Below are 54300 nucleotides of genomic sequence, written 5' to 3'. Positions count from 1 at the left end.
CGCGCGAGCGAGCCGGTGATCGAGAAGGGGTTGCCGAACGCGTTCGCCGGCACCGACCTGCAGGCCCGGCTTGCTGCCACCGGACGCACGAACATCGTGCTGGCCGGGTTCATGACGCACATGTGTGTGTCTTCCACCGCCCGCGCCGCGCTCGACCTCGGCCTGCGCACGACGATCGCGGCCGATGCCTGCGCCACCCGCGATCTTCCCGATGGACGCGGCGGCGCGCTCGCCGCCAGGACGGTTCACGAGGTGGCGCTGGCTGAATTGTCGGACCGCTTCGCGATCATCGCGCGCACCGACGCACCGGTTTGACGGCGCTCTGCAAGAATTGACATCGCGCCTTGGCCGTCCTTGACGGCCGACCTCGAACGCATGCAGGCGCGGCCGGCAAGCGGTGCGGGGCGCGATCGCGCCTCAGTCCACCCGCGCCAGCACCGCCAGCTTGCGGATGCCCTTGTTGCGGTAGGCGTCGAGGAAGGCGTAATAGTCCTTGAACGACACGCAGCCGTTGGAATCGCCGTTCGGCCCGAGCATGTAGGTGTGGGCGAGCAGGCCGTCGCGGCCGTAGATCGCGCTTTCGCCGCCGACCGGTGTCAGGCGCAGCGCCGGCACACCGTGAAACAGCGCCTCGCGCGGCTTCAGCGTGTAGATGTGCGGAGGCGTCACGCCGCGCATGCGCAGGCGACGGGAGTCCGGATCGTCGCGGTTGGCGCCGAGGCCGGAATGCGCCTCGAGCCGGGTGCCGTCGGGCAGATACACCATCTTGGCAGCAATATCGTAGACCGCAGTGTCCCGCTCGTAGGGCGGCGCGCCGCCGAACATCGGGTTCTGCTCCTTCGGCGCGATGGATGCGGTGATGCTGGCGTCGGCGGAGGCATAGGCCAGGAGCCCGCCGGACGGCTCACGCTTGCCCCAGAGCTTCTCCACCATCGACTGGCGCGGCGTGGTGATCGACATCACGGCCGCCTTGGCGCGATCGGCAAACGACTTCGGCTTCGCCTCGGGCGCCGGCACGATCTGGGCCGGATCGGCCGAGGCCAGCTGGACCTGGCCCTCCGCTGCGCGCCTGGCCTTGTCGGCAGACCTGTCATTGGTCTTCGGGGCAGGCTTCAGCGCGTCGGCGACCTTGGCAATCACGCCCTGCTTCGAAGCCTCCTTCGAGGTCTCCGGGACGGCAGCCATCTGGGTCGCTGGCGCAGCGCTCGCCGCATTCGATGGCACGCCCTGCGTGGCAGCTGCTGCAAAACGCTCGTTGAACATCTCGCGCGAGATCGGGGCGGCGACCTGGAGCCGATCGGGCAGCAGGGCGAAGGTCTCCTTGATGGCCTCGCCGGCCTCACGCAGCACCATCTTGGCCGGGCGCCTGATCACCGGCTCGTCGTAGCCGATGCTGCCGACGGTCGGATAGACGCTCGCGCCGAAGATGTTGCTGTGGATGGTCCAGCCAGCACCCACCACGACGCAGCCGATCGCGGCGGCGCCGAGCCAATTGGTCATGGTCATTCTCGGAGAAGATTTCCGCGAATTGCGCTTCGAGAAATTCTTGGACTTCCGTGCCGCGTTACTTTGCGCAGCGATACTCGTACTCATTCGCCTTGCGTCCAGGACGGTGTCACTCGGTCCCCCTTCAAAGTGCCGCTGGTCACGATCCGGGAACAGCATCTCGCAGAGGGTCGGAGCGTCATTAAGGCGACTTTTAGTTAAATGCGGATTAAGTTCAGGCCGATATGAGGCAACCCGTTAACGCTGTCTCATTTTGGGAAAAAGCCCGCAGTATTACGGACTTAGCAGTATCTGTTAACCATCTTTCGCAGCCAACTCGGCGCCTTCGGCGGATGCCTTGGGCGATCCCTCAAGGCCATCCAACCAAGTCGTTTCGTGGCCTTCGAGACCCGGACGATAACGGGGAAGCATTGCGCGGGGCTGGCGCTGCGCCCTCTCCGCTCAAGCCGCAGCGCGGCCGTCCACGTCACACTTCGCGCACAGAGCGGTCGCGCGCCACGGCGCCGTGATAGAAAGTTGATCGCGCCGGTCTGGAAATCGCCGCCACGAGAAAGTAGCTCGGTACCTCGGCACTTTTCAGCAGCCTCTGCTTGTGATACGGCACCGTATTGCTTTGCCTTGGACGGTGCCGAGCACTTTGAACGGAGGCTGGCATGAGGGGCTTTTCGCGCGCTGGGCTTTGCGCCCTGCTGTGGTCATCATTTTCGATCGGTCTTGCGAGCGCACAGCCGGCTGCCAATAGCGGCTGCATGGCATCGCTGGCGGCCGCGGGCACCCAGGTCTGGCGCTGTGACAACGGCATCACGATCGTTGCGGAAAATGGCGCCAGATTTGAACTAAAGGACGCCAACCGCGACGGACATATAGACTCCGTGGAGTTGAGCAGCAAAGCCCTGCTGGTCGAGGTGCCCAGGAAGTCGCGGCGCACCCCCTTCAAGGTGCTGACGCCGCAAGCGATTGCCGCAGTGCGCGGCACGAAATGGGCGGTCGACGCCGCTGACGCCAAGACCTCCGTGTTCGTCGCCGACGGCCGGGTCGGCGTGACCCGCAGGGCCCGTGGACGCGGCGTCGTGCTCGGACCCGGCGAAGGCGTCGATGTCGAGCCGACCGGCCCGTTGACCGTCAAGACGTGGGGCCAGCCGCGCGTCGACGCGCTGATGGCAAGGCTCGGGCAACAATAAGGCTCGGGCGATCAGGCTTCGGCAATGAGACCCGGCCGACGAGGCACGGCACACGAAATTTTGGCAACAGACGAGTGCTAGACACCGCATGCGTAGGCGACGCGTTCAGATCCTGGTGGCATTGGTCCTCACCGCGCTGTGGGGCGCGGGCATCTATGCCGCGCACGCCAACGGCCGTTTGCGCTTTCTCGACCGCCTCGAAGCCACGCTGACGGACTGGCGGACGCAGATTCGCGGCGTGCAGCGTCCACCCGATCTCGTCACCATCGTCGCGATCGACGACACCGTGGTGAAGCGCGGCGGCAGCTACCCGTTGCCGCGCTCCGACCTCGCCCGCGTCGTCGACACCATCGTGCAGTTCAAGCCAAAGGTCATTGGCATCGATCTCCTGCTGGTCGACCGCAGCGCTGCGATCGGCGATGCCACGCTGGCCAACACGCTCGCCACCGGGCCCATGGTGCTCGCCGCCGCGGCGATCTTCCCCTCCGACAGCGACACCGTGACGCCGGAGAGCGAAGGTCCCCTCGCCGTTCTGCCGCAGGCCGAACGCTTCCTGCAGCCCCTGCCCGCATTCGCCGACCATGCCGAGGTCGGTGTCGTCAACGTCGCGACTGGGCAATCCGGGTCGCCGCTCTCGGTGCCGATGCTGTTCCGGACCCGCGACAAGGTCGAGCTGTCGTTCCCCCTGCGCGTCGCCGCCCGTGCGCTCGACGAGCCGCTGACAGTCGCACCCGACCATCTGAGATTGGGTGAACGCGTGGTGCCGACCGACAGCGACTTCGCGCTGCCGATCACCTATTACGGCCCGCGCCGGACGATCCGCACCGTCAGCGCGCAGAGCATCTTCGACGGCACGCTCGACCGCGCCGCGATCGAGAACCGGATCGTCGTGATCGGCGCCTCGGTCGCCGGCGGCGGCGACTTCTTTCCCACGCCGTTCGACTCGCTGATGCCCGGCGTCGAGGTGATCTCGACCGCGATCACGCATCTCGTCGCCGGCGACGGCGTCCTGCGCGACCGCAGGGTCCGCATCGCCGATGCGCTCACTGCGGTCCTGCTGCCGATGCTGCTGGTCGGCCTGCTCGCCTGGCGGCGGAGCGCGCTCGGCATCATCGCGGCCGCCGCAGTGATGACGGCCTGGGCCGGGCTCAATCTGTTCGCGTTCACGCACGGGGTCTGGCTGAACGCTGCGACCACGCTCGTCGCGGCGGTGCCGCCGGTCGCCGTCTTTGCCGGCATACAGCTGTGGGCCGGAAGCCGCCGCACGCAATATTTCGCGGCCAAGAGCAGGTCGCTCGCACAATTCCAGGCGCCAGCGGTACAGGAGTGGCTGGCACGCGACCCGAACTTCCTGTCGAAGCCCGTCCGGCAGGATGCCGCCGTGGTCTTCATCGACCTCTCGGGTTTCACCGGTCTGAGCGAGCGGACCGATCCGGACGAACTCAGGGATCTCCTGAAGGGATTTCACGCACTGATCGACAAGACCGCGGTCGATTGCGGCGGCATGATCACCGGCTTTCTCGGCGACGGCGCCATGATCCTGTTCGGGCTTCCGCGCGCCATGCCCGATGACGCGACGCGCGCGCTGAAATGCGCGATCGACCTGCATCGCGGGGCCGAACGCTGGATCGCCTCGCTGCCGCCGGCGATCGCAGGACAGCTCGGCTTCAAGATCGGCGCGCATTGCGGTGAGATCGTCGCATCCCGGCTCGGCGAAAGCCATCACCACATCACCGCGACCGGCGACACCGTCAACGTCGCCAGCCGGCTGATGGAGGTTGCCGCCCAGAACGATGCGCGGCTCGCGCTGAGCGATACGCTGCTGGATGCCGCCGACTTCCAGGGCGCTCCCGACGGCGTCCTGTCCGGCCCCCTGCTCGCCCAGGTCCGCGGCCGCTCCGGCATCGTGACCGTTTGGTTCTGGCGCGACCGGGGCGACCGGGGCCAGGTTGCGACCAAGGCCGAGATTATTGGCTGAGCGCGATGAAGCGAGGCTCGATCGCTGAAAGACGGAGCTGCGCTCCCTCTCCCGCAAGCGGGAGAGGTTGCACCGAGCCCGCGGCAATCGGTTCGACTTGAAGCCATTCCGCTCTGGGCGCTACCGCGCTTCCGGCGGTGGCGAGCGATCGAGCACCTCGCCCCTGGCGCCTTCGAGCAGATCGATACCGTAGGTCTCGATCACGAGCGGCCCGCGCTTGCGCTGCAATTGCGCGACCTCTGTCACCTTCGCAAAGAGCTCGTTAAGGGCGGGACGCCCCCCTGCGCGCAACTCGTCGACATAGAGCAGCTTGCCGGCGAGTAGCGCGGGATCCGGCTCGGGCATGTTGACCCAGCGGATGCGCTGGCTTTGCTGCACGACGCAGGTGCCCGGCGGCAGATAGAAGGCGAGCCAACCGGTGGTCCCGTAATCCTGCGCAAGCACGCAGGTCGCACCGACGCGCGCGCGCACCGCTTCGATCTCCGCGGCGAGCTCGCGCCAGCCGACACCGACGCTGCGCACCGTGGCGTCGCGGCGGTAGCCCGAAAGCCAGCCGGTGTTGGCCTGGACGATCAAGGCCGCAAACATCAGGATGCCCACAGGCGCGGCCCAGCGCAGGCAGAAGTCGACGAGGCGCCGCTGGCGCGGCTTCCACTGTGCGATGTTGGCTGCGGCAGCCGCGGCCACGACGAAGGGCGGGTAGACCGGGGCGAACCAGTTGGCCTCGACCCGGGCATGCAAGGAATGCCAGACGAAATAGGCGACGATGGTCCAGAACATCGTCGCGATCAGCACGCGCGAGGCCAGCGCGCCCGTGCGCTGCCAGGTCAGCGCGTGCAATCCCATCGCGCCGAGGATGAAGACCAGCGGGGTTGCGAACGCGATCTGGGTCGGGATCAGCTCGGCGATGAAGACCGGCCGGAAGTCCTCGATCCTGGCACGGCCGAGCTGCTTTGCGAACGAGACCCATTGGTGGTCCGCATTCCAGAGGATCACGGGCGAGAACAGCGCCAGCGCCACCAAGCCGCCGAGGTAGGGCCAGGGCGAGAGGAACCAGCGTCGCAGCTTCGGCACGCAAGCGAGCCAGATCAGGATCGCGGCGCCAAAGAACATCGCCGTGTATTTCGACAGCAGCGCAGCGCCGACGGCAGCGCCGACGGCGAGCCACCAGGCGCCACGGCCGGTCTCCAGCACCTTGGCGAGGAACAACAGCACGAAGCTGGAGGCGACCAGCAGCGGCGCATCGGGCGTCACGATTAGCGTGCCGACCGAGGCCAGCAGCGTCGCGTTGAGCAGGATGGCGCTGGTCGCAGCCACGCGCACCCCGCCGAACAGGATCGCGGCAGAGCGATAGACCGCATAGCTCATCGGCAGCGCCAGCAGGATCGAGACCAGGCGAACGCCGAGCTCGGTATCGCCCGCGATCAAGGTGCCGGCCCGGATGACGTACGCCACCATCGGCGGATGGTCGTAATAGCCGCCGGCCAGGTTCTTCGACCACATCCAGTAATAGGCTTCGTCGAAGGTAATCGGCGTGAAGGCGGCCGCGACTAGGCGCAAAGCAACCAGCGCAACAATCACCAACGTGGTGTTGCGGACGATCCGCGCGTCAGCTCCGGCCATGTCGCGCTATTTCTTGCGCCAGACGAACAGGCCCGACATCGCGTAGTTCCACACCACGCCCATCAGCGCGCCGGCCATGCCGGCCAGCCACCAGATCGGCTCCTGGTCGTACACCGAGAAGGCGACGCCGACATTGGCGAGCAGGCCGACGCTGCACACGATGTAGAACGCGATCAGGCCGCGCAGCAGCGCAAAGCCCTTCAGCCGCTGGTCGCGATAGGTCAGAAAGTTGTTGAGGATGAAATTGCTGGTCATGGCGACGATGGCGCCGGCGGCCTGTGCTTCCGCGAACGGCGCGTTGAACAGGCGAAGCGCGATGAACAGCGTGGCGAGATGCACCACGAGGCCGATGCCGCCGACCATCGCGAACAGGATGAAGCGCAGCGAGACGACGTCGTTGGTCAGCTTGGCGAAGACGAGACCGAGGAAGTCGAGCGCGACCATGGAATCGAGCTTGCTCTCGCCGTGCTGGCGGGCGCCGAAGGTGTAGGGAATCTCGACCGCCCGCAAGCCGCCATGCGCGCTCGCGACGATGTCGAGCAGGATCTTGAAGCCGTGCACGGAGAGTTTGGGCGCGAGCTGCTCGAACCGGTCGCGGCGAATCATGAAGAAGCCACTCATGGGGTCGGCGATCTCGACCCGCAGCATCTTCCTCGCGACTTCGGTCGCCAGCGCACTGGCGCCGGCACGCTGCTTGTTGAAGCCTTCGCTCGTGTAGCCCTCGATGTAGCGGCTGCCGACCACGAGATCGGCTTGGTCGCTTGCGAGCAAGAGCAGCATCTTCGGCAGCTGCGTCTCGTCGTGCTGGAGGTCGGCGTCGATCACCGCCACATAGGGAGCGCTCGAGGCCAGAATGCCCTCGATGCACGCACCGGACAGGCCGCGCCGGCCGATACGGCGGACACAGCGCACGCGGCTGTCGCGCTGGGCCAGCGCGCGCACCACGTCCCAGGTGCCGTCGGGCGAGTTGTCGTCGACGAACACGACCTCCCAAACGACGTTGGCGAGCGTCGCCTCCAGCCGCCGATACAGCACCGTGACGTTGTCGCGCTCGTTGAAGGTCGGGACGATAACCGACAGTTCCGGCCCCTCTTGGGCCTGATTGCCGACGCCCGGTCTGATCGCTTCATTCATGACGGCAGCGTATATCTGCCGCATCCTGCGCTGCCAAGCCGGGAGGTCTGAGGGAAACGCCCCAAAAGGGGCCCTAAAATGCCAACGACCCCGGAACGGCGGACCGCGCGTACATCCGGCGCAAGCCCAAGCTATTCCAAGGTCGTCCCAGCGCCGGAGTTGTTCGCTCAACGTCGCCGTTACAAGCTAGATGGGGACGACGAAAGCACTCCGCAAGGGGCGGAGCTCGCATTTTGTGCCCTATTGGTTGGGCACTTCCCGGATGATCGGGCCACGCGGCGCGGGCGCGGCGGGGACCGCCGGGGCCGCAGCCGGCGCCGGCTCGACCTTTGCCGGCTTGGGCGGCTTGCCGTACTGGCCGATCGGCCCGAACAACACGGCAACTGCGAGCACGATCGCGGCAACGATCGCGCCCAAAACGCCTCCCACCGACTCGGACGCCATGGAACACCCATCCCTCTTCCAGATGCGCCCGGTGATACCACGGATGAGCGCAGAGCAGGAAGGCCTACTCCTACTTCACCGGCGGCCTACGCTTGACGAAGGCGGTCACGATGTCCTTCTGCGCCGCCTCCACCGCCCTGTTCGCGGTCGCGAGATGGGCGCCGGCATCGATGTCAGGATATTGCGTCGTGAGATAGTCGAGCAGCGCCACCCGGTAATGTTGCCGCTCCGAGGGACAGGCGCTCGCGACCGAACGGCCAAAGTCCTGCTCCGATCGCCCCTGATTGCTGTCGCGCGAATATTCCCGCGAAAGGCAACGCCAGTAATCGTCGCGGCCCTGTTTGGCGAGCTTCTGCGCACTGTCGTCGTCGTCATCCGCCAGGGCGGACGATGTCATGGCAGCAGATGACATCATGACGAGTGCGACTCCCACCAAAAGCCTCCGCATCTTGTTCTCCTTGTCCGCGGGCCTCGGCGCGAGCTTAGACCGGACCGGACAACTGGCCAATCCCATCTGGTTTGACTAGGATGAGATCCTTCCCGTCGATGCGAGATCTTCCCGTGGCCAAAGCAAAAACTGCGTCAAAAAAATCCGGCAACATCTTCATCGGCATCGGCGGCTGGACCTTCGAGCCCTGGCGCGGCGTGTTCTATCCGGAGAAGCTGGCGCAGGCGAAGGAGCTGTCCTATGCCGCCTCGAAGCTGACCTCGATCGAAATCAACGGCACTTATTACGGCTCGCAGAAGCCGGAGAGCTTCCGCAAATGGGCAAGCGAGGTGCCGCAAGGCTTCGTGTTCTCGGTGAAAGGGCCGCGCTTTGCCACCAACCGCCGCGTGCTCGCGGAGGCCGGCGATTCCATCAAGCGGTTCTATGATTCCGGCGTGCTGGAACTCGGCGACCATCTCGGGCCGGTGCTGTGGCAGTTCGCGCCGACCAAGAAGTTCGACGGCGCCGATTTCGGCAAGTTCCTGGAGCTGCTGCCGCGCAAGCTCGAGGGGCGCGCACTGCGCCATGTCGTCGAGGTCCGCCACGACAGCTTCTGCACGCCGGATTTCGTGGCGCTGATCCGCGAGTTCGAGACGCCCGTGGTGTTCGCAGAGCACGGCAAATACCCGGCGATCGCCGACGTCGCCGGTGATTTCGTCTATGCAAGGCTGCAGAAGGGCAACGACGAGATCAAGACCTGCTACCCGCCGAAGCAGCTCGATGCCTGGGCCGAGCGCTTCAAGGATTGGGCTTCGGGCGGTGAACCCGACGATTTGCCGAAAGTTGACAAGGCGAAGCCGAAGAAGGCGCCGCGCGACGTGTTCGCCTACGTCATCCACGAGGGCAAGGTGCGCGCGCCTCACGGCGCCATGGAATTGATCGCGCGCGTGAGCTGAGGGTGGTCCATGGCAAAGGCGAAGAAGCTCTTCACGATCGGCTATGAGCAGACACCGCCGAAGGCCGTGCTGGACGAGCTGGAACAGGCCGGCGTCAAGCTCGTGGTCGACGTGCGCGCGGTCACATCATCGCGCCGGCCCGGCTTTTCCAAGAAGCAGCTTTCCGCAGGCCTGGACGAGCGTGGCATCGCTTACGTCCATCTCGCCGCGCTCGGCACGCCGAAAGAGGGCCGGCTCGCCGCGCGCAGCGGTCAATACGACGTGCTGGAAAAGATCTTCTCAAAGCACCTGAAGGCGCCCGAGGCGCGGGAAGCGATGGATGAGCTCTCGTCGCTCGTGAAGAAGGCCGGCCCGGTTTGCCTATTGTGCTACGAGCGCGACCACACCCATTGCCACCGCCAGATGATCGCGGAGATCATCGAGGACCGCGATGGGGTGACGGTGAGGAATTTAGCGGGGCGGCAGGTGTAGCTACACCCGTCATTCCGGGGCGCGCGTAGCGCGAGCCCGGAATCTATCGAGCGGCAGTGTCGGCGGACGAATGGATTCCGGGCTCACCGCTTCGCGCTGCCTTGGAATGACGAGTTGAGAGGGCTCAGCCCTCCCCCGCCAGCCGGAACGTCCCCTCCATCATCTGCACGCATTGCCCGCCGACATGGGCGGACACGATCTTGCCGTCCTGCTTGTGCACGCGGGTGAGAAGCATGCTCGGGCGGCCCATGTCAAAGCCCTGGCCGATGGTGAGCTTCAATTCGCCGTCGGGCCTGGGATCGAGATCGGCGAACAGCGCGGCGGCGGCGACCGTCGCGCTGCCGGTGGCGGGATCTTCGATCAGGCCGCTTGCGCCGGGAAAGAACATCCGCGCCTGGCGCTCGCAGGGCGCCTCCGCGGCCGGCACGTCGCGCGTGTAGAAGTAGACCGAGAAAGCGCCGTCGCGCGGCAGCATCCGGCCGAACGCTGCTGCGTCGGGCTTGGCCCTGCGCACGGCTTCGCGCGATCCCACCTCCGCCACCACGAACGGCGTGCCGACGCCGACGACTTGCGGCGCGTGATGATCGGTCTTGATGTCATCCGCCGCCAGCGAAATGCAGGCGGCGACGTCGGCTGCGGACAACTGCGCCAGCCTCGCCAGTTGCTGTGGCGCGGTGAGCTCGGCGCTCATCACCCTGCCCTGCTCCCGAACGATATCGACCGGGACCAGACCCGCCTTCTCCTCGAACAGCAGCCGCGGCTTCGGCTCTTTCGCGATTCCCGCCAGCACGAAGGCGGTGCCGACATTGGGATGGCCCGCAAACGGTAGCTCCCGGACCGGCGTGAAGATGCGCACCTCTGCGTCGTTCGCCTTGTCGCGCGGCGGCAGCACGAAGGTCGTCTCGGAATAATTGAACTCGGTGGCGATCGCCTGCATCTGCGCGGTCGACAGTCCTCCGGCATCGAGCACCACCGCGAGCTGGTTGCCGCCGAAGGCGCGGTCGGTGAACACATCGACGGTGATGTAGCGGCGCTGCATCGTCACTTCCTCATGCAATGGCGGCCACGACCGGCCGCATCGCGCAGCATTCTACAAGGCGAAAATATCGCCCGTCATGCCCCAAAATTGAGTGCAATCGGAGCAATCAATGGCGATGCGTCATCCCAGTTGAAACACCGGCACCTTCTGCTCGTAACCGCGGACGGTGACTTCGCCGAGCGCGACGGCATCGCTGCCATCATCGCCCAGCGCCTCGCGCACCGTCGCGGAGATCAACAGCTGCGAGCCGAACTCCTTGTTCAGCGCCTCCAGGCGCGAGGCGAAGTTCACGGTGTCGCCGATGACCGTATATTCCTTGCGCCGGGGCGAGCCGATGTTGCCGGCGACAACCTCACCGAAATGGATGCCGATGCCGATGCGCAGCGGCCAGCTCGTCTCTGCGTTGATGCGGTCCATCGCGCGCAACATCTCACGGCCTGCGGCGACCGCCCGCTGTGCGGCGTCGGCGGCTTCCAGCGGCGCGCCGAACAGCGCGAGGAAGCCGTCGCCGAGGAACTTGTTCACGATGCCGCCGTGGCGATCGAGAATGTCGACGAGCACGGCGAAGGCGCCGTCGAGCCGGTCGACGACCTCCTGCGGCGTGCGCGACTGTGCGCCGGCCGTGAAGCCGCGGAAATCGACGAACATCACCGCCACACGACGAACGTCGCCGCCCGTACTGGTCCCCGCCGTCATCAAGCGTTCCACCACTTGAGGGGAGACGTGCTGACCGAACAAATTCGTCACGCGATCGCGCGCGGTCGCCGCCGCGATGCTCGCGGCGAACTGGCGGCGCAGCTGAGCGCCGACGGCGCCCGCCAGCACGCCGCAGATCAAAATCACGACGCTGCGCACGGCGTGGAAATAGATCAGGGGATCGCCGGCCTCGTCAGCCGCGTTGTAGTACAGCGCGACTGACAGAAGCCCGGCTGCAGCGACCAGGCCTGTGAATGCCGAGAGCCAGAAGTCGAGCCGCAAGGTCGAGAGAATGACGAAGATGAAGTACATCAGCGGCACGGCAAAGCCGAGAGCCTGACTCGGGCCCATGGTCCGGGTCTGCAGGATCAGGATCACCGTTGGCAGTGACGTCTCGATCAGCGTGCCGATATAGCGCCTGATCACCGGCAGATCGCGATCGAGCCGGAGGTTCTTCCTGATCTGGGTGTGGACCCAGACCTCGAACAGGATGAATCCGACGAGGAGGCCATAGACCTCGATGAGACCTTCCGTTCCGCGCCAGACCCGGTTCACCACGGCGGGGTCGATCAGATAGATCGCGGTGAGCAGCAGCATCAGGATGCAGCCGGTCATGATCAGCGCCCGCACCCGGAGCAGCTCGGTGCGCAGCACCTCCCGCGTCAGCTCGCGCTCGAAATCCTCCGATAGCGCGGCATGGTGCCGTGTCTTCCTGCTGGCAAAACGAACCATCTTCCCCCCTTGTCATTCCGGGGCGCGGCGCGGCCGCGAGCCTGGAATCTCGAGATTCCGGGTTCGATGCTGACGCATCGCCCCGGAATGACGCCGGAGACACTTTGCCTCAATCCAGCGTGCGGCGGAAGCGCGTCACGGCGATGGTCATGGCGAGCAGCATCAGGGCGGCCAGCGCCAGCGTGTCGAAACGCAGGTTCTCCATTGTGGCGCCCTTGAGCATGATGGCCCGCACGATCCGCAGATAATGGGTCAGCGGCAGAGCCTCGCCGAGATATTGCGCCCAGGCCGGCATCCCTGCGAACGGGAACATGAAGCCGGAGAGCAGGATGCTCGGCAGGAAGAACATCATGGACATCTGCATGGCCTGGAGCTGGTTCTGCACCAGCGTCGAGATGGTGTAGCCGATCGACAGATTGGTGGTGATGAACAGCGTCGAGAGCAGCGCCAGAAGGAACAGATTGCCAAGCACGGGCACGCCGAACAGGCCGACGCCGATGCTGATGATCAGGAAGGCCTGGATGAAGCCGACCAGCACGTAGGGCACGATCTTGCCGAGCATCACCTCGACCGGCTTGATCGGCATCGACAGCAGGCTCTCCATCGTGCCGCGCTCGACCTCGCGCGTGACCGACAACGCGGTAAAGATCAACATGGTCATGGTGAGGATGGTGCCGACCAGCCCCGGCACGATGTTGAGGCTGGAGCTGGCTGCCGGATTGTAGCGGGCATGGGCGCGGATCTCGAACGGCATTTCCGGGGGGGCGCCGATGTAGAGATCGTGCTTGAGCGCGGTCTGCACCACCATGCCGAGCGAGCCGATGGCAGCGCTGGCCGCGACCGGATCGGTGGCATCGGCTGCGACCAGCAGCGCCGGCCTGTCGCCGCGCCGCACCGCCCGCTCGAAGCCACGCGGGATCTCGACGCCGAACAGCACCTTGCCCGACTTCAGGAGATTGTCGAAATCATCGACGTCGTGCACCTCATAGAGGAAGCGGAAGTAGGCGGTGTTCTCCAGCGCCTTCAGGATCGAGCGGGCGAGATCGGAATCCTCCTGGAGCAGCACGGCGCTCGGCAGATGGCGCGGCGTGGTGTTGATGGCGTAGCCGAACAGCATGAGCTGCATCACCGGTAGCATCACGATCATCGCGAACGAGACGCGGTCGCGCTTGAGCTGGATGAACTCCTTGATCAGCATCGCATAGGAGCGCCGTAGGAAGCCGAAACGGTCCCGGGTTTCGCGTCGCGGTACGGGATGCTCGACCGCGCTCATTGGAAATTGTCCTTGGAGCGCCCCATCAGCTCGATGAAAACGTCTTCGAGCGAGGGCGGCGACTTCTGCCAATGCAGACCATCCTTCGCGCGCCAGGGCGCGATGCTGGCTTCGAGCGCCGCCACGTCTCGCCCCGAGACATGCAAGGAGGTGCCGAACGGCGCCACCATGTCGATTCCGGGCTTGCCCGTGAGCGCGGCGGCAAGCTCGTTCAGCGTTTCGCCCGTGACAGTGTAGGTGGTCAGCGCGGACTTGGCGATCACTTCCTCCACCGTGCCGTGCGCCAGCAGATTGCCGTAGGCGATGTAGGCAATCTCGTGGCAGCGCTCGGCCTCGTCCATGTAGTGAGTGGACACCAGCACGGTGAGGCCCTCGGCGGCAAGCGCGTGGATCTCGTTCCAGAAATCGCGCCGCGCCTTGGGGTCGACGCCGGCGGTCGGCTCGTCCAGCAGCAGCAATTGCGGATTGGGCAAGGTGCAGGCCCCCAGCGCCAGCCGCTGCTTCCAGCCGCCGGATAGCTCGCCGGCAAGCTGCTCCTCACGTCCCGACAGCCCGAGCCGCTTGATCATGTCGCGCGCCGCGCCGCGCGCATCAGGCAGGCCATAGAGCCGCGCGACGAATTCGAGATTCTCGCGCACCGAGAGGTCCTGATACAGGCTGAAGCGCTGGGTCATGTAGCCGACTTTACGCTTGATCTTCTCGGCATCGCGGCGGATGTCATAGCCGAGGCAAGTGCCCTCGCCGCTGTCGGGCGTGAGCAGCCCGCAGAGGATGCGGATGGTCGTGGTCTTGCCCGAGCCGTTGGGTCCGAGAAAGCCGTAGATCGAGCCGCGCTTCACCTGCATCGACAGATCGTGCACGACCTCGCGGCCGCCGAACGACTTGGTCAGGCCCTTGACGTCGATCGCGATGCCGCTTCCGCCATTCATCGCTTGTCCGCCACCGGGGTTTTGGGATTGAGGTGGACGTCGATCGGCTGTCCGACACGCAAGGCATCGGGACGCGAGGGCCGCGCCTGGATCAGGTAGACGAGCTTGCTGCGCTCATCGAGGCTGTAGATGACCGGCGGGGTGTATTCGGCCGAGGTCGCCATGAAGTAGATCTTTGCGGTGAGGTCGGCGGCGCAATTGTCGCACGCGATGCGCACCGTGTCGCCGATCGCAAGCTTCGACAGCTCGGTCTCCGGGACGAAGAAGCGCAGCTTCATATTGCCGGGCGGCATGATCGACAGCACCGGCCGCTGCGCCGCCACCATCTCGCCCTCGCGGAAATAGATCTGCTGAATGGTGCCGGCGACGGGCGCGAAGCCCCGGCGGCGTGCCATCCGCGTTTCCGACGTCACCACCCGCGCCTCGGCGACGCGCAAGGCGGACACGGCGGAATCGAGATTGGCCTGCGTGCCCGAACCCGTCTTGCTCAGCGAGGCCGCACGGTCATAGGTCTGCTGCGCGTTCGCCAGCGTCGCCTTCTGCTGGTTGAGGTCGGCAAGCTGGAGATCGTCATCGACGGAATAGAGGTGATCGCCGACCTTGACCTGATCGCCCTCGCGAACGTTGAGCTTGGTAACCCGTCCGGCTTCGTCCGGGCTGACGAAGATCATGTCGGCCTCGACCCATCCCTGGAAGCCGGGATCGCGCTTCTCCTTGCAGCCGGCGAGGCCGGTTGCGAGGACAGCGAGCAATGCCACTACAGAAATCGTGTACGACGACCTCATGTCGTCCTCCGTTCGCCGAAAATCAGATCGAGATGGACGCGCAGCATCTCCTCGGCATCGAGCGGCGCGTGCCGCGCAAACAGGCTCTGCCAGATCACCGCGATCATCGCGGGCGCGACCAGGATCTGCGGATAGCGTGCGAGGTCCTTCTGCCGAATCTCGCCGCGGGCAATGCCGAGCTCGATCAGCGCGCGCATGCCGGCAATCCCCCGCGAGACCACCTCGCGATAGTAGAAATCGGCGATAGCCGGAAAGCGCGGCCCCTCCGCCACGATCAGACGCACGAGATCGCCGCGCCTCGTGCCGATGACCTCTTTCAGGAAGTTTCCGGCAAAGGTCTCGACGAGCTCGCGCACCGATCCGGTCGGCGGCGGCAGCGCATTCAGCCGCGCCACCACGGGTACGATGACGATGCGCACCAGCTCCTCGAACATCGATTCCTTGTCCTTGAAGTGCAGATAGATCGTCCCCTTGGCGACACCGGCGCGCTTGGCGATGTCGTCGAGCCGCGTCGCGGCGAAGCCGCGCGCGACGAACTCCTCCATCGCGGCCTCCACGATCGCGGCACGCCGCTCTGCCGCACGCGTGGCGCGGCTCGAGACGGGCGCCCCGTCGCTGCCATCGCGCGCATCGGGCCTCCCCTTGGCGCGAGCGGCGGAGGGCGTGGCGGCTTTGGTCGGCTTCTTGGACATGATGATACAATGACTGACTAGTCAGTCATTGTCAAATTGCAGCGCGTCCAGGTGCCACCTCAAATAATTAGCGTTGACTAATGAATTAGTGATTGCTAATGATTCCTCATGATCGATGCCAGCCCAAATCCCATCACCACTGTGATGCGCGCCCTCGCCGACCCGACTCGCCGCGCCGTGTTCGAACGTGTCTTCGAGAGCAAGGAGATCAGCGTCGCCGAGCTCACGCGGGGCAGCGGCGTGACCCAGGGCGCGATCTCGCAGCATCTGAAGTCCCTCAAGCAGGCCGGCCTGGTGGCCGAGCGCGCCGAGGGCCGCAACGTCTATTACCGCGCCGCGCCGCAAGGGCTGGAGCCCCTGGTCACCTGGATGGACCATTACGGCGTGTTCTGGCGCGAGCGCTTCCAGAACCTGCGTGACCTCTTGAAGGAGATCGATCCGTGAGTGCAGTTGCTTCCAAGGTCCAGACCCAGGACATCGTCGTCGACGAGGTCTTCCCCCATGCGGCCGAGACGATCTGGAAGGCGCTGACCAGCGCCCAACTGATTGCGCGCTGGCTGATGCCGCCGACCGGTTTCGAAGCCGTCGAAGGCAACACTTTCACATTCAAGACCAACCCGGCCGGCGCCTGGGACGGCACGATCCATTGCCGGGTGCTGGAGGTCGTGGCCTGCAGGCGCTTCGTCTATGCCTGGAAGGGCGGCGACGAGAGCAATACCGGCTACGGCTCGGCGCTCGATACCGTCGTGACCTGGTCCCTGACGCCGGTCGAAGCCGGCACGCGCGTGCGCGTGGTGCATTCGGGCTTTGTGACGCCGAAGAACGACACCGCCTATCGCAACATGAGCGAGGGCTGGGTCAAGGTGCTGCACCGGCTCGATGCCGTCTCGGGCGAAGACAAGTAGGAGCCACCGGTGATGGACAAGCCCTATACCGGCGGCTGCGCCTGCGGCGCGATCCGCTATTCGATCCTCGGTGAGCCCCTGTTCAGCAATCACTGTCAGTGCCGCGACTGCCAGCGGGAAAGCGGCAGCGGGCACGGCTCCTACGCGACGTTCGCGCGCGCCGGCGTCACGCTCACCGGCGATGCCGGGCATTGGAGCATGGTCGCCGACAGCGGCAACGTGAAGACGCGCGGCTTCTGCGGGCAATGCGGCACGCCGGTCTACCTGACCTTCGCGGCACAGCCCGACATCTTCACCATTCGCGCCGCAAGCCTCGACGAGCCCGCCCGCTACAAGCCGCAGGCGGTGACCTACGCCGCGCGCGGGCTTGGCTGGGATCGCCTCGAGCTTGACTTGCCGAAATTCGAAGGCATGCCACCCGGGTGAGTTGCTAGCCGAAATCCAGCACCATGCGGCCGTCGATTTTGCCGGCCTTCATGCGGTCGAACACGTCGTTGATTTGCGCCAGCGGCACCTTTGTCACCTCGGCCTTCACCTTGCCGTCCACGGCAAAGGCGATGGCTTCGTCGAGATCGCGCCGCGTGCCGACGATCGAGCCGCGCACGGTGATGCGCTTGAGCACGACGTCGAAGATCGGAGTCGGGAACTCGCCCGGCGGCAGGCCGACCAGGCTGACGGTGCCCTTACGCCGCACCATCTTCAGCGCCTGCGCGAATGCCGGGGTCGAGACCGCCGTCACCAGCACGCCATGGGCTCCGCCCCCGGTTGCCGCCAGCACCTTGTCCACCGCATCGGCCGCGAGCGCATTCACGGCGAGGTCAGCCCCGGTCTCGCGGGCGAGTTCGAGCTTGTCCTCGGCGATATCGATGGCGGCGACCTTGAGTCCCATCGCCTTGGCATACTGAACCGCGACGTGGCCGAGCCCACCGACGCCCGAGATCACCACCCATTCGCCGGGCCTTGCCTCCGTCTCCTTCAAGCCCTTGTAGGTAGTGACGCCGGCGCACAGGATCGGCGCGATCGCGGCGAAATCGACGCTCGCCGGCAGCTTGGCGGCGAAGGCCGCCGAGGCGATGACATATTCGGCAAAGCCGCCGTTCACGCTGTAGCCGGTGTTGTGCTGATGCTCGCACAGCGTCTCCCAGCCGGTCTCGCAATATTCGCAGGACATGCAGGCATCGTGCAGCCAGGCGACGCCGACGGCATCGCCGACCTTCAGATTCTTCACGCCGGGCCCGATCGCGGCGACGGTGCCGGCGGCTTCATGGCCGGGGATGAAAGGCGGCACCGGCTTCACCGGCCAGTCGCCTGAGGCTGCGTGTAGATCGGTATGGCAGACGCCGCAGGCCTTGACCTTGACCAGAACCTCGCCCGGACCGGGCTGCGGCACCGGTACGTCCTCGATCACCAGCGGCTTGCCGAATTGCTTGACGATTGCGGCTTTCATGGTCGGCATCGGTCTGCTCCCTTTGATTGCTGGGGCAGATTAGCGATACCGGCGACGTTGCTCTTGATGGCGATCAAACAGCACAACGTTTGCGCAAGCGCTCGCGTCATCGTGACGTCACCATGACATCACGAGTTCCAAGCGCTCAGCTATGGAACTTGAGACCGTCGACGATCTTGTCGATCACCTTGCGATCGGCACGCATGGCGATGCCGACGAGATTGAGTTCTGTGCGCGCAACGGCCCTCACCGCTTCGCGGTTGGCGGCGTCGTGCGTGGTCTTGAACATGTCCTCGGTGTAGACCGCCGGCTTGACGTTGCGGGTGAGCGCGCGGTCCAGCGCGCGCGACAATGCGGGACCGTCGGCGCCGTAGATCAGGATCGGCTGGCCGATCAGCGCATGATATTGCGTGCCCGAGGCGTCCTCATAGGCTTCGCCGATGCATTCGGGAAAGGCCGCGGCGATGCCGCTGGTGAGGAAAGACGCGACGTTGAGTTTCTGCCAGGCTTGAAGATCGGTACGGATCACCACGGCGATCTTGGTCTCGAACTGCATGGATTCCCTCGATTGTCATTCCGGGGCGGTCCATAGGACCGAACCCGGAATCCATTCGCCCACCTGCTCTGTAGCACGATGGATTCCGGGCTCGATGCTACGCATCGCCCCGGAATGACGGCAAGGAAAAATCAGCCCTTGGCGTCGCAGGCCCAGGCGCGGATCACGCATTCCTTGCCGCCGTATTTGTAGCATTCGCGCGTGGCAGCGTTGAGCGAGGCAGAGATCTTCGGCTTGACGGCATAGCCATAGGCGCCGCAGGGATTTGTCATGTCGACCGACATGGCGGCACAAGCGTGCTTCATCGTCACGGTCGTGCAATCGCCCTTGCACTGCTTCTGCGCCGCGGCACGCGCTTCGTCCTCGTGACCATAATCAAAAGCCTGGCCATATGCGCCGCATTTGCCGACCGCAAACGCTCCGGCGGCATCAGCATCGGTGATGGTGCGAGCACCCGTGACAGCAAGCGACAAAACAAAGCAAAGCATCGCGCAACGGCGCGCGACGACGTTCGAAGCCATGGAAAAACCCCTCCCCCCAAGGCAGGTGCGGCCGATTCTAAGCCGCGGTCGTTTCCAGATGGTGAACGGGTGGTTGGAAATCAGAAGGCTTGGAGAGTGCCGTAGTCCCGTAGGGCGGATTAGCAAAGCGTGATCCGCCTCTTTTGTTTCCACGGAGAAACACAGCGGCGGATTACGCCTTCGGCTAATCCGCCCTACGCACCTTCATCCCCGCCTTGCCGCTTCCAATGCCTGCGGCGTGTCGATGTCGAGGAACGCGCTCTCGCCATCGACGGGCACCTCGGCGACCGCCTCGGTGTGCTTGGCGATCAGATGACGCGCGCCGACGTCGCCGTCGAGCGTCATCAATTCCTTGAAGAAGCGGCGCGACCACAGCACGGGATTGCCGCGGCGGCCTTCGCAGACCGGCACGACGATGAGGTTGCCGCGATCGGGTGCAAAGCTGTCGATCAAGCGGTCGATCAGGCCAGCATCGATCAGCGGCATGTCGCCGAGACACACGACGGCGCCGTCGCAGCTCTCTGGCACCGCGGCGATTCCGGCCTTGACTGAACTCGCAATGCCGCCGGCAAAATCCGCATTGCGGACGAACCTCACCTTCAGCCCTTGCAGCGCCTGCTCGACCAGCTCGGCCTGATGACCGGTGACGACGATCACCTCGGATGCCTTCGAGGCCAGCCCCTGCTCGGTCGCCAGTCGCACCAGCTTCTTGCCGTCGAGCTCGGCGAGCAGCTTGTTCGGGCCACCCATGCGGGTCGAGCGGCCCGCCGCGAGCACGATTGCGGCGACCTGGCTGTTGCCCTCGATCTCCGGCTCGGCGCGCGGCTGCGGCCGCGTCACGATCTCCATCAAGAGGCCGCCGACCCCCATGCCCATCAACTCGGACCGCGTCACCTCGATGCCAGCGAGAAGCCGCATCAAGACCCAGTCGAACCCGTTCTCGACCGGCGAGCGCGCGCAGCCCGGCGCGCCCAGCACCGGAACGTCGCCGGCCCGCGCGATGAGCAGGAGATTGCCGGGATCGACCGGCATGCCGAAATGCTCAATCTCCCCGCCGATGCCGGTCACCGCCGCCGGAATCACGTCGCGGCGGTCGGCGATCGCGGATGCGCCGAACACGATCACGAGCTCGGCGCCGAGGCCGAGCAATTCCTGGATTGCGGCCGACAGTGCCTGCTCCTCGTGCGGGACCCGGCGCTCGGCCATGATGCCGGCCCCGGCCGGGGCGAGCCGCTCGGCGGTGACGCGCAGCGTTTTGTCGATCACCTTGGAGGACAGGCCCGGCAGCAGCGTCGAGACCACGCCGACGCGCTTGATCACGTAAGGCGCGACCTTGAGCACCTCCTTGCCCGCCGCCTTCACCGCGGCATCGCGCAAACTCGCTTCGACGCCGAACGGGATGATCTTGACGGTGCCGACCATCTCGCCCTCGACCACGGGCTTGAAGGCGGTTAGCGTGGCAAAGGTGATGGCTTCGTCGATGTTGTTGATGCGGTCGACCGCGGCGCGGTCGACCACCAGCACACCCGGCCCGGCGGCGAACAGATTGGCGCGGCCGGTGAACGCGCGCTCGACATGGATGCCTTCCCCGCCGATGGCGAGCGCGATGCTGGCGGCCGCAACGTCCTCGGAGACGTCGCCCTCCTCCAGGCGCACCACGACGATGTCCTTGATGCCGGCACGCTCCAGCGACTCGACCTCGGCTGGCCCGATCGTCGTGCCCTTCTTCAGAACCAGCGGCCCCTGGCGCAGGGTGTGGACGGTCACCCCGCCGATCGCATCCCTCGGGCTCGCCGGTCCGAATTTCATGCCGCTTCTTCTTTTTCTTTCGGAGGCAGCCGAAGCACCGCCGTGATCTCGGCCATGATCGCGACCGCGATCTCGGACGGCGAAACCGCGCCGATGGCAAGTCCGATGGGCGCGTGAATGCGCGCGATGTCGCTGTCCTTCGCGCCCTGCGCCCGCAGCCGGTCGCCGCGCTTGGCGTGTGTCTTTCGCGAGCCGAGCGCGCCGATGTAGAAGCAGTTGCGCTCGAAGGCGTGCAGCAGCGCGGGGTCGTCGATCTTCGGATCGTGCGTCACAGCGACAAACGCCGTATAGGCATCAACGTTGAGCGGCGGCAACGCGGTGTCCGGCCATTCCGCGATCAGTGGAATGTCGGGAAAGCGCTCCGGGCTCGCAAAGGCCGTGCGCGGATCGACCACGGTGACGTCATAGCCGAGCGACCGCGCCAGCGGCGCGAGCGCCTGGCTGATATGGACCGCACCGACAATCACGAGCTTTGCCGTCGGCGCGTAGACGTTGAGAAAGAGCTTCTTGCCGCCGGCCTCGACACTGGCGCTCTTGCCCATGCGAAGCTGCTTCTCCAGCTCGGCACGCAGGGGATCCCTGGCAAAATCCTTCGCCTTCACCAGCCGCTGCTCGCCGCTCTCGGTGTCGGTGACAAGGATCACCGGCCGGCGCGCGGCGCGCTCGGCATTGAGTTCGTGCAGGATCTCGAGCTTCACGGCTAGCCGACCTTCTCGACGAAGACGCGGATGGTGCCGCCACAGGACAGCCCGACATTCCAGGCGGTCTCGTCGGCGACGCCGAACTCCAGCATCCTCGGTTTGCCGCTCTGGATCACATCCATGGCCTCGGTGACCACGGCGCCCTCGACGCAGCCGCCGGAGACCGAACCGAGGAAGGTGCCCTCGTCGTTGATGACGAGGCTCGAGCCCGCCGGGCGCGGTGCCGAGCCCCAGGTTTCGACGACCGTCGCCAACGCGACGCCACGGCCGGCCTTCTGCCAGTCCTCCGCCGCCTTCAGGATGTCCTCGTCGCGATCGAGCATGGGGTGCCTCTCAAGCTGCGGAACGGATCAGGCTGCGGTGATGCGGCGGCAGCGGCCGGGAGAGCGTCGTGATCAGCTCCTGGATCGAACTCAAATTATGTACCGGGCGGAATTCGTCAACGTGGGGAAGCATCATTTTGATGCCCTGCGCCTTGGCCTCGAAACCGCCGAACCGCAGCAGCGGGTTGAGCCAGATCAGCCGCCGGCAGGACCGGTGCAGCCGGTCCATCTCGAAGGCCAGCTTGGAATCGGCTTCGCGTTCCAGCCCGTCGGAGATCAGCAGCACGATGGCGCCCTGGCTCAGCACGCGCCGCGCCCACAATTTGTTGAAGTTGTGCAGCGAGGCCGAGATCCGGGTGCCGCCGGCCCAATCCTCGACCGAGGCCGAGCAGCTCGCCAGCGCCTCGTCGGGGTCGCGCTGGCGCAGCGCACGGCTGACATTGGTGAGGCGCGTCCCGAACAGGAACACCGAGACGCGCTTTCGCGCATCCGTGATCGCATGCAGGAAATGCAGGAACAGGCGGGTGTACTCGCTCATCGAGCCCGAAATATCGAGCAGCGCCACGATCGGCGCGGGCTTCTCGATCCGCCCGAGGCGATGGATGTCGATGATGTCGCCGCCGGTGCGCAGCGATGCGCGCAGCGTACGGCGGAGGTCGAGACGCAGGCCGCGGGCATCGGGCCGGTGCCGGCGCGTCAGAAGCTCGGCCTGCGGCAGCCGCATCCGCTCGACGGCGCGAAGCGCCTCGGCGATCTCGGCCGCACTCATCTGCGCAAAGTCCTTCTTCTGGAGGATCTCCTTGTCGGAGACCGACAGGCGCAGATCCTGCTCCTGGCGCTGCTGCGTCTCGGTCATGCGCGGCTGCGACATCGCCTCCTGGACGCGACGGGCGCCCGCCTGCGGCTTTTTCCTGGCCTCCTCCGGCAGGGGCACGGAATCGAGCATGTGCTTCCACTCCTCCGAGGCGCGGAAGAACAGGTTGAAGGCCTGCTTGAAGATCAGCGCATGTTCATGGCGCTTGACGAAGATCGCCTCCAGCGTGGTGAAGACGTCGGCGCGGTTGCCGATGTCGATCACCTGGAGCGCGCTCATGGCATCAATGACGGCGCCCGGCCCGACCGGCATCCCGGCGGAGCGCAGCGCGCGGGCGAAGCCGACGATGTTGTCGGCGAACTGCTCGGTCTTGTCAGGGGCAAGGTGGTTGATGGCCATGCGTCCACACTCTTGGTCGTCATTCCGGGGCGCGCCACTTGGCGCGAGCCCGGAATCCATACTCCCGATCGTGGTTATGGATTCCGGGCTCGACGCTTGCGCGTCGCCCCGGAATGACGGGAGCAGCTATGACGCGCGTCAATTCTCGCTCGTCGCTTCCTTCAGCACCTTCTGCAAGGTATCGCCCTGCATGCGGGTGATGTCGTCCTGGTACTTGAGCAGCGCGCCCAGCGTGTCACCGACCACTTGCGGGGTCAGCGAGCGGGCATCGAGCTCCGACAACGCGGTGGCCCAGTCGATGGTCTCGGCGACACCGGGCGACTTGTAGAAGTCCTGGTTGCGCAGCGCCTGGACGAAGCGCACGACCTGCTGCGACAGCTTCGCGGAGATACCGGGCACGCGCGTCTTGACGATCGCGAGCTCACGCTCGGCGGCGGGATAATCAACCCAGTGATAGAGGCAGCGCCGCTTCAGGGCGTCGTGGATCTCGCGGGTGCGGTTCGACGTGATGATGACGATCGGCGGGTGCGGCGCTTTCACGGTGCCGAATTCGGGGATGGTCACCTGGAAGTCACTGAGGATTTCGAGCAGGTAAGCCTCGAACGCCTCGTCGGCGCGGTCGAGCTCGTCGATCAGCAGCACCGGCGGGCCGGCGACATCGGGCTCCAGGGCCTGCAGCAGCGGACGCTTGATCATGTAGCGGTCGGCGAAGATGTCGCTCGAGAGCTGGTCGCGGTCGGTGTCGCCGGCCGCTTCCGCCATCCGGATGGCGATCATCTGTGCCGCGCTATTCCACTCGTAGACTGCCGAGGAGACGTCGAGGCCCTCATAGCACTGAAGGCGGATCAGCTTTCGCCCCAGCGCCGCCGAGAGCACCTTGGCGATCTCGGTCTTGCCGACGCCGGCCTCGCCTTCCAGAAACAGCGGCCGGCCCATGCGCAGCGACAGATAGGTCACAGTCGCCAGCGACCGTTCGGCGAGATAGCCGCGCGATGTCAGGAGTTCGAGCATCGCATCGACCGATGCCGGCAAAGCACCGGAAGAACTGGTCGCTGAAGTCATAAGGAAGCCAGTCTCGCTACGCCCTCGCCAGGGACAGGTTTGGATCGAGGAATGAGCTCAGCTCATTCCTTGGCATTGGCGGCGTCGACGGCGCGCCGCGTCAGCACACCGATGAGGTGTGCGCGGTATTCGGCGCTGCCATGGATATCGCTATTGAGGCCTTCTGCCGGCACGGTGATGCCCTCCAGCGCCTTCGAGGCGAAGCGCTTCTTGAGGGCCTCCTCGAATGCAGTGACGCGAAACACGCCTTCGGAGCCGGCACCGGTAACGGCAACGCGCACGTCCGACGGACGCCGCGCCACGAACACGCCGACCAGCGCGTAGCGCGAAGCCTGGTTACGGAACTTGATGTAGGCGGCTTTCTTCGGCAGCGGGAACATCACCTTGGTGATGATCTCGTCGGCTTCGAGCGCGGTCGTGAATAGCCCCTGGAAGAACTCTTCCGCCTTGAGACGGCGCTTGTTGGTGACGATGGTGGCGCCAAGCGCCAGCACCGCGGCCGGATAGTCCGCGGTCGGATCGTTGTTGGCGAGCGAGCCGCCGATCGTGCCCTTGTGACGCACGGCGGGATCGCCGATCAGGCTCGCGAGATTCGCCAGCGCCGGGATCGCCTCGCCGACGATTGCCGAGTTCGCGACCTCGGCGTGCTTCGCGGTGGCGCCGATCACCAGCGAGCGCCCCTTCATCTCGATCGCGTTGAGCCCCTCGATATGGGAGAGGTCGACCAGATGCGGGGGGCTGGCGAGGCGCTGCTTCATGACGGGGATCAGCGTGTGGCCGCCGGCGACCAGCTTGGCGTCCTCGTTCTTCACCAGGAGGTTGGCCGCCTGGCGAACCGTCCCAGGGCGATGATATTTGAATTCGTACATCTGAATGTCCTGATCGCGGGATGCGCGTTACGCGAGGTCGGATTTCGCCATCGCCTTGGCGCCGGCGGAGATCGAGGCGACGATGTTCTGATAGCCGGTGCAGCGGCAGAGATTGCCTTCCAGCTCCTCGCGAATCGTGTGGTCGTCGAGCTCGTGGCCCTTGCGATGCACGATGTCGATCGCTGTCATGATCATGCCGGGCGTGCAGAAGCCGCACTGCAGGCCATGGTGCTCACGGAAGGCTTCCTGCATCGGATGCAGCGGCGCGCCATCGGCGGCCAGCCCCTCGATCGTCTTGACCTCGTGGCCGTCGGCCATCACGGCAAGCGTGGTGCAGGACTTCACGGCCTTGCCGTCGAGATGCACGACGCAGGCGCCGCACTGCGAGGTGTCGCAGCCGACATGGGTGCCGGTCAGCCGCAGATTCTCGCGCAAGAACTGCACCAGGAGCGTGCGGGGATCGACATTGGCCGTCACAGGATTGCCGTTCACGATGAGGGAGATTTTTGCCATAAGCACTCTCTATCAGCGCCCCGACGGGTCCCGTCGAAGCGGTTCTTATAATTATTCCAGCCCATCATATGGGCCATTGTCCCCTGGGGCAACATCACCCCGGACGCAACCCGCCATGCCGAAAGGCGATAGGTTTCAGCCTTGTACCGCCTTGGCAAAGTTCGCGAAAAATTCGTCGGCCAGCTTCTTGGCGGCGCCATTGATGAGGCGCTGGCCGAGCTGCGCCAACTTGCCGCCGATCTGCGCCTCGACATCGTAGGACAGCAGCGTGCCGCCGTCCTTCTCCGCGAGCTTGACGACCGCTCCGCCCTTGGCGAATCCGGCCACCCCGCCCTCGCCCTCACCGGAGATCTTGTAGCCGTTCGGCGGGTCGAGATCGGACAGCGTGACCTTGCCTTTGAACCGCGCGGAGACCGGGCCGACCTTCATCTTCGCCGTCGCGCGAAAGCCGCCGTCGTCCGTCTTCTCCAGCTCCTCGCAGCCGGGGATGCAGGCCTTCAGCACCTCGGGGTCGTTGAGCTTGTCCCACACGGCCTCGCGCGGCGCCGCAAGCTGGACTTCGCCGTTCATCGTCATGGCCATGAGGTCTCTCCCGGATTCCGCAACTATAGTGCTGATCAAGTAACGCAGGGACGCGACAAAGGAAAGGGCGGGCCAGGACGTGCCATGCATATTCGCAACTGCAAAAAGACATGTGTCGGCGGTTGGGGATTGGCACAGCCGGGCCGTGGTGATTAGGTCGCGTGCAACATGAGCACATCCCTCTCCCCCCTGCTCGCGCCGATGCTGTCGAGCCCAGCCATGCGCGCGGTCTGCGACGACCGGTCTACCCTGCAGAACATGCTCGATTTCGAGGCAGCCCTGGCGCGCGCCGAGGCCGCCACGGCTGTGATTCCGGCATCCGCCGTCGGCCCGATCCAAGCCGCGTGCAAGGCCGACTCCTTCGACATGGCCGCACTGGCCGAGGCCGCGACGCGATCGGGCAATCTCGCGATTCCCCTGGTCAAGATGCTGACCGCCAATGTCGGCAAGGCCGACGCGGAGGCTGCGCGCTACGTGCATTGGGGCGCGACCAGCCAGGACGTCATCGACAGCGCGACCATGCTGACGCTTCGCGCCGGCATTGATGCATTGGATGTCGACCTCAGCCGCGCCATCAAGGGCTTCGCCGCACTGGCGCGCAGCCATCGCAACACCGCGATGGTGGCGCGGACCTGGCTCCAGCACGCGCTGCCGATGCCGTTCGGGCTGAAGGCGGCGGAATATGCCGCGAGCCTCGCCCGCGCCCGCTGCCGCCTGCGGCGGCTCGCGCGCGAGGGTCTCGCGCTGCAATTCGGCGGTGCCGCCGGCACACTCGCCGCGCTCGGCGACAAGGGGCTCGCGGTGGCCGAACGGCTGGCGCAGGAGCTCGATCTGCCGCTGCCCGAGGCGCCCTGGCACACCCATCGCGACCGCATCGCCGAGGCTGCATCCTGCTTCGCCATTCTTGCCGGCAGCTGCGGCAAGATCGCACGCGACGTCTCGCTGCTGATGCAGACCGACGTCGCCGAGGCGTTCGAGCCCGCGGGCGAAGGCCGCGGCGGCTCATCGACCATGCCGCACAAGCGCAACCCGGTCGCGGCCGCGAGCGCGCTCGGCGCCGCCACCATGGCGCCGCAGCTCGCCGCCACGATCTTCGCCGCCCAGGTGCAGGACCATGAGCGCAGCGCCGGACCCTGGCACGCCGAATGGCCGACGCTACCGCAACTGATGCTGGTCACCTCCGGGGCACTTGCCGCCATCGTCGACATTGCCGAGGGCCTCGAGGTCGATGCAGCGCGCATGCTCCGCAACCTCGATGCGACGCAAGGGCTGATCATGGCCGAAGCGGTCACCTTCGCGCTGGCTGACAGGATCGGCAAGAGCGACGCGCATCACCTGGTCGAGGCCGCCAGCAAGCGCGCGGTCGCCGAGAGGAAACATCTGCGCGAGGTGCTGTCGTCCGATCCGCAGGTCAATGCGCACCTCTCCCCGGAAAAAATTGCGGCATTGTTCGAGCCGATGGCCTATCAAGGGGCTTCCCAAGCCCTCATCGACCGGCTGCTGGATTCACTGGATCTCTCCTGATGTCATTGCCGGGCTTGACCCGGCAATCCATCATCCTGGATAGATTCACTTTTTAAGATGGATGCGCGGGTCAAGCCCGCGCATGACGAGGAGCATGCCATGCCCATGATCGATGCCGACGGTTGCCTGCTCAACGTCTCCGTCGAGGGCCGCGACGGCGGCCCGACCTTGATGCTCTCCAACTCGCTCGGCTGCACGCTGCAGATGTGGGAGCCGCAGATGAAGGCGCTGACGCAGCTGTTCCGCGTCATCCGCTACGATCGCCGCGGCCACGGCAAGTCCAACGTTCCGCCGGGTCCTTACTCGATGGAACGCTTCGGCCGCGACGTGCTGGCGATCCTCGACGACCTCAACATCGAGAAGGTGCATTGGTGCGGCCTGTCGATGGGCGGCATGGTCGGGCAATGGCTTGGCGCCAATGCGCCCGAGCGCATGGGCAAGCTCATCCTCGCCAACACGTCCTGCTACTACCCTGATCCGACAAACTGGCACAATCGCATCAAGGCAGTGAAGGAGGGCGGCATCGCCGCCGTCGCCGATGCCGTGATCGCGGGCTGGCTGACACAGGACTTCCGCGAGCGCGAGCCTGCGATCGCCGCGAAGATGAAGTCGATGCTGCTTGCTTCCCCTGTCGAGGGTTATCTTGCCTGCTGCGAGGCGCTGTCGACGCTCGACCAGCGCGCGCTGCTGCCCAAGATCAAGAGCCCGACGCTGGTGATCGCCGGCCGCCACGACGTGGCGACGCCGATCTCGGCCGCCGAGCTAATCCGCTCCAACATTCCCGGCGCGAGCATGACCATCATCGACGCCGCACACATTTCCAATGTCGAGCAGCCGCACGCGTTCACCGATGCGGTGGTGGGATTTCTGACGCAGCGCTAACTGTTAATCACCGTCATTCCGGGGCGGCTCGGAGAGGCGAGCCCGGAATCTCGAGATTCCTGGTTCGATGCTTCGCATCGCCCCGGAATGACTGATCCGGAGAAAAACATGGACGACCAGAAGCGCCGCGATGCCGGCATGAACGTGCGCCGCAAGGTGCTGGGCAATGCGTGGGTCGACAAGTCGATCGCGAACCGCAATGCCTTCAACACCGACTTCCAGGATCTGATCACACGCTATGCCTGGGGCGAGATCTGGACGCGGCCGCATTTCGACGAGCGCACGCGCCGGGTGCTGGTGATCGGCACAATGGTCGCGCTCGGGCAATGGGACGAATTCCGCCTGCATGTGCGCGCGGCGCTCGCCGAGGGGGGCTTCACACCCGAGGACATCAAGGAGATCCTGCTGCAGCAGGCGATCTATTGCGGCGTGCCGGCCGCCAACCACGCCGTCAAGGAAGCCTCAGCGATTGTGCAGGAGCTCGGCCTGCTCAAGAGCTAGCGGCGCGGCGCTCTCGGCCGGCTTCGGCGCCGCCGCCGGCTTCTCGATCACGACCACGACGGCGGCACCGAGCAGCATGAGCAGCTCGGTGGCATGCAGCCGCAGCGCGGCCATCTCGCCGACCTTCGAGGCCATAACCATGCTGGCAAACGAGATCAGGCTGCCGATTGCCAGTGCAATGCCGAGTGCCTCGTCGCTGCCGCCGCTTCTGCGGGTCCGCGGAATGCAGAGCAGCACGAGATAGATCGCAAAGAACGCCACGACCGTCAGGCGTCCCAGCGCGAGCAGCCAGGCCGCGCGCACCGTGTCCATGCCTGCCATTTGCAGGTGGTCGCTCAGGTACAGCGCCACCGCGACGCTCGGCCGCTCATAGAGGCCGTGCACAGGGGCGACGATGATGTTGAAAGCGACGAGGATCCATACCGGAATGAAGTAGGCCGCCAGCAGCGCGCCGTTGACCGAACCGATCCGCCAATTCCTGAACATGCCGCTTCCCGCCTGGTTCGCCGAGCCCCTCCTCGAAGGGCGGCGGCTTCGCCGGAGCTAACTCGCACCAGACTGTGGCGGCAATTTAAACCGTTTGTTTACCTTAACTGGGCCGGATTTCGCTCTGTGGTTCCGGGGCGGCTTAGAGAGCCGAACCCGCAATCTCGAGATACCGGGTTCGATGCTTCGCATCGCCCCGGAATGACGCCAAGCAGAGAAAAGGCCCCGCCTTGCGGCGGGGCCTCCTCGATCCTCGACTCCCAAACTTACTATTCCTGGCCGCGCTGGCCGCCCTGCTGCTGGCCAGGCCGATCGCCCTGACGCGGATCCTGGTTCTGCTGTCCGGGTTTCTGACCACCGCCCTGCTGCTGCCCGGGTTGCTGACCTGGGCGCTGCTGGCCCGGGTTCTGACTCTGCTGATCCGGGTTCTGGTTCTGCTGCTTCGTCATTCGGGGAACTCCCTTGTTGGACGTCAGAGACGAGACAACGGGCGGCATCCATTTTGGTTGCCGGGAACCAGGTTCCTCGGCACGCGGGAACCGAAGCGCGAAATGATCTCTGTACAAGCCGGATTGCCGAGGTCAGGCCGGTTGCAGCGGCCAGTTCCGTCCTGTTACAAAACCAGATGACGCTCAAGGGCTGCCGGGGCCCAAGAACTCTCTGCAAGAGCTCCCTTTGAGCCGCGACAAGTTTGGGTAACGGCAGCTTATGGATTATTTCGCCCAGCAGCTCATCAACGGCCTCGTGCTCGGCTCCATCTACGGCCTGATCGCGATCGGCTACACGATGGTCTACGGCATCGTCGGCATGATCAACTTCGCTCACGGCGACGTCTTCATGATCGGCGGCTTCATCGCCCTGATCACCTTCCTGATCCTGATCTCTTTCGGCCTCACCGCAATCCCGCTGATCCTGCTCGTGGTGCTGCTGGTCTCGATGGCGATCACCGCGCTCTATGGCTGGACCATCGAGCGCATCGCGTACCGGCCGCTACGCCATTCCTTCCGCCTCGCCCCGATGCTATCGGCGATCGGCATGTCCTTCGTGCTCACCAACTATTCGCAAGTCGCGCAGGGCGCGCGCGTCAAGCCGATCCCGCCTTTCATCACCGGCGGCTACACGCTGCACGAGAGCCCGGACGGCTTCGTGATCCAGCTCTCCAACATCCAGATCATGGTGGTCGTCACCACCATCGTGCTGCTGGCGATCTTCACCTGGCTGGTGTCGAGCACCCGCCTCGGCCGCGACATGCGCGCCTGCGAGCAGGACCAGACCATGGCGGCGCTGCTCGGCGTCAATGTCGACCGCACCATCTCCATGACCTTCGTGATCGGGGCCGCGCTGGCCGCAGTCGCGGGCCTGATGTACCTGCTCTATTACGGCCTGGTCGATTTCTTCATGGGCTTCGTCGCCGGCATCAAGGCCTTCACCGCCGCCGTGCTCGGCGGCATCGGCTCGCTGCCCGGCGCCATGCTCGGGGGCCTCGCGATCGGCCTGATCGAGACGTTCTGGTCGGCCTATTTCTCGGTCGAGTACAAGGACGTCGCGGCGTTCTCGATCCTGATCGTCGTGCTGATCTTCATGCCGACCGGCCTGCTCGGCCGTCCCGAAGTCGAAAAAGTCTGACGGACCGCCGCGTGACAGCTCCCTCGACCCATACGGCCAAACCTGCAACGGGCATCTCCGCCCTCCTCAAGACCGCCTTCGTCAACGCGCTCATCGCGCTGGTGCTGTTCTCGCTGATGGTCGGCATCCGCACCGAGGCGGGCTCGGACGGTCAGCTCACCTACTGGACGCGATTCGGCGAGCTGGCCTCGCTCGTCGCCGCGGTGTTCGGCGGCTCGATCGTGATCGAACTGCTGCGGCAATGGATCGGGACGACCGGCGCCGAGAAGCTGGTGCCGCCGGCCGTGCAAAGCGGCGTGTCCCTGCTCGGCCGCTACGTCGCGCCGGCGCTGCTGATCTTCACGGTGCTGGTGCCCGTCATCTTCTATAATCAGCGCTACATCCTCGACCTCGCGATCCTCGTGCTCACTTACGTGATGCTGGGTTGGGGGTTGAACGTCGTGGTCGGGCTCGCCGGCCTGCTCGACCTCGGCTACGTCGCCTTCTATGCGGTCGGCGCCTATTCCTACGGACTGCTCGCCACCAATTTCGGCTGGTCGTTCTGGATCTGCCTGCCGCTCGCCGGCATTCTCGCCGCGTTCTGGGGGGTGCTGCTCGGCTTCCCCGTGCTCCGCCTGCGCGGCGACTATCTCGCCATCGTGACGCTCGCATTCGGCGAGATTATCCGGCTCGTCATCATCAACTGGCAGGATCTGACGGGCGGCCCGAACGGCGTCTCCGGCATTCCGCGTCCTTCCTTCTTCGGCATCCCGCTCGACAACAGCGATGACGGGCTGGCCGCCAGGCTCGGCATCGAATATTCGGCGACCCACCGCATCGTCTTCCTGTTCTACCTGATCCTGGCGCTTGCACTGCTCACCAATTGGGTGACGATCCGCTTGCGCCGTCTGCCGATCGGCCGGGCCTGGGAAGCCCTGCGCGAGGACGAGGTCGCCTGCCGCGCGCTCGGAATCAACACCACGACCACCAAGCTCACGGCGTTTGCGACCGGCGCCATGTTCGGCGGTTTCGCCGGTGCCTTCTTCGCCACCCGCCAGGGCTTCATCAGCCCGGAATCCTTCACCTTCCAGGAATCGGCGCTGGTGCTCGCCATCGTCGTGCTCGGCGGCATGGGCTCGCAGCTCGGCGTCGCGCTTGCCGCGCTCGCCATGATCGGCGGCTTCGAGCTGTTCCGCGGCCTCGAGAACTACCGCATGCTGGTGTTCGGCATGTCGATGGTGCTGATCATGATCTGGCGGCCGCGCGGCCTGGTCGGCCACCGCGCGCCCACCGTGTATCTGACCAAGGCGAAAGCGATCTCCTCCGACCTCGTCAAGGAGGGGCACGGATGAGCGGCGACACCATTCTCAGCGTCGAGCGGCTCACCATGCGCTTCGGCGGCATCGTCGCCGTGCAGGACCTGTCGTTCACCGCCGAGCGAAAGAAGATCACCGCGCTGATCGGGCCGAACGGCGCCGGCAAGACCACGGTCTTCAACTGCATTACCGGGTTCTACAAGCCGACCGGCGGCACCATTCGCCTGAGCCATGACGACGGCAAAGTTGTCGCGCTGGAGCGGCTCAACGATTTTCGCATCGCCAAGCAGGCCAGGGTGGCGCGCACGTTCCAGAACATCCGCCTGTTTCCCGGCATGACCGCGCTGGAAAACCTGATGGTGGCGCAGCACAACGCGCTGTTGCGCGCCTCCGGCTTCACCTTCCTCGGCCTCGTCGGGGCCCCCTCCTACCGCGAAGCTGAGAAACGCGCGATCGATCTTGCCACCGACTGGCTGAAGCGCGTCAATCTGCTCGACCGCGCCGACGATGCCGCGGGCAATTTCGCCTATGGCGACCAGCGCCGGCTCGAGATCGCCCGGGCCATGTGCACCGAGCCTGCGCTGTTGTGCCTTGACGAGCCGGCGGCCGGCCTCAATGCACGCGAGAGCGCGGCCCTGAGCGAGCTGTTGCTCTCGATCCGGGACGAGCTCGGCACCTCGATCCTCTTGATCGAGCATGACATGTCGGTGGTGATGGAGATCTCCGACCACATCGTGGTGATGGATCATGGCGTGAAGATCGCCGAAGGCACGCCACGGGAGGTTCGCGACGATCCCAAGGTGATCGCCGCCTATCTCGGCGCGGACGAGGACGAGGCCGTGGCCGTGATGGAGAGCGGGACGTGACGTCGCCCCTGCTCGCGATCCGCGGTCTTCGCGCCGCCTACGGCAAGATCGAGGCGCTGAAGGGCGTCGACGTCGAGATCAATGCCGGCGAGATCGTGGCGCTGATCGGCGCCAACGGCGCCGGCAAGTCGACGTTGATGATGACGATCTTCGGCAAGCCGCGGGCCCGCGCCGGACAGATCCTGTACGAAGGCCGCGACATCACCACCGTGCCCACCCACGAGATCGCACATCTGCGCATCGCACAGTCGCCGGAAGGCCGCCGCATCTTCCCGCGCATGAGCGTGGCGGAAAACCTCCAGATGGGGGCGGATGCCACCGACTGCACGGAGGCTGAGCGCGAGGCGACACTGCAGCGCGTCTTCGCGCTGTTTCCGCGGCTGAAGGAACGCTACGGCCAGCGCGGCGGAACTCTCTCCGGCGGCGAGCAGCAGATGCTGGCCATCGGCCGCGCGCTGATGAGCCGCCCCCGTCTGCTCCTGCTCGACGAGCCCTCGCTTGGACTGGCACCGCTGATCGCCCGGCAGATCTTCGACGCCATCAGGACCCTCAACCGGCAGGACGGCCTGACCGTCCTGATCGTCGAGCAGAACGCCAACCATGCGCTCAAGCTCGCCCATCGCGGCTATGTCATGGTCAATGGCCTGATCACGCTGGCAGGGACCGGCACCGAATTGTTGCAGCGCCCCGAGATTCGCGCCGCCTATCTGGAAGGTGGCCGCCACGGCTGACGGCAGGCTCCGGGCCCGGCGCATGCGGCCGAATGTGGCGCCATATCTTCCGCAAATGCCCGTATTTTGCCGGTGACTTCTCCTCGAATTCATTCAAGAATGGCGCCGGTTTGAACCGGGCACGCCCCGGCAACTTCCACAGGCGACCACCCGCGAGGTATCTCATGAAATCACTGAAGCTCATCGGTCTGGCATTCGGCGCATCGCTCGCGCTGTCGAGCGCGGCATTCGCGCAGGATGTCACCGTCGCAGTCGCAGGCCCGATGACCGGCGGCGAGTCCGCCTTCGGCCGCCAGATGAAGAACGGCGCCGAGATGGCTGTGACCGACATCAATGCCGCCGGCGGCGTCAACGGCAAGAAGCTCGCGCTCTCCGTCGAGGACGACGCCTGCGACCCGAAGCAGGCGCGCTCGATCGCCGAGAAGATCGCCGGCGCGAAGATCCCGTTCGTGGCCGGGCATTATTGCTCGTCGTCGTCGATCCCGGCGTCCGAAGCCTATGCCGACGGCAACGTACTCCAGATCACGCCGGCCTCGACCAATCCGCTGTTCACCGAGCGCAAGCTCTGGAACGTGGCGCGCGTCTGCGGCCGTGACGATCAGCAGGGCCTGATCGCGGCGCAGTACATCGCCAAGAACTACAAGGGCAAGAACATCGCGATCCTCAACGACAAGACCACCTACGGCAAGGGTCTTGCCGACGAGACCAAGAAGGCGCTCAACAAGGCCGGCATCACCGAGAAGATGTACGAGTCCTACAACAAGGGCGACAAGGACTTCAACGCGATCGTTTCCCGCCTGAAGCGCGACAATATCGACCTCGTCTTTGTCGGCGGCTACCATCAGGAGAGCGGCCTGATCCTGCGTCAGATGCGCGACCAGGGCCTAAAGACCGTGCTGATGGCCGGCGACGCGCTCGCCGACAAGGAGTACGCCTCGATCACCGGTCCCGCCGGCGAGGGCACGCTGTTCACCTTCGGCCCCGACCCGCGCAAGAAGCCGACGGCGAAGAAGATCGTCGAGGCCTTCAAGGCCAAGAACATCGACCCCGAAGGCTACACCCTCTACACCTATGCGGCGATGCAGGTGTGGTCGCAGGCGGCCAAGAAGGCCGGCACCACCGACGCCAAGAAGGTGATGGAGACGATCAAGGCCGGCAAGTGGGACACCGTGATCGGCCCGATCGAGTATGACGCCAAGGGCGACATCAAGCAGATCGACTACGTCGTCTACAAGTGGGACGCCAAGGGCGGCTACGCCGAGATCACCGGCGGCGGCACCTGAGCGCGCTGCCCGCTTTGGACCGCCACTACACACCCCCGCGCCCCGGCTACCCCCGGGGCGCTTCTTCTTGCGGCGGGATCAGACGGCCTCGGGCAGGGCTCCGGCGACCGCTGCCTGGGCCTTGCGCAGAGCTTGCAGCAGATCGTTCGGCCGAAACGGCTTTTGCAGGCAGGCCACGTTGCCAAGGTGGGGTGATTGCTCCATGAAATCGAACGTCGTCATCCCGGACACCGCAATGACGGGGAGGGCCGGCACGCGCTCGCGCAGGCTGTTGATCACGTCGATGCCGCTGGTGTCCCCGAGGAAGATGTCCACGATCGCCGCGTCAAAGGAGCCTTCCGCGAACGCCTTCAGCCCGGCCGCACCGGTTTCTGCTTCCACCACCTCGAAATGATGAACCCGAAGCACGATCGCGACCATTGCACGGACGTCCTTCTGATCGTCGATGATGAGAACGCGGGGCATGGAACATCTCCCGATATCGGCAAAATCGTCTGATCCTACGTGGAACCCGCCGTAGCGGCCTGCATAATGGCACCGTCCAGTAAAGCGCACCTTACCCGATCTTTGTTCTGTGCTCCCCCCGGGATTAAGTAAACTGTAACTTTCGGTTGAGTCGCAGCCGTCCGTTCACGATGCGCGCCAAGAACCGGCTACCATGAGCGGAGTGCCGGTCGAATGAGACTTGCGGAAATGCTCAAAACCGATTTGCCCAAGACCGGCCTGCGCGAGGTGGACGTGTCTGCAATAATGGACCGAAGCACCTTTCTTTCGACCATGCCGGCCACTGCGACCGACCGCGCTGCAGCATTCACGATTGTCGGCGTGTCCTCTGTCTTGTTCGCGGCGGCCGTGCCCTTCGCGGGGACCCCGCTCCCGCATGTTCCGGCCTTCGTCGCCTCCTATCAATCCGCGCTCGCCGTGAGCGACATCGTCACGGCCGTGCTGCTGCTGTCGCAATTCGTGATCTTGCGCACCCGCGCGCTGCTGTGGCTCGCGGGCGGCTATCTCTTCACCGCGGCGGCGGCGCTGGTTCATGCCCTCACCTTTCCCGGACTGTTCGCACCGGCCGGGCTTTTTGGCGGGGGCCGCCAGACTACGGTCTGGCTCTACATGATCTGGCACGCCGGCTTTCCACTGTGCGTGATGGCTTACGCCTGGCTCAAGGATAAGGATGGTGGCCCCCAGATCAGCGGCACGGCCGGCCGCGCGATTTGTGCCAGCGTGCTCGGCGTCATCGCCGCGATCGTGGTTTTTGCATGGATCGTCACCGCGCAGCACGATCTGTTGCCGGTCCTGCTCAGCGAGGGCCGCTACACGACGACCATGATCGGAGTCGTGTCGTTCGTGTGGTCGCTGAGCTTTGCCGCCCTCGTCTCCCTCTGGTTCCGCAGGCCGCATACGGTGATCGACGTCTGGCTGATGGTCGTGATGTGCGCCTGGCTGTTCGACATCGCGCTGTCGGCGATCGTCAACGTCGCGCGCTTCGATCTTGGCTTCTATGCCGGCCGCCTCTATGGCCTTGCCGCGGCGGCCTTCGTGCTCGCGGTTCTGCTGATCGAGAATGTTCGCGTCCAGGCGCGTACGGTGGGCCTCGTCGGAAAGCTGCGGCAGCAATCGGCCTCGGAACGCGACTATTTCGGCAAGCGCCTCGCCCTGTACGGCGCCGTGGTCGAGTCATCCAATGACGCCATCATCACCAAGTCGCTCGATGGCATCATCACGGGCTGGAACAAGGCCGCCGAGCATCTGTTCGGCTACTCCGCCGCCGAAGCCGTCGGCAAGCCGATCGACATCATCGTGCCGCCGGATCGCAAGGGCGAGGTCAGGGGCATCCTCAACCGGATCGCCGCTAATGAGTCGATCGCTCAACACGAGACGGTGCGCATCCGGAAAGACGGCCGCCCCCTCGACGTCGTCCTGAACATCTCACCGCTGCGGACGGATGACGGCGAGGTCATCGGCGCCTCCAAAATTGCCCACGACATCACCGAAGAAAAGCAGGCCCGAGAGAAGCTGCGCCGGGAAACAGAGGAGCGCCAGCGCATCTTCGAGACGTCGCAGGACCTGATCCTGGTCACCGACGGCTACGGCAATTTCGTCCAGGTCAGCCCGAGCGTGAAGACCATTCTCGGCTACGGCCCCGAGGACATGGTCGGGCACAGCGCGACCGAGTTCATCCATCCCGACGATCTCGAAAAGACGCGGAGCGAGATGCGTGCAGCCCGTCGCGGGGCAGTCAAGCGCAGCTTCGAAGCGCGCTACTACCACTATGACGGCCACGAGGTCGCGCTGAACTGGATGGGCACCTGGTCGGAGCCGGTGAAGCGCCACTTCTTCATCGGCCGCGACCTCACCGACAAGCAGGCTGCCGAGGCCCAGCTCAGGCAGGTCCAGAAGATGGACTCGATCGGCCAACTGACCGGCGGCGTCGCCCACGATTTCAACAACGTGCTGACCGTCATCACGGGCACGATCGGCATTCTGAGCGACGCCGTCGCCGACCGGCCCGAGCTTGCCGCCATCACCAAGCTGATCGACGACGCCGCCGAGCGCGGCGCGCAGCTGACCAAGCATCTGCTCGCCTTCGCCCGCAAGCAGCCGCTCCAGCCGCGCGAAATCGACGTCAACGCACTGGTGCTCGAAGCCGCCAAGCTACTGCATCCGACGCTCGGCGAGCAGATCACCATCATGCCGCAGCTCACCGAGGATGCCTGGCCGACGCTGGTCGATCCGGGCCAGCTGTCCACCGCGATCCTCAATCTCGCATTGAACGCGCGCGACGCCATGCCGGAGGGCGGCACCCTCGTGCTGGAGACCCGCAACATCTTCCTCGACGACGGCTACGCCAGCATGAATCCCGACGTCGTCGCCGGCAATTACGTGATGATTGCGGTCAGCGACACCGGCAGCGGAATTCCCGCCGAGCTGATCGACCGGGTGTTCGATCCGTTCTTCACCACCAAGGAGGTCGGCAAGGGCACCGGCCTCGGCCTCAGCATGGTGTTCGGCTTCGTCAAGCAGTCGGGCGGCCATATCAAGATCTACAGCGAGGAAGACCACGGCACGAGCGTGAAGATCTACCTGCCGCGCTCAACCGGCGTGCAGGAGACCGAGTTCGAGGCGCTGCAGAACGCGCCGATCGCCGGCGGCAACGAGAAGATCCTGATCGTCGAGGACGATGCGCTGGTGCGGCAGTATGTCGTGACGCAGGTCAGGAGCCTCGGCTATACTGCGCTCGAGGCCGCCAACGCCGCCGAGGCCCTCACCATCATCGACAGCGACGCGACCATCGAGCTGCTCTTCACCGACATCATCATGCCCGGCAACATGAACGGCCGCCAGTTGGCGGACGAAGCGTACAAGCGCCGCCCCGGCCTGAAGACGCTGTTTACCTCGGGCTACACCGAAAATGCCATCGTCCATCACGGCCGGCTCGATTCCGGCGTGCTGCTGCTGGCCAAGCCCTACCGCAAGTCCGAGCTCGCCAAGATGCTGAGGGCCGCGCTCTCCAGTTGAGCCTGCGGCATCGCTGCGCTATCGCAGATCGCGAAATGCTCTCAGTGACGAGGTCGTCTTGAAGAATCTTCTCACCGATATCGCCGGCGTCCGGGTCGGCCATGCCGAAGATGCGAAAGTCGCTTCCGGCGTCACCGCAATCATCTTCGATTCTCCCGCGGTCGCCGCGATCGACGTTCGCGGCGGCGGCCCCGGCACACGCGAGGCCTCGACGCTCGACGTCGCCAATACCGTGGAGCGGGTCGACGCGATCGCGCTTTCAGGCGGCTCCGCCTTCGGCCTCGATGCAGGCGGGGGCGTGCAGGCCTGGCTCGCCGAACAGGGCCGCGGCTTCAGGGTCCGGGACGCCGTGGTGCCCCTCGTTCCGAGCGCAATCGTGTTCGACCTGCTCAACGGCGGCAACAAGGCCTGGGGCCGCTTCTCACCCTATCGCGATCTCGGCTATGCCGCAGCCGCCAACGCAGGCACCGACTTCGCGCTCGGCAGCGTCGGTGCCGGTCTGGGCGCGACCACCGCCACCTTCAAGGGCGGAATCGGCTCGGCGTCGGCCATCACGACGAACGGCGTCAAGGTCGCCGCGATCATGGTGGTGAACGCGGTCGGCAGCGTCACCGTCGGCAACGGTCCCTGGTTCTGGGCCGCGCCGTTCGAGGAAAACGGCGAGTTCGGCGGCCGGGGCCTTCCGCCTGCGTTCACGCCCGACATGCTGGCGATGCGCATCAAGGGCGGGCCGGCCGCGAGCGAGCGCGAGAACACCACGATCGGCCTCGTCGTCACCGACGCGATCCTGAGCAAGGCGCAGGCCAAGCGGCTCGCCATGATCGCGCAGACCGGATTTGCCCGCGCGATCTATCCTGTGCACGCCCCGCTCGACGGCGACGTGCTGTTTGCCGCGGCCACCTGCGAGAAGCCGATCGAGCCGCTGGTGGGGCTCACCGAGCTCGGCATGGTCGCCGCCAACGTGGTCGCACGCGCGATCGCAAGCGGCGTGTACAGCGCGACCGCGCTGCCGTTCCCCGGTGCACTGCCGGCGTGGAAGGACAAGTTCGGCTAGGGAGAAACGAAACGGCTGATACGGCGTTGTCCCGGCGGGCCGAGATGTTCGTCATGCCGTCGTCCGTGATCCGCTTCTTTCGATATGCGCCGGATACGCGCGAGCTGAAGGTGACTTTCGTCAGCGGAAGGATCTACCTCTACGAGGACGTCCCGCCCGAGGCCGCCGCTGCATTCAGTCAAGCGCGCTCGAAAGGGATCTTCTTCAATCGCGAGATCCGCGACCGCTATGTCTATCGTGACATCACGCACGAATATGCGGGTTAGCCTCGGGGCGCGCTTACACGCTCATCGACATCGATGATGCCGACCCCGCCGAAGCCTGCGCCTGACGCTGCATCATTTGCCCGAACCAGTCATAAGGCGAATTGCCGCCGCCGTTGGCATTCGAAGTGCTGGAAGCGCCAGGCACGGTGGTCGACATCTTGAAGCCGTCGGCATAGGTGACGGTGGTGGTTGTCGAGCCATCGGCATTGGTCGTCGTGGTCGACGTCGAGCCGCCGCCGGATTGCGACGAGGAGTCCGAGCCATCGCCTGCGCCGCCGACACCCTGCGCGTGATGGCCCTGGCCGCCCCGGAGCGCCTTCGTCATCTCTCCGAGATCGATGTCGCCATCCGCATTCGCGTCCATCTTGGAGAACACCTCGCCGGCCTTCGCCAGATTGGTGCCTCCGGCGCCGAGGGCGTCCTCGAACTCGGACTTGGTGATCTTGCCGTTGCCGTCCGCGTCGATCTGTGAGAACAGGTCCTTCAGCGCAGCCTCGCGGCTCTTCGTCGTTGAGGATGTCGCGCCCGCGCCGTCGGCCGACTGGCCCTGCACCGCGAACAGCGCGTTCATCGTCTCGGGCGAGATCTGCGGATGCTTGCCTGGGTTGACCGAGGAGGTCGCGGCGGTCGCGCTGCTGCTGCCGCTGTCGATCGCGAACGGATTGGTCGCCGCGCTCTGCGAGGAGCCTGTCTTGTGCGCCGCCGACGACGATTTCGCATTCGCCAGCGACTGGATCGCGCCGAGCGCGCTCGATACCGCACCAAGGGCGAGCAACATTGCACAACTCCAATGGGGCGCGGCATGCCGCGACCAATATTTCTGCGGCTGAAGTCAGCAAGCGCCGTGCCATCGCGAAAAGCTCAACGAAATCCGCATCCGTCGGTTCGTGGAGACCGCGGGAACGTCGGCAATTCATGCCGGCCGCGGCAGAAATTTCCGCCCACAGGAAGCCCGCCCCTCCTGCATTGCCCGCCACGGAGGCCCATGTTAGGCGAGGCCCTTCGTCGTCCGTCGCCACGGGAAAATGCGCCATGACCCAAGCCTTCGTCCCCCGCCCTTTGGCCATCGCCCCCTCGATCCTGGCCTCGGACTTTTCCAAGCTCGGCGAGGAGGTGCGCAGCGTGGATGCCGCCGGCGCCGACTGGATCCATCTCGACGTGATGGACGGACATTTCGTTCCCAACATCTCCTACGGCCCTGACGTCATCAAGGCGATGCGCCCGCACACGAAGAAGATCTTCGACGCGCATCTGATGATCTCGCCCTGCGATCCCTATCTCGAGGCCTTCGCCAAAGCCGGCTGCGACCACATCACCGTGCATGCGGAGGCAGGTCCCCATCTGCACCGCTCGCTGCAGGCGATCCGCGCGCTCGGCAAGAAGGCCGGCGTCTCGCTCAATCCGGCGACGCCGATCAGCGCGCTCGAATACGTCCTCGACCTCGTAGACCTCGTTCTGGTGATGTCGGTCAATCCCGGCTTCGGCGGCCAGGCCTTCATCCCCTCCGCGATCGCCAAGATACGCGACATCCGCGCCATGACGGCGGGACGCCCGATCGACATCGAGGTCGACGGCGGCGTCGGTCCCGACGTCGCGGGCCCGCTCGCCGCGGCCGGCGCCAACGCCTTCGTCGCCGGCACCTCCGTGTTCAAGGGCGGCACGCAGGAAGCCTACAAGACCAACATCGCGGCGATCCGCAATGCGGCACTGGGGGCCCGCGGCGAAGCGATTTGAGGCCATCGCCGTCCGAACTCGTGCGGCGGCCGCTGCGACCAACGGCAATGGATGACTTGCGCGCAACTCCGTTTTCGGCGGGCCTGCTTCGCCTTCTCGCCGAGTCCTTGCGCGATGGAGAGCGGGTGGTCTGGCGGGGGCAGCCAGACGGCATCGCCCGCGCGGCCATGTGGCGATTTCTCTGGTGGATCGGATTTCCCTGGCTGTTGCTGACCGTCCTCGCATTCAGCGCCGGCTGGATCGACCAGGCGGTTCAACCGCTCGTCATGGTCGGGATTGCGATGGTTGCCGCCCCGCTGGTGATGCTGCTGCACGACCTGCAAACGCTTTACGTGATTACCGATCGCCGCGCGCTGATCCTGCGCACCGCCTGGGGCAGACGGACGGTGAGCCAGACCTCGTTCGAGGGCATGGATGCAGTCTTCGAAATCCTCGACATCGGCCGCGGTGCCGGCCACCTCAACTTCGCATCGGGGCGGTCGACGCGCTCGCCCGATACCGACTACACCGGGCGCTACGGCTTTCGCTGCGTTCGCAACCCCGCGCACGTCCGCGGCATCCTCGCCGACGCTCGCGCCGGCAAGATGCGTCGCTCACCCCCGGAAAAAACTGCGGCTTCTACGGATCGTGCGGCGCGCAATGCCTAAAATTGCAACTCAAATCCGTACTCATCCGGACTTCCCTGATTCGTGCAAATCACCGCAAGTGACTCCTGCCTGCTTTTGACGGGAGCACATCATGACGACGACCCTGATTTGGACTGGCGTAGCGTTGTGGTTGGGATTCAATGCGGCGATTGCAGCTCGCGGCCTCTACGTCGCACGGCCGGTGAAGGTCGCATCCTCCGGCCGCATCATCCATCTTCTTCCTCGCCGGCGCTGATGCCATGCAGCTCGCCCTCGTGAAACGTCAGCCGAAGCGCAGGTGCCGTATTCCGCGCCGCCCGCATCCGAACCTCGACGATTTCTTCGGCCGCCTCGAGCGAGCCGAGGGCACGCTGGCCGACGATGGCGGGCTCGACACGACGGACCTCGACCGTTCGTTTGGCTCGCCACGCCGACACTGAGACTTCCTTTTTCCGGACCGCCCCATGAAACCGCATTGCCCGAACTGCCTGAAGGAAATGACCAAGGCGTCCGCGTCGCGTAACCTCTTCAATTGCGAGCCCTGCCGCGAGATCATCCAGTATTTCGGCGGCAGCGCGGATCACGGCGAGCCGGGGCCGCAGTTCTGCTGGCCGATCCGCCGCAATCGCGTCGCCCACACCGTCCGCGCGGCCTGATCCAGCCGGACGGCGCCTAGCGGCCTAACCCGCCGTTTCGCGGGGATCGCCGGCCATCCGCGGCGGCCGCACCACGGTGACGGTACAGGACGCCTCCGAGGCCACCTTGGCCGAGACGCTGCCGAGCAGCGTGCGCTTGAACGAGCTCTGCCGCGCGCCGATGATGACGTGGTCGACCTGGTTGGATTGCGCGAACTCCAGGATTGCGGCGGCGGGATCGACCGCCTCCAGCACATGAGCCGACAGCCGGCTCTCATCCAGCTTGAGCGGCGTCGCCCAGTGCCTGAGTGCCACCAGACGGTCGATGTGCTTATTGGAGCCCTGTTCGTCCAGCATCCGGTCGATCGCAAGCCGGTTCAGCTTGAGCACGTTGACGCAGGCAAGTCGCGCCGACGGCAAGGTGGCGAGGATGCGCTCGGTGGTCACGCGCAGCGCCTCGTTCAGCTCCGACGCGCCCTCCACCGTGTCGAGCGCAACCGCGAGGATCGGGCTGGATGCGATCTGGGCGGCGACATCCGATTTCGCGCGCGGCGCCATGACGCCCTGGTTGAAGCGGCGGCGCCAGGCGACGCTGAGGGGATCGCGTTTCACGCGCTCCGAGCGCGCAGTGAGCTTGACCTGGTCCGGATAAGTCAGATCGAAGGCGAGCTGGGACGCGGTCGGATAGCGCCACACCGGCTCGATCTCCAGACACCGCAACACCACCTCCTGAAGCCAGGGCGGATAGTCCGCGCGGAGCTTCCGCGGCGGATGCGGGTCGCGCCACAGCCGGCGCCGCATCGCGCGCAGCGTCTCGCCCTCCCCAAACGGACGCTCGCCGGTCGTGAAAAAATACAGCAGCACGCCGAGCGAAAACAGATCGCTGCGCGGATCGTCGCGCACGCCGAGCAGCCGCTCGGGTGCCATATAGGGCGCGGTGCCGTAAGGCAGCCGGAATTCCTCCTGCAACAGATCCGGCAAATGGTTGTGATGCGACAAGCCGTAGTCGATCAGCACCGCCTCGCCGGACTCGCGGAACATGATGCTGCTCGGCTTGATGTCGTGATGGATCACGTTCTGCCGGTGCAGATCGGCCAGCGCGGTTGCGATCCTGGCGACGAGCTCGCGCGCCTCGTCATAAGGCAGCGGCAGCTCGGGCAGCCGCTTGTACAGCGTAGCGCCCGGGATGCGCTCGATCACGGCATAGGCCTGGCGGGCGAAGTCGCCGGTGCCGAAGCAGGCCGGCACGTGCGGACCCGCAAGCCGCGGCAGGATCATCATCTCCATCTCGAAAGAGACGATCGCGGCGGGGTCCTCGCCTTCCGACACCCGCGGGATCTTCATCAGCAAGGGCACGTCGATGCCGGGATGGGTGACGGTCCACAGCGTCGCCATGCCGCCGGCATGAACGCATTCGCCGATCGTGTACCCGTCGATCTCCGCACCTGTTTTGACCAGGGGTTTGGGCATCGCCGTCAGCGCCCCTGCAACAGACGGTCGGCGAGCCAAGGCGGCAGGCCGTTGTCGCGGATCCTGCTGGCTGCAGTCTCGACGTCATAGGGTGCGCGGCAATAGGTGATCTCGCAGGAGTCCGTGTCGAACAGCACGAAGGATGCCGACGGATCACCGTCACGGGGCTGGCCGACCGAGCCCAGCACGGCGAGCCATTGCCGCCCGCGCAGGAGCTGCACGGGGACATCGGTCTTCGGCACGAAGCTCGTCATCTTCGCCGTGACAGACATCGAATACAGCGCCGGCCTGTGGACATGGCCGCAGAACGTGACGTGGGCCTTCGTCGCGATCAGGCTCTTGGCGGCGTCCGCGGTCGAGCGGACATAGTGCCAGCGCTGGGGATGAGAGGCTTCCGCGTGCACGAAAAGGCGCCCGTCGTCGTCCACCTGCATCGGCAACTCGGCCAGGAACCGCCGCTGCACGGTGTCGAGCCGGCCGCGGGTCCATTCGATCGCGATCTGCGCCTCGGCGTTCATGGTCTCGGCCGTGGAATTGACGGCCTGGTCATGATTGCCGCGCACCGCGATGGCGCCCTGTGCAACCATCTCCATCGCGGTGTCCACGACCCATTCCGGATCGGCGCCATAGCCGACGAAATCGCCGAGCAGGACGAAGCCTTCCGCGCCTTTCGCACGCGCGAGTTTCAGGCAGGCCTCGAACGCCTGCCTGTTGCCGTGGATATCCGAGAAGACAGCTAGGAGCACGCACCCTCCACCCTCAGACTCTTATTCGAGGCCGAAAAGGCCAAATTGAGGGAAGTCAACAAGATGCGCCAGCACTGGGCCGTTTTCCAGCACTGCTCGGCGGGAATGGTGAAGGGCCTATTGCTCGTCCTTGGGCGGCATCCGGGGTGGCGGGATCGGGGTGAACACCGCGCCTTCCGCGCCGGCCGGCGGGGCAATGAACTCGCCGGTCGAGGAATCGCCGCCGCTGGTCTCCAGGATGGTCTTCGGCGTCACGTATTCCCGGACCATGTCGATCAAGCTGCCGTCGCCGCCGCCGAAATCCGCCGCGCGCCCTCCTTGCGGATGTCCGGCCGCGATCTCGTTCTCGGCGGCGTGGGTCTTGTCGGCCAGCCGGTCATTGTAAGGCACACGAAAGGCCCGCGGAATGCCGCTCGGGCGATTGTCCTCGTCCAGCGCCTCGACCCAGAGGTAGATCGAGCCGGGATCGCCGTCCACCGAATGCGGCTCGACGATGCGGGCCTTCAGGAGCTTGAAGGCGGTCGGCAGCCGGTCGGTGCTGGCCCAGCCGAGCAGCCCACGCATCTCGGTGAAGCTGACGACATAGAATGTGCTAGTCACGACCACGGCGACCGCTTTCAATGACCAATGCAGCCGCGCATAGACCAGCACGACCAGCAGCAATGCGCCGATGACGGCGTAGGCGACCGACAGCGTCAGGATGACAGTCTGCAGGTTAGTCACGGCGGACCCTCGTCGCGTTCCTGCTCACGCCGGTCCTGGGATCGAGATCGGCGCCGTTACGCCAGCTGCTGCGGAACGTCTCCAGCAGCGATTTCGGCCGCTGATCGACATCGACGACCTTGCCTTCCGCATCGATCCGGAATCGGACCGCGGTCTTCTCGTCGCCGGTGTGGTCGAGCGTGAGCTTGTTGTCGAAGATCACCTGCGCGGCCGGATTGAGCTTTTGGACCTTCACACTGGCGGTCACAGGCTCGCCGGTGGTGGCGACGAAATGCGAGACGTTGACAGTGTATTCGCCGGCGAGGATGCCGCGCACGGTGACGATCTCCTCGCGAATGGGCGAGGCGATCTTCTGGCCGTTGACGATGATGAAATTGTTGGCCCCGCCACGGTCGTCGCGGTCGAGCGTGAGGAAGCCGGCCTCGCGGTGGCGATACCAGGCGATGTTGCCGGCGGGATCCTGCACGAACAGGTCGAGATCGTCGGGATGATTGTCCGGCCAGTCCATCGTGATGATGAACTCCGCCTTGGAGTCGATCTTGCCGTCCTTGGCGTCCGGAGAGACCGCGAGCAGCGCGAGGAAAAACAGGAACGCGATGACCTGGAGCGCCTTGAACAGCATCACGCCCAGCGGGTCGAACGGCTCCTCGCGCGGATAGAGACCGAAATCGTCCATCATGACCGCGCACCAGAACCCTTGCGCTCCAGCACCGGCGTCACATAGGTCTCGGTCAACACCACCGCATCCGAGAACAACTGCTGGGTTGCGGAATCCAGCATGTAGTACTGGATGCGGACCAGGATCGAGCCGACGAGGCCGGCCAGCGTCGTGTACATCGCGACCGCCATGCCGTCGCTCATCAGGCCCATCGAGGAGCGCATCGCGACCTTGTCGGCGGCATCCAGCCCCGCGATCGGCGCCAGCATGATGATGAAGCCGATGATGGTGCCGAGCAGGCCCAGCTTCATCAACGTGTCGGAGACGAAGGCTCCGAACCCGTTGGACCCCCGCAAGCGGTCGGCGAGCGTCCGCAGCAGCAGGGTCTGGTCGACCGGGCGGTAGTCCTGCGCGGCGGCCTTGGTCACCAGGCTTTCGATATGGTCGCGCACGAGGCCGCGCGGCAGTTCTGCCGTGCCTGCCTCGAGCGCCTTGCTGCCGCCGGCCGCCGACAGCACCGCGCGGCAGCGCCGCGCCGCCGCCCCCTCCCGCGCGATCGCCCGCGTCCGCAGGAAGCAGTGGCCGCAGGTGAGGATATAGAGGCCCGCGATGACGCTCGAGATGTAGGTGCGGTCCGAGGTCAGCATCAGGTGGATCAGGCCGAACCGCCACAGCAGCACGACGGCGAAGATCGATAGCCCGGTGAAGATCATCCAGAACAGCAATGCGCTGCGCTCGGATGGATCGGCAGCCTCGGGCGCGATTGGTCCAATCGTCATCGAACTCATGCTGCACCGCTCCTGGCTTGCAAGCACCGGCCTGCGACGTCTCCTCACCGATTAGATCAAAGCCGCCGTTTCAGGTCCAAAGACCCATGCCCAGACCGGCTTGGGAAATTTGCCCGAGCTGCAATCCGGACCAGCCCTGCAATTGGCAAGGCGCGGCGGCGTTGTTAGGCTGACCTTATCAAATGTCGGGGGTGATCGCATGCGCCTCGTGCTTCAGCTTGTCGCCCGTCTTCTGCTCATCGTCGTGCTCTGCCTGGGAGCCGCGACCGTGTGGGCCACATTCGACGCCTATCGCAGCGTCGACCGGGCGACCGCCGCCTCCGCCCAGCGGGTCGCGCAGGCGCTTCAGGCGCTGTATTGGCGCGAGCTTTTGTTGCGCAGCAGCAGAGCGCGCGAGCAGCTTGTGCCGGTTCCGGACTGGCGCACGCTGGAGACGATGAAGCTGATCTCGCCTGGCATCTGCGTCGAGTTCCAGCCGGCCGCGGCTTTCGAGAAGCCGCTCTGCGGCCAAAGCGAGGGGCTGGGCGAGACGCCGCCGCGCTGGTTCGCCGCCATCACCTTCCTCGGCAGCCACGCCGAGGCGGTGCGGCCCATCAGCCCGCGCGCCGCGTCCGCCGGCACTGTCGTTGCGACGCCCGATGCCGCCGCCGCGATCTCGCTCGCCTGGGCGTACATCCTCAACGTCATCGACGTGGCGCTGCTGATGGCCGCCGCGATCGCACTGCTCGCTTCGCTCGCCATCGCGCACGCACTTGCGCCGGCGCGCGCGATCGTCGCCGCGCTTCAACGCATGGCGCGCGGTCAATATCGTACGAAACTGCCGCGCTTCCGCTCGATGGAGCTGGCGATGATCGGCAGCGCCGTCGGCGAGCTCGGCGGCCGGCTGGAGGAAGTCACCGAACAGCGCGCGGCGCTGGCGCGGCGCCTGATCGAAATCCGCGACGACGAGCGCCGCGCCCTCGCCCGCGAGCTGCACGACGAGTTCGGGCAGAACCTGTCCGCCATCCTCGCCTTTGCCAACACGATCGAAACGGCGAGCACGAAGCGGAACGAGGACGATGCCATCGCGCAGGACGCACGCATGATCTCGCAGGCCACCCACCATTTGATGGCCTCGCTGCGCGATGCGCTCAAGCGGCTGCGCAATCCGCTGCCCGAGGAGCTCGGGCTCGAAGCCAGCCTCGTCAATCTCGTAGACAGCTGGCGCTCGCACAGCACGGCGCGGCCGGCGATCCAGCTCGATCTCAGGGGCGACCTCACCGACATCAGCGGGCCGGCTGCCACCACGGCCTATCGTGTCGCGCAGGAATGCCTCACCAACGCGCTGCGTCACAGCGCGGCGCGCGAGATCTCACTGCGCGTCGAACGCCGCGCCGGCGAGGACGATGCCCTGCTGATCCGCGTCGAGGACGACGGCGGCGGCGATGCCGAGCGTGTCGCGCAATCGGCCGGCTTCGGCCTGACCGGCATACGCGAGCGCGTCACGGCCGCCGGTGGATCACTGTCGATCCTGCCTGCGAACCGCGGCCTCAGCGTCGCCGCCACCATTCCGCTCGCCGCATGAGGCCGGGATGAGCGAGGTGGCCGCAACAGGCATCGCCGTGCTGCTGGTCGACGACCACCCGATCGTCCGGCAAGGCTATCGGCGCGTGCTGGAAAGCCAGGGCGATCTGCATGTCGTGGCTGAAGCCGACAACGCCGCGGACGCCTATGCTGCCTTCAAGACGCACGACCCCGATGTCGTCCTGCTCGATATCTCGATGCCGGGCGCGAGCGGGCTGGAGGCGATCCGCAACATCCGCGCCCGCAGCCCGCGGGCGCGCATTCTCGTCTTCACCATGCACAACGAGGCCGTCCTAGTGAAGGCGGCCTTCGGCGCGGGCGCGAGCGGCTTCGTCACCAAGAGCAGCGAACCGTCCGCCGTCGTGAACGCCATCCGCAGCGTCGCCCGCGGCGAGCGCGCCATGAGCGACGACATCGCGCATATTCTGGCGGAGGACAGCCTGTCGGCGGGTTCAGTGCTGGATCAACTGGGCGAGCGCGAGATCGAGATCCTGCGCCAGTTCGCCGGCGGCGCCACCACGGAAGAGATCGCGGCGCATCTCAATCTCAGCGTCAAGACGGTGCAGAACTATCACTACCTGATCAAGTCGAAGACCGGCGCCGGCACGGATGCGCAGCTGGTGCGGCTCGCCGCTGCTTGTGGGCTGACGAGGATTTAACGGAGCTGCGTGGCGTGGGTGGCCGGGACAAGCCCGGCCATGACGGGGAAACGTGACTTAAGCCTTCAACCCGCGCAGCAGCAGCGCCAGCGTCGCATCGACGCGCGCGGTCAGATCGGCGTCCTTCCACTCGTCGGCATGGGCGGGATGATGAAAGCGGACGGTCGCATCGAAGATCGCGCGCGCGGTCGCCTTCACGTCGCCAACGGCGAATTCGCCCTGCTTGACGCCGTCGGTCAGGATCGCCGCGATCTGGTCGATCATGGTGTCCTTGTGACACTTGACGGCCGCACAGGCCTCCCGCGCGAGGGTCAGATAAGTGTCGAACATCTCGGGGTCGTCGAGCACGCGCGAACGCTTGGCGGCAAACAGCGTCCGCAGCCAGCGGTCGAGGCGCACGGGCGCCGGCCCCTGCTCCTCTGCGATCGCACGGAGCGGCGCGTCGATGCGGTCGAGCCAGCGCTTGGCAACGGCCTCGCGCAGCGAGGCCTTGCTCGGGAAATGGCGATAGACGCTGCCGTGGCTCACATCGAGCGCACGGGCAACGTCGACCACGGTGGCCTTGGCAAGTCCGTAACGCCTGAGCACGTCCTCGGTGACTTCGAGGATCCGCTCCGGCGTCAAGACAACGGCTTCATTCATGCCAGCACCATATTCCCGTTCAGGGCTCAGTTTCCCGGCAGTAGGGCCACTTCCGAAGCGCCCTTGCCGGTCGTTCGGAAGCCTATGCCTTAATGCGGCAGTTTTGCAGCCTGCGCCGCGATCCGGCGCGCCACCAGCAAATTGAGCCATTGCCCAATCACGCCGGTGAGATTGATGATTTCGGTGGTCATTGTCCTAAGTCTCCATTCGTCCGCGGTCCCCGTTCTTCAACTCGCCTTCCGATCCGAGCTTGTCGGATGTCGGGCTCCCCGGGGCTTGTCGCGGGACGCCCAATCGGAACGTCCGTGGACGGATATACACGTCTCGCTGACAGATTTCAATATCTGTCAGTCAATGATCCGTGATTGACAGCTCCTTTTTGTAGGCTGGCCGGCCCCCTGCTGCCCGGTCGGTGGACAGCCGGGCGCCTCCCGGCCTCCCGCGGCCCAGACCGTTTGTTTCGCCCTGCCCGCTCTGTTACATCACGGCGTAAAAAGCATTCTGGCCGGCGCCCCCTTGCGACCGCCCGCCCACCTTCCTGGAGCCGCCCCAATGATCCCCCGCTATACCCGTCCCGAAATGGCCTCGATCTGGGAACCGCAGACCCGGTTCAAGATCTGGTTCGAGATCGAGGCGCATGCGGCGGACGCCCTGGCCGAACTCGGGACCATCCCCAAGGAGGCCGCCAAAACGGTCTGGGCCAAGGCCAAGAACGCCACCTTCGACGTCGCCCGCATCGACGAGATCGAGCGCGAAACCAAGCACGACGTCATCGCCTTCCTCACCCATCTCGCCGAGATCGTCGGCCCCGAGGCGCGCTTCGTGCACCAGGGCATGACCTCCTCCGACGTGCTCGACACCTGCCTCAACGTCCAGCTCACCCGCGCTGCCGACCTCCTGCTCGCCGACCTCGACAAGGTGCTGGCCGCGCTGAAGAAGCGCGCCTTCGAGCACAAGATGACGCCGACCATCGGGCGCAGCCACGGCATCCATGCCGAGCCGGTGACCTTCGGCCTCAAGCTCGCCTACGCCTATGCCGAATTCACCCGGGCCAAGGAGCGCCTGATCGCGGCGCGGAAGGAAGTCGCGACCTGCGCCATCTCGGGCGCCGTCGGCACCTTCGCGCAGATCGACCCGCGCGTCGAAGAGCATGTCGCGAAAGCCATGGGTCTCGTCCCCGAGCCGATCTCGACCCAGGTGATCCCGCGCGACCGCCACGCGATGTATTTCTCCACCCTCGGCGTGATCGCCTCCTCGATCGAGCGCATTGCGGTCGAGATTCGCCACATGCAGCGCACCGAGGTGCTGGAGGCCGAGGAGTTCTTCTCGGAAGGGCAAAAGGGCTCCTCGGCGATGCCGCACAAGCGCAATCCGGTGCTGTCGGAGAACCTCACCGGCCTCTCCCGCATGGTGCGGGCCTATGTGACGCCGGCGCTGGAGAACGTCGTGCTCTGGCACGAGCGCGACATCTCGCACTCCTCCGCCGAGCGCATGATGGGCCCGGACGCGACCGTGACGCTCGACTTCGCGCTGGTGCGCCTCGCCGGCCTGATCGACAAGCTGCTGGTGTACCCCGCCAACATGCAGAAGAACCTCGACCGCCTCGGCGGCCTCGTGCATTCGCAGCGCGTGCTCCTGGCGCTGACGCAGAAGGGCGCCAGCCGCGAGGACGCCTACAAGCTGGTGCAGCGCAACGCCATGCCGGTCTGGCGCGGCGAAGGCGACTTCCTCCAGCTGCTGAAGAAGGATGCCGAGGTGAAGACCTATCTCACCGACGCCGAGATCGAGGAGCAGTTCGACCTCGGCTATCACCTCAAGCACGTCGACACCATCTTCAAGCGCGTGTTCGGCGAGAGCTGACGAGTTCCGTAGGGCGGATTAGCGAAGCGTAATCCGCCTTCTGTCCCCGGCAACGCGGCGGGTTACGCTACGCTAACCCGCCCTACGAAAAAGACGGAATCCCTCATGCCCATCGTCAACCGCGTTGCCGCCCTCTCCGACGAAATGGCCGCCTGGCGCCATGACCTCCACGAGAACCCCGAACTGCTCTACGAAGTCCACCGCACCGCCGGCATCGTCGCGGACAAGCTCAGGGAGTTCGGCTGCGACGAGGTGGTGACCGGCATCGGCCGCACCGGCGTGGTCGGGGTGATCCGCGGCCGCAAATCGGGCTCCGGCAAGGCCATCGGCCTGCGCGCCGACATGGACGCGCTGCCGATCATGGAGACGTCGGGCGTGCCTTACGCCTCGAAGATCCCGGGCAAGATGCACGCCTGCGGCCATGACGGCCACACCGCGATGCTGCTGGGCGCGGCAAAATATCTCGCCGAGACGCGCAATTTCGACGGCGCGGCCGTGATGATCTTCCAGCCCGCGGAGGAAGGTGGCGGCGGCGGCAAGGCCATGGTCGAGGACGGCTTGATGACGCGCTGGAATATCCAGGAGGTCTACGGCATGCACAACATGCCGGGCCTGCCCGAAGGCCATTTCGCCACCACGCCCGGCCCGATGCTCGCCTCCTCCGACAACATCCAGATCACCGTCCGCGGCAAGGGCGGCCACGCCGGCGCAGGCCCGCACAAATCCGTCGACAGCGTGCTGATCGGTTCGCAGATCGTGAATGCGCTGCAATCGATCGTCGCGCGCAACGTCGACCCGCTGAAGTCGGCGGTGATCTCGATCACGCAATTCCATTCCGGCACCGCCTTCAACATCATCCCGGAGGTCGCCGAGCTCGGCGGCACCGTGCGCACGCTCGACCCCGAGGTGCGCGATCTCGTCGAGCGCCGCATCGGCGAAGTTGCCGACAGCATCGCGCGCGCCTATGGCGGCTCGGCCGAGACGAAGTACTCGCGGATGTATCCGGTGACGATGAACCATGCCCGCGAGGCCGGCCTTGCTGCCGAGGTCGCCCGCGACATCGTCGGCACTGATCGCGTCAACGACAAGTTCATCCCGATGATGGGTGCCGAGGACTTCTCGTTCATGCTGGAAGCACGCCCCGGCGCCATGGTGCTTGTCGGCATGGGCGACGGCAACGAGTGCCACCACCCGGGTTACATTTTCAACGACAACATCCTCGGCCACGGCGCCTCGTTCTGGGCGCGTCTGGTCGAGACGCGGATGCCAGCGGAGTAACACCGTCTCCGCTTGCGGCTTGTAGCCCGGGTGAGCGAAGCGACCCCCGGGAAAGCTACACCGGGTCGTCTCAGTCCGGATATCGCTTCGCTCATCCGGGCCACGATTCAACGCACGTGCCTTACGCCTGCACCACCTCGTGCCGCATCACGAACGGTGCAAGCAGCGCGTGCACCTCGCCCGCAACCGCCTCGCGCTGGTCCTGTGGCAAGCCCGCAAGCGTCACGGTCGCGATCGAGCCGTGGCTGCCGTGGGGACCGACCTTGACCCTGCAATCGATGCCGCGCTCGATGAGCGGAGCCAACACCTTGGTGAACACGCGCTCGGCCGCGTCCCAGCGCAGCTGCGGCTTGAACACCTTGCCGACGCCCGTCACCGGCATCGGATCGATCGGGATGACCTGCACCGGAACGGCGGCGCGTTCCGGCGTGCGCTCGCGCACCCAGGCCTCGAGCTCGCCCGGCTCGACCGTCGCGCCAGGCTTCAGCTGCACGTAGCCCACCGGCAATTCGCCTGCG

The 54300-nt window shown here is 65.7% G+C and carries 61 protein-coding genes (2 of these 61 cut by a window edge); 28 read left to right on the top strand and 33 right to left on the bottom strand.

Going from position 1 to position 54300, the window contains the following annotated elements; all coding sequences use genetic code 11:
• On the top strand, positions 1-315 hold the 3' portion of the coding sequence (locus AC3WLX_RS21140; protein WP_492337442.1) for a cysteine hydrolase family protein. The gene continues 279 nt to the left of window position 1, outside the view; 315 of the gene's 594 nt are visible here — the last part of the coding sequence; the start codon falls outside the window, past its left edge; the stop codon is at positions 313-315.
• Between the two features lie 102 nt (positions 316-417).
• Here the strand turns inward: AC3WLX_RS21140 and AC3WLX_RS21135 are convergent, their stop codons facing one another.
• Positions 418-1506: a DUF2778 domain-containing protein gene (locus AC3WLX_RS21135; protein WP_492337441.1), complete on the bottom strand. Its 1089-nt coding sequence runs from the start codon at positions 1504-1506 to the stop codon at positions 418-420.
• A 653-nt stretch (positions 1507-2159) separates the two neighbouring features.
• On the opposite strand from AC3WLX_RS21135, the gene AC3WLX_RS21130 reads away from it, so the two are divergent.
• Both AC3WLX_RS21130 and AC3WLX_RS21125 read left to right on the top strand, forming a co-directional pair.
• Positions 2160-2687, top strand: a complete 528-nt coding sequence (locus AC3WLX_RS21130; protein WP_492337440.1) for a FecR domain-containing protein — start codon at positions 2160-2162, stop codon at positions 2685-2687.
• 88 nt (positions 2688-2775) lie between these two features.
• Positions 2776-4665, top strand: coding sequence for a CHASE2 domain-containing protein (locus AC3WLX_RS21125; protein WP_492337439.1), 1890 nt, complete (start codon positions 2776-2778; stop codon positions 4663-4665).
• Between the two features lie 120 nt (positions 4666-4785).
• Here AC3WLX_RS21125 and AC3WLX_RS21120 read toward each other — a convergent pair whose 3' ends face one another.
• The 4 genes from AC3WLX_RS21120 to AC3WLX_RS21105 all read right to left on the bottom strand — a co-directional run bounded on the left by AC3WLX_RS21120 (position 4786) and on the right by AC3WLX_RS21105 (position 8314).
• Positions 4786-6288: a glycosyltransferase family 39 protein gene (locus AC3WLX_RS21120; protein WP_492337438.1), complete on the bottom strand. Its 1503-nt coding sequence runs from the start codon at positions 6286-6288 to the stop codon at positions 4786-4788.
• A 6-nt stretch (positions 6289-6294) separates the two neighbouring features.
• Positions 6295-7422 carry a glycosyltransferase family 2 protein gene (locus AC3WLX_RS21115; protein ID WP_291620553.1) on the bottom strand — a complete coding sequence of 376 codons (1128 nt, stop codon included), beginning with the start codon at positions 7420-7422 and terminating at the stop codon, positions 6295-6297.
• Between the two features lie 240 nt (positions 7423-7662).
• A complete protein-coding gene (locus AC3WLX_RS21110; protein WP_291620550.1) occupies positions 7663-7866 on the bottom strand; it encodes a hypothetical protein in 204 nt (67 codons plus the stop codon).
• A 70-nt stretch (positions 7867-7936) separates the two neighbouring features.
• Positions 7937-8314, bottom strand: coding sequence for a hypothetical protein (locus AC3WLX_RS21105; RefSeq protein ID WP_291620547.1), 378 nt, complete (start codon positions 8312-8314; stop codon positions 7937-7939).
• Positions 8315-8412: 98 nt separating this feature from the next.
• Between AC3WLX_RS21105 and AC3WLX_RS21100 the strand changes: the two genes are divergently transcribed.
• Positions 8413-9249, top strand: coding sequence for a DUF72 domain-containing protein (locus tag AC3WLX_RS21100; protein ID WP_291620545.1), 837 nt, complete (start codon positions 8413-8415; stop codon positions 9247-9249).
• A 9-nt stretch (positions 9250-9258) separates the two neighbouring features.
• Positions 9259-9720, top strand: coding sequence for a DUF488 domain-containing protein (locus AC3WLX_RS21095; protein WP_291620543.1), 462 nt, complete (start codon positions 9259-9261; stop codon positions 9718-9720).
• A 124-nt stretch (positions 9721-9844) separates the two neighbouring features.
• Here AC3WLX_RS21095 and AC3WLX_RS21090 read toward each other — a convergent pair whose 3' ends face one another.
• From AC3WLX_RS21090 to AC3WLX_RS21065, 6 genes are all read right to left on the bottom strand, one after another.
• Complete coding sequence (locus tag AC3WLX_RS21090; protein WP_492337437.1) at positions 9845-10759, bottom strand: PhzF family phenazine biosynthesis protein; 915 nt, start codon at positions 10757-10759, stop codon at positions 9845-9847.
• A gap of 120 nt (positions 10760-10879) precedes the next feature.
• Positions 10880-12187, bottom strand: a complete 1308-nt coding sequence (locus AC3WLX_RS21085; RefSeq protein WP_492337436.1) for an adenylate/guanylate cyclase domain-containing protein — start codon at positions 12185-12187, stop codon at positions 10880-10882.
• Positions 12188-12296: 109 nt separating this feature from the next.
• Complete coding sequence (locus AC3WLX_RS21080) at positions 12297-13460, bottom strand: ABC transporter permease (protein ID WP_291620535.1); 1164 nt, start codon at positions 13458-13460, stop codon at positions 12297-12299.
• Entirely contained in the window at positions 13457-14389 is a 933-nt protein-coding gene (locus AC3WLX_RS21075) for an ABC transporter ATP-binding protein (protein ID WP_492337435.1), read from the bottom strand. The genes AC3WLX_RS21080 and AC3WLX_RS21075 overlap by 4 nt, the downstream gene beginning before the upstream one ends.
• The gene (locus tag AC3WLX_RS21070) at positions 14386-15147 is read right to left on the bottom strand and encodes an HlyD family secretion protein (protein WP_492337434.1); all 762 of its coding nucleotides are present in this window, start codon (positions 15145-15147) and stop codon (positions 14386-14388) included. Before AC3WLX_RS21070 ends, AC3WLX_RS21075 begins: the two co-directional genes overlap by 4 nt.
• 23 nt (positions 15148-15170) lie before the next feature.
• The gene (locus AC3WLX_RS21065; RefSeq protein ID WP_291620529.1) at positions 15171-15866 is read right to left on the bottom strand and encodes a TetR/AcrR family transcriptional regulator; all 696 of its coding nucleotides are present in this window, start codon (positions 15864-15866) and stop codon (positions 15171-15173) included.
• A gap of 108 nt (positions 15867-15974) precedes the next feature.
• Between AC3WLX_RS21065 and AC3WLX_RS21060 the strand changes: the two genes are divergently transcribed.
• Genes AC3WLX_RS21060 through AC3WLX_RS21050 form a run of 3 tightly spaced genes read left to right on the top strand, consistent with a single transcriptional unit; the run spans position 15975 to position 17197 of the window.
• Entirely contained in the window at positions 15975-16310 is a 336-nt protein-coding gene (locus AC3WLX_RS21060; RefSeq protein ID WP_492337433.1) for an ArsR/SmtB family transcription factor, read from the top strand.
• Positions 16307-16771, top strand: coding sequence for an SRPBCC family protein (locus AC3WLX_RS21055; RefSeq protein ID WP_492337432.1), 465 nt, complete (start codon positions 16307-16309; stop codon positions 16769-16771). The genes AC3WLX_RS21060 and AC3WLX_RS21055 overlap by 4 nt, the downstream gene beginning before the upstream one ends.
• Before the next feature lie 12 nt (positions 16772-16783).
• Positions 16784-17197: a GFA family protein gene (locus AC3WLX_RS21050; protein WP_492337431.1), complete on the top strand. Its 414-nt coding sequence runs from the start codon at positions 16784-16786 to the stop codon at positions 17195-17197.
• 4 nt (positions 17198-17201) lie between these two features.
• Here AC3WLX_RS21050 and adhP read toward each other — a convergent pair whose 3' ends face one another.
• The 11 genes from adhP to AC3WLX_RS20995 form a co-directional block, all read right to left on the bottom strand.
• Entirely contained in the window at positions 17202-18227 is a 1026-nt protein-coding gene (gene adhP, locus AC3WLX_RS21045) for an alcohol dehydrogenase AdhP (protein ID WP_492337430.1), read from the bottom strand.
• Between the two features lie 136 nt (positions 18228-18363).
• Entirely contained in the window at positions 18364-18774 is a 411-nt protein-coding gene (locus tag AC3WLX_RS21040) for a DUF2000 family protein (RefSeq protein ID WP_492337429.1), read from the bottom strand.
• 131 nt (positions 18775-18905) lie between these two features.
• Positions 18906-19295, bottom strand: coding sequence for a DUF4189 domain-containing protein (locus AC3WLX_RS21035; protein ID WP_492337428.1), 390 nt, complete (start codon positions 19293-19295; stop codon positions 18906-18908).
• A gap of 204 nt (positions 19296-19499) precedes the next feature.
• The gene (locus tag AC3WLX_RS21030; RefSeq protein WP_492337427.1) at positions 19500-21104 is read right to left on the bottom strand and encodes an NTP transferase domain-containing protein; all 1605 of its coding nucleotides are present in this window, start codon (positions 21102-21104) and stop codon (positions 19500-19502) included.
• Positions 21101-21802 carry an XdhC family protein gene (locus tag AC3WLX_RS21025; RefSeq protein ID WP_291631075.1) on the bottom strand — a complete coding sequence of 234 codons (702 nt, stop codon included), beginning with the start codon at positions 21800-21802 and terminating at the stop codon, positions 21101-21103. The genes AC3WLX_RS21030 and AC3WLX_RS21025 overlap by 4 nt, the downstream gene beginning before the upstream one ends.
• Positions 21803-21804: 2 nt before the next feature.
• Positions 21805-22128 carry an XdhC family protein gene (locus tag AC3WLX_RS21020; protein WP_007602422.1) on the bottom strand — a complete coding sequence of 108 codons (324 nt, stop codon included), beginning with the start codon at positions 22126-22128 and terminating at the stop codon, positions 21805-21807.
• A 10-nt stretch (positions 22129-22138) separates the two neighbouring features.
• Positions 22139-23341: a vWA domain-containing protein gene (locus AC3WLX_RS21015; protein WP_492337426.1), complete on the bottom strand. Its 1203-nt coding sequence runs from the start codon at positions 23339-23341 to the stop codon at positions 22139-22141.
• 138 nt (positions 23342-23479) lie between these two features.
• Positions 23480-24403: an AAA family ATPase gene (locus tag AC3WLX_RS21010; protein ID WP_291622694.1), complete on the bottom strand. Its 924-nt coding sequence runs from the start codon at positions 24401-24403 to the stop codon at positions 23480-23482.
• Positions 24404-24465: 62 nt separating this feature from the next.
• Complete coding sequence (locus AC3WLX_RS21005; RefSeq protein ID WP_492337425.1) at positions 24466-25272, bottom strand: FAD binding domain-containing protein; 807 nt, start codon at positions 25270-25272, stop codon at positions 24466-24468.
• 27 nt (positions 25273-25299) lie between these two features.
• Positions 25300-25785, bottom strand: coding sequence for a (2Fe-2S)-binding protein (locus tag AC3WLX_RS21000; protein WP_014494194.1), 486 nt, complete (start codon positions 25783-25785; stop codon positions 25300-25302).
• 135 nt (positions 25786-25920) lie between these two features.
• On the bottom strand, positions 25921-26367 hold the full coding sequence (locus AC3WLX_RS20995; RefSeq protein WP_291622668.1) for an SRPBCC family protein: 447 nt from the start codon (positions 26365-26367) through the stop codon (positions 25921-25923).
• 168 nt (positions 26368-26535) lie between these two features.
• Here AC3WLX_RS20995 and AC3WLX_RS20990 point away from each other — a divergent pair, with 168 nt between their 5' ends.
• The 3 genes from AC3WLX_RS20990 to AC3WLX_RS20980 all read left to right on the top strand — a co-directional run bounded on the left by AC3WLX_RS20990 (position 26536) and on the right by AC3WLX_RS20980 (position 29274).
• Complete coding sequence (locus AC3WLX_RS20990) at positions 26536-27891, top strand: 3-carboxy-cis,cis-muconate cycloisomerase (RefSeq protein ID WP_291622666.1); 1356 nt, start codon at positions 26536-26538, stop codon at positions 27889-27891.
• A gap of 99 nt (positions 27892-27990) precedes the next feature.
• Complete coding sequence (pcaD, locus tag AC3WLX_RS20985; protein ID WP_291622664.1) at positions 27991-28773, top strand: 3-oxoadipate enol-lactonase; 783 nt, start codon at positions 27991-27993, stop codon at positions 28771-28773.
• A 108-nt stretch (positions 28774-28881) separates the two neighbouring features.
• On the top strand, positions 28882-29274 hold the full coding sequence (locus AC3WLX_RS20980) for a carboxymuconolactone decarboxylase family protein (RefSeq protein ID WP_097658268.1): 393 nt from the start codon (positions 28882-28884) through the stop codon (positions 29272-29274).
• Here the strand turns inward: AC3WLX_RS20980 and AC3WLX_RS20975 are convergent.
• Positions 29236-29760 (bottom strand): hypothetical protein, encoded by a 525-nt coding sequence (locus AC3WLX_RS20975; protein WP_492337424.1) that lies wholly within the window; start codon positions 29758-29760, stop codon positions 29236-29238. The two genes, AC3WLX_RS20980 and AC3WLX_RS20975, sit on opposite strands and share 39 nt — an antisense overlap.
• A gap of 269 nt (positions 29761-30029) precedes the next feature.
• A complete protein-coding gene (locus tag AC3WLX_RS20970) occupies positions 30030-30209 on the bottom strand; it encodes a hypothetical protein (RefSeq protein WP_291622658.1) in 180 nt (59 codons plus the stop codon).
• Positions 30210-30468: 259 nt separating this feature from the next.
• Here AC3WLX_RS20970 and AC3WLX_RS20965 point away from each other — a divergent pair, with 259 nt between their 5' ends.
• From AC3WLX_RS20965 to AC3WLX_RS20945, 5 genes are all read left to right on the top strand, one after another.
• The gene (locus tag AC3WLX_RS20965) at positions 30469-31386 is read left to right on the top strand and encodes an ABC transporter permease subunit (protein ID WP_291622656.1); all 918 of its coding nucleotides are present in this window, start codon (positions 30469-30471) and stop codon (positions 31384-31386) included.
• Between the two features lie 11 nt (positions 31387-31397).
• Positions 31398-32717: a high-affinity branched-chain amino acid ABC transporter permease LivM gene (gene livM, locus AC3WLX_RS20960; protein ID WP_492337423.1), complete on the top strand. Its 1320-nt coding sequence runs from the start codon at positions 31398-31400 to the stop codon at positions 32715-32717.
• Positions 32714-33547, top strand: a complete 834-nt coding sequence (locus AC3WLX_RS20955) for an ABC transporter ATP-binding protein (protein WP_492337422.1) — start codon at positions 32714-32716, stop codon at positions 33545-33547. The genes livM and AC3WLX_RS20955 overlap by 4 nt, the downstream gene beginning before the upstream one ends.
• Positions 33544-34278: an ABC transporter ATP-binding protein gene (locus tag AC3WLX_RS20950; protein WP_291622649.1), complete on the top strand. Its 735-nt coding sequence runs from the start codon at positions 33544-33546 to the stop codon at positions 34276-34278. Before AC3WLX_RS20955 ends, AC3WLX_RS20950 begins: the two co-directional genes overlap by 4 nt.
• A 164-nt stretch (positions 34279-34442) precedes the next feature.
• A complete protein-coding gene (locus AC3WLX_RS20945) occupies positions 34443-35561 on the top strand; it encodes a branched-chain amino acid ABC transporter substrate-binding protein (protein ID WP_291622647.1) in 1119 nt (372 codons plus the stop codon).
• Positions 35562-35639: 78 nt separating this feature from the next.
• Here the strand turns inward: AC3WLX_RS20945 and AC3WLX_RS20940 are convergent, their stop codons facing one another.
• On the bottom strand, positions 35640-36026 hold the full coding sequence (locus tag AC3WLX_RS20940; protein ID WP_291622645.1) for a response regulator: 387 nt from the start codon (positions 36024-36026) through the stop codon (positions 35640-35642).
• Between the two features lie 228 nt (positions 36027-36254).
• Between AC3WLX_RS20940 and AC3WLX_RS20935 the strand changes: the two genes are divergently transcribed.
• From AC3WLX_RS20935 to AC3WLX_RS20925, 3 genes are read left to right on the top strand one after another with little or no spacing between them, the layout of a single operon-like run.
• Positions 36255-39080, top strand: coding sequence for a PAS domain S-box protein (locus tag AC3WLX_RS20935; RefSeq protein ID WP_492337421.1), 2826 nt, complete (start codon positions 36255-36257; stop codon positions 39078-39080).
• A 58-nt stretch (positions 39081-39138) separates the two neighbouring features.
• Positions 39139-40134, top strand: coding sequence for a P1 family peptidase (locus tag AC3WLX_RS20930; RefSeq protein WP_492337420.1), 996 nt, complete (start codon positions 39139-39141; stop codon positions 40132-40134).
• Positions 40135-40187: 53 nt separating this feature from the next.
• Positions 40188-40400 (top strand): KTSC domain-containing protein, encoded by a 213-nt coding sequence (locus tag AC3WLX_RS20925; protein WP_291630113.1) that lies wholly within the window; start codon positions 40188-40190, stop codon positions 40398-40400.
• A 13-nt stretch (positions 40401-40413) separates the two neighbouring features.
• On the opposite strand, the gene AC3WLX_RS20920 is transcribed toward AC3WLX_RS20925, so the two are convergent.
• Positions 40414-41178, bottom strand: a complete 765-nt coding sequence (locus AC3WLX_RS20920) for an EF-hand domain-containing protein (RefSeq protein ID WP_291630115.1) — start codon at positions 41176-41178, stop codon at positions 40414-40416.
• Positions 41179-41432: 254 nt separating this feature from the next.
• On the opposite strand from AC3WLX_RS20920, the gene rpe reads away from it, so the two are divergent.
• The 5 genes from rpe to AC3WLX_RS20895 all read left to right on the top strand — a co-directional run bounded on the left by rpe (position 41433) and on the right by AC3WLX_RS20895 (position 43416).
• Positions 41433-42134 (top strand): ribulose-phosphate 3-epimerase, encoded by a 702-nt coding sequence (gene rpe / locus AC3WLX_RS20915; protein WP_492337419.1) that lies wholly within the window; start codon positions 41433-41435, stop codon positions 42132-42134.
• A gap of 47 nt (positions 42135-42181) precedes the next feature.
• Positions 42182-42781 carry a hypothetical protein gene (locus tag AC3WLX_RS20910; protein WP_492337418.1) on the top strand — a complete coding sequence of 200 codons (600 nt, stop codon included), beginning with the start codon at positions 42182-42184 and terminating at the stop codon, positions 42779-42781.
• A 91-nt stretch (positions 42782-42872) separates the two neighbouring features.
• Positions 42873-43016, top strand: coding sequence for a hypothetical protein (locus AC3WLX_RS20905; RefSeq protein WP_492337417.1), 144 nt, complete (start codon positions 42873-42875; stop codon positions 43014-43016).
• Between the two features lie 4 nt (positions 43017-43020).
• Positions 43021-43200 carry a hypothetical protein gene (locus AC3WLX_RS20900; protein ID WP_492337416.1) on the top strand — a complete coding sequence of 60 codons (180 nt, stop codon included), beginning with the start codon at positions 43021-43023 and terminating at the stop codon, positions 43198-43200.
• 24 nt (positions 43201-43224) lie between these two features.
• Positions 43225-43416 carry a hypothetical protein gene (locus AC3WLX_RS20895; protein ID WP_492337415.1) on the top strand — a complete coding sequence of 64 codons (192 nt, stop codon included), beginning with the start codon at positions 43225-43227 and terminating at the stop codon, positions 43414-43416.
• Between the two features lie 24 nt (positions 43417-43440).
• On the opposite strand, the gene AC3WLX_RS20890 is transcribed toward AC3WLX_RS20895, so the two are convergent.
• From AC3WLX_RS20890 to AC3WLX_RS20870, 5 genes are all read right to left on the bottom strand, one after another.
• Positions 43441-44865, bottom strand: coding sequence for a serine/threonine protein kinase (locus tag AC3WLX_RS20890; protein ID WP_492337414.1), 1425 nt, complete (start codon positions 44863-44865; stop codon positions 43441-43443).
• Between the two features lie 5 nt (positions 44866-44870).
• A complete protein-coding gene (locus AC3WLX_RS20885; protein WP_492337413.1) occupies positions 44871-45611 on the bottom strand; it encodes a metallophosphoesterase family protein in 741 nt (246 codons plus the stop codon).
• Between the two features lie 117 nt (positions 45612-45728).
• A complete protein-coding gene (locus AC3WLX_RS20880) occupies positions 45729-46334 on the bottom strand; it encodes a hypothetical protein (RefSeq protein ID WP_492337412.1) in 606 nt (201 codons plus the stop codon).
• Positions 46327-47013 (bottom strand): DUF2135 domain-containing protein, encoded by a 687-nt coding sequence (locus AC3WLX_RS20875; protein WP_492337411.1) that lies wholly within the window; start codon positions 47011-47013, stop codon positions 46327-46329. The genes AC3WLX_RS20880 and AC3WLX_RS20875 overlap by 8 nt, the downstream gene beginning before the upstream one ends.
• Positions 47010-47780 carry a MotA/TolQ/ExbB proton channel family protein gene (locus AC3WLX_RS20870; RefSeq protein WP_492337410.1) on the bottom strand — a complete coding sequence of 257 codons (771 nt, stop codon included), beginning with the start codon at positions 47778-47780 and terminating at the stop codon, positions 47010-47012. The genes AC3WLX_RS20875 and AC3WLX_RS20870 overlap by 4 nt, the downstream gene beginning before the upstream one ends.
• 199 nt (positions 47781-47979) lie before the next feature.
• On the opposite strand from AC3WLX_RS20870, the gene AC3WLX_RS20865 reads away from it, so the two are divergent.
• Together AC3WLX_RS20865 and AC3WLX_RS20860 are read left to right on the top strand one after the other, a co-directional pair.
• Positions 47980-49344 (top strand): sensor histidine kinase, encoded by a 1365-nt coding sequence (locus AC3WLX_RS20865; protein ID WP_492337409.1) that lies wholly within the window; start codon positions 47980-47982, stop codon positions 49342-49344.
• 7 nt (positions 49345-49351) lie between these two features.
• On the top strand, positions 49352-50002 hold the full coding sequence (locus AC3WLX_RS20860; RefSeq protein ID WP_492337408.1) for a response regulator: 651 nt from the start codon (positions 49352-49354) through the stop codon (positions 50000-50002).
• 57 nt (positions 50003-50059) lie between these two features.
• Here AC3WLX_RS20860 and AC3WLX_RS20855 read toward each other — a convergent pair whose 3' ends face one another.
• Positions 50060-50644, bottom strand: a complete 585-nt coding sequence (locus tag AC3WLX_RS20855; RefSeq protein ID WP_492337407.1) for a TetR/AcrR family transcriptional regulator — start codon at positions 50642-50644, stop codon at positions 50060-50062.
• 552 nt (positions 50645-51196) lie between these two features.
• Here AC3WLX_RS20855 and purB point away from each other — a divergent pair.
• Positions 51197-52504: an adenylosuccinate lyase gene (purB, locus tag AC3WLX_RS20850; protein ID WP_492337406.1), complete on the top strand. Its 1308-nt coding sequence runs from the start codon at positions 51197-51199 to the stop codon at positions 52502-52504.
• A 105-nt stretch (positions 52505-52609) separates the two neighbouring features.
• Positions 52610-53782, top strand: coding sequence for a M20 aminoacylase family protein (locus AC3WLX_RS20845; RefSeq protein ID WP_492337405.1), 1173 nt, complete (start codon positions 52610-52612; stop codon positions 53780-53782).
• Between the two features lie 121 nt (positions 53783-53903).
• Here the strand turns inward: AC3WLX_RS20845 and AC3WLX_RS20840 are convergent, their stop codons facing one another.
• A protein-coding gene (locus AC3WLX_RS20840; RefSeq protein ID WP_492337404.1) for an acyl-CoA synthetase crosses the window boundary here: on the bottom strand, positions 53904-54300 show its 3' end. Its footprint extends 1511 nt past the window's final position; only the last 397 of its 1908 coding nucleotides appear in the window; the start codon falls outside the window, past its right edge — the gene reads right to left on this strand; it ends in the stop codon at positions 53904-53906.

The sequence above is a fragment of the Bradyrhizobium sp. FW305-F6 genome, assembly GCF_058782905.1.
This window is presented reverse-complemented; position numbering and strand designations above follow the sequence as displayed.

Coding starts and splice junctions, on each gene's coding strand:
- AC3WLX_RS21135 (WP_492337441.1), bottom strand. CDS start 1,506: ATGACCATGACCAATTGGCTCGGCGCCGCCGCGATCGGCTGCGTCGTG.
- AC3WLX_RS21130 (WP_492337440.1), top strand. CDS start 2,160: ATGAGGGGCTTTTCGCGCGCTGGGCTTTGCGCCCTGCTGTGGTCATCA.
- AC3WLX_RS21125 (WP_492337439.1), top strand. CDS start 2,776: ATGCGTAGGCGACGCGTTCAGATCCTGGTGGCATTGGTCCTCACCGCG.
- AC3WLX_RS21120 (WP_492337438.1), bottom strand. CDS start 6,288: ATGGCCGGAGCTGACGCGCGGATCGTCCGCAACACCACGTTGGTGATT.
- AC3WLX_RS21115 (WP_291620553.1), bottom strand. CDS start 7,422: ATGAATGAAGCGATCAGACCGGGCGTCGGCAATCAGGCCCAAGAGGGG.
- AC3WLX_RS21110 (WP_291620550.1), bottom strand. CDS start 7,866: ATGGCGTCCGAGTCGGTGGGAGGCGTTTTGGGCGCGATCGTTGCCGCG.
- AC3WLX_RS21105 (WP_291620547.1), bottom strand. CDS start 8,314: ATGCGGAGGCTTTTGGTGGGAGTCGCACTCGTCATGATGTCATCTGCT.
- AC3WLX_RS21100 (WP_291620545.1), top strand. CDS start 8,413: ATGCGAGATCTTCCCGTGGCCAAAGCAAAAACTGCGTCAAAAAAATCC.
- AC3WLX_RS21095 (WP_291620543.1), top strand. CDS start 9,259: ATGGCAAAGGCGAAGAAGCTCTTCACGATCGGCTATGAGCAGACACCG.
- AC3WLX_RS21090 (WP_492337437.1), bottom strand. CDS start 10,759: ATGCAGCGCCGCTACATCACCGTCGATGTGTTCACCGACCGCGCCTTC.
- AC3WLX_RS21085 (WP_492337436.1), bottom strand. CDS start 12,187: ATGGTTCGTTTTGCCAGCAGGAAGACACGGCACCATGCCGCGCTATCG.
- AC3WLX_RS21080 (WP_291620535.1), bottom strand. CDS start 13,460: ATGAGCGCGGTCGAGCATCCCGTACCGCGACGCGAAACCCGGGACCGT.
- AC3WLX_RS21075 (WP_492337435.1), bottom strand. CDS start 14,389: ATGAATGGCGGAAGCGGCATCGCGATCGACGTCAAGGGCCTGACCAAG.
- AC3WLX_RS21065 (WP_291620529.1), bottom strand. CDS start 15,866: ATGTCCAAGAAGCCGACCAAAGCCGCCACGCCCTCCGCCGCTCGCGCC.
- AC3WLX_RS21060 (WP_492337433.1), top strand. CDS start 15,975: ATGATCGATGCCAGCCCAAATCCCATCACCACTGTGATGCGCGCCCTC.
- AC3WLX_RS21050 (WP_492337431.1), top strand. CDS start 16,784: ATGGACAAGCCCTATACCGGCGGCTGCGCCTGCGGCGCGATCCGCTAT.
- adhP (WP_492337430.1), bottom strand. CDS start 18,227: ATGCCGACCATGAAAGCCGCAATCGTCAAGCAATTCGGCAAGCCGCTG.
- AC3WLX_RS21040 (WP_492337429.1), bottom strand. CDS start 18,774: ATGCAGTTCGAGACCAAGATCGCCGTGGTGATCCGTACCGATCTTCAA.
- AC3WLX_RS21035 (WP_492337428.1), bottom strand. CDS start 19,295: ATGGCTTCGAACGTCGTCGCGCGCCGTTGCGCGATGCTTTGCTTTGTT.
- AC3WLX_RS21030 (WP_492337427.1), bottom strand. CDS start 21,104: ATGAAATTCGGACCGGCGAGCCCGAGGGATGCGATCGGCGGGGTGACC.
- AC3WLX_RS21020 (WP_007602422.1), bottom strand. CDS start 22,128: ATGCTCGATCGCGACGAGGACATCCTGAAGGCGGCGGAGGACTGGCAG.
- AC3WLX_RS21015 (WP_492337426.1), bottom strand. CDS start 23,341: ATGGCCATCAACCACCTTGCCCCTGACAAGACCGAGCAGTTCGCCGAC.
- AC3WLX_RS21010 (WP_291622694.1), bottom strand. CDS start 24,403: ATGACTTCAGCGACCAGTTCTTCCGGTGCTTTGCCGGCATCGGTCGAT.
- AC3WLX_RS21005 (WP_492337425.1), bottom strand. CDS start 25,272: ATGTACGAATTCAAATATCATCGCCCTGGGACGGTTCGCCAGGCGGCC.
- AC3WLX_RS21000 (WP_014494194.1), bottom strand. CDS start 25,785: ATGGCAAAAATCTCCCTCATCGTGAACGGCAATCCTGTGACGGCCAAT.
- AC3WLX_RS20995 (WP_291622668.1), bottom strand. CDS start 26,367: ATGGCCATGACGATGAACGGCGAAGTCCAGCTTGCGGCGCCGCGCGAG.
- AC3WLX_RS20990 (WP_291622666.1), top strand. CDS start 26,536: ATGAGCACATCCCTCTCCCCCCTGCTCGCGCCGATGCTGTCGAGCCCA.
- pcaD (WP_291622664.1), top strand. CDS start 27,991: ATGCCCATGATCGATGCCGACGGTTGCCTGCTCAACGTCTCCGTCGAG.
- AC3WLX_RS20980 (WP_097658268.1), top strand. CDS start 28,882: ATGGACGACCAGAAGCGCCGCGATGCCGGCATGAACGTGCGCCGCAAG.
- AC3WLX_RS20975 (WP_492337424.1), bottom strand. CDS start 29,760: ATGTTCAGGAATTGGCGGATCGGTTCGGTCAACGGCGCGCTGCTGGCG.
- AC3WLX_RS20970 (WP_291622658.1), bottom strand. CDS start 30,209: ATGACGAAGCAGCAGAACCAGAACCCGGATCAGCAGAGTCAGAACCCG.
- AC3WLX_RS20965 (WP_291622656.1), top strand. CDS start 30,469: ATGGATTATTTCGCCCAGCAGCTCATCAACGGCCTCGTGCTCGGCTCC.
- AC3WLX_RS20955 (WP_492337422.1), top strand. CDS start 32,714: ATGAGCGGCGACACCATTCTCAGCGTCGAGCGGCTCACCATGCGCTTC.
- AC3WLX_RS20945 (WP_291622647.1), top strand. CDS start 34,443: ATGAAATCACTGAAGCTCATCGGTCTGGCATTCGGCGCATCGCTCGCG.
- AC3WLX_RS20940 (WP_291622645.1), bottom strand. CDS start 36,026: ATGCCCCGCGTTCTCATCATCGACGATCAGAAGGACGTCCGTGCAATG.
- AC3WLX_RS20935 (WP_492337421.1), top strand. CDS start 36,255: ATGCTCAAAACCGATTTGCCCAAGACCGGCCTGCGCGAGGTGGACGTG.
- AC3WLX_RS20925 (WP_291630113.1), top strand. CDS start 40,188: ATGCCGTCGTCCGTGATCCGCTTCTTTCGATATGCGCCGGATACGCGC.
- AC3WLX_RS20920 (WP_291630115.1), bottom strand. CDS start 41,178: ATGTTGCTCGCCCTTGGTGCGGTATCGAGCGCGCTCGGCGCGATCCAG.
- rpe (WP_492337419.1), top strand. CDS start 41,433: ATGACCCAAGCCTTCGTCCCCCGCCCTTTGGCCATCGCCCCCTCGATC.
- AC3WLX_RS20910 (WP_492337418.1), top strand. CDS start 42,182: ATGGATGACTTGCGCGCAACTCCGTTTTCGGCGGGCCTGCTTCGCCTT.
- AC3WLX_RS20905 (WP_492337417.1), top strand. CDS start 42,873: ATGACGACGACCCTGATTTGGACTGGCGTAGCGTTGTGGTTGGGATTC.
- AC3WLX_RS20900 (WP_492337416.1), top strand. CDS start 43,021: ATGCAGCTCGCCCTCGTGAAACGTCAGCCGAAGCGCAGGTGCCGTATT.
- AC3WLX_RS20895 (WP_492337415.1), top strand. CDS start 43,225: ATGAAACCGCATTGCCCGAACTGCCTGAAGGAAATGACCAAGGCGTCC.
- AC3WLX_RS20890 (WP_492337414.1), bottom strand. CDS start 44,865: ATGCCCAAACCCCTGGTCAAAACAGGTGCGGAGATCGACGGGTACACG.
- AC3WLX_RS20875 (WP_492337411.1), bottom strand. CDS start 47,013: ATGATGGACGATTTCGGTCTCTATCCGCGCGAGGAGCCGTTCGACCCG.
- AC3WLX_RS20870 (WP_492337410.1), bottom strand. CDS start 47,780: ATGAGTTCGATGACGATTGGACCAATCGCGCCCGAGGCTGCCGATCCA.
- AC3WLX_RS20865 (WP_492337409.1), top strand. CDS start 47,980: ATGCGCCTCGTGCTTCAGCTTGTCGCCCGTCTTCTGCTCATCGTCGTG.
- AC3WLX_RS20860 (WP_492337408.1), top strand. CDS start 49,352: ATGAGCGAGGTGGCCGCAACAGGCATCGCCGTGCTGCTGGTCGACGAC.
- AC3WLX_RS20855 (WP_492337407.1), bottom strand. CDS start 50,644: ATGAATGAAGCCGTTGTCTTGACGCCGGAGCGGATCCTCGAAGTCACC.
- purB (WP_492337406.1), top strand. CDS start 51,197: ATGATCCCCCGCTATACCCGTCCCGAAATGGCCTCGATCTGGGAACCG.
- AC3WLX_RS20845 (WP_492337405.1), top strand. CDS start 52,610: ATGCCCATCGTCAACCGCGTTGCCGCCCTCTCCGACGAAATGGCCGCC.